This is a genomic window from Embleya sp. NPDC050493, from assembly GCF_044458105.1.
In the GTDB taxonomy this organism is placed as follows: Bacteria; Actinomycetota; Actinomycetes; order Streptomycetales; family Streptomycetaceae; genus Embleya.
The window spans coordinates 113,309-164,199 of record NZ_JBITHP010000023.1 but is presented as its reverse complement, the minus strand read 5'-3'; the positions used below and the strand labels follow the sequence as shown (position 1 = coordinate 164,199).

General features: G+C 69.9%; 45 protein-coding genes and 4 pseudogenes (1 of these 49 cut by a window edge). 21 read left to right on the top strand and 28 right to left on the bottom strand.

The window, feature by feature from the left end; translation table 11 throughout:
- Window positions 1-396: 396 nt before the first annotated feature.
- Entirely contained in the window at window positions 397-528 is a 132-nt protein-coding gene (locus ACIBM5_RS34455; protein ID WP_396010583.1) for a hypothetical protein, read from the bottom strand.
- 460 nt (window positions 529-988) lie between these two features.
- Window positions 989-2,110: a methyltransferase domain-containing protein gene (locus ACIBM5_RS34450; RefSeq protein ID WP_396010582.1), complete on the bottom strand. Its 1,122-nt coding sequence runs from the start codon at window positions 2,108-2,110 to the stop codon at window positions 989-991.
- A gap of 632 nt (window positions 2,111-2,742) precedes the next feature.
- Between ACIBM5_RS34450 and ACIBM5_RS34445 the strand changes: the two genes are divergently transcribed.
- From ACIBM5_RS34445 to ACIBM5_RS34430, 4 genes and pseudogenes are all read left to right on the top strand, one after another.
- Window positions 2,743-3,000 (top strand): hypothetical protein, encoded by a 258-nt coding sequence (locus ACIBM5_RS34445; protein ID WP_396010581.1) that lies wholly within the window; start codon window positions 2,743-2,745, stop codon window positions 2,998-3,000.
- A 307-nt stretch (window positions 3,001-3,307) separates the two neighbouring features.
- Entirely contained in the window at window positions 3,308-4,030 is a 723-nt protein-coding gene (locus ACIBM5_RS34440) for a hypothetical protein (protein ID WP_396010580.1), read from the top strand.
- Between the two features lie 467 nt (window positions 4,031-4,497).
- Window positions 4,498-4,896: pseudogene (locus ACIBM5_RS34435) on the top strand (protein-L-isoaspartate O-methyltransferase); the annotation flags it as partial.
- A gap of 50 nt (window positions 4,897-4,946) precedes the next feature.
- Complete coding sequence (locus ACIBM5_RS34430) at window positions 4,947-5,312, top strand: hypothetical protein (protein WP_396010603.1); 366 nt, start codon at window positions 4,947-4,949, stop codon at window positions 5,310-5,312.
- Here ACIBM5_RS34430 and ACIBM5_RS34425 read toward each other — a convergent pair.
- Window positions 5,245-6,057 carry a hypothetical protein gene (locus ACIBM5_RS34425; RefSeq protein ID WP_396010579.1) on the bottom strand — a complete coding sequence of 271 codons (813 nt, stop codon included), beginning with the start codon at window positions 6,055-6,057 and terminating at the stop codon, window positions 5,245-5,247. The two genes, ACIBM5_RS34430 and ACIBM5_RS34425, sit on opposite strands and share 68 nt — an antisense overlap.
- Here ACIBM5_RS34425 and ACIBM5_RS34420 point away from each other — a divergent pair.
- The gene (locus tag ACIBM5_RS34420; protein ID WP_396010578.1) at window positions 6,034-6,375 is read left to right on the top strand and encodes a hypothetical protein; all 342 of its coding nucleotides are present in this window, start codon (window positions 6,034-6,036) and stop codon (window positions 6,373-6,375) included. The genes ACIBM5_RS34425 and ACIBM5_RS34420 overlap by 24 nt on opposite strands.
- Window positions 6,376-6,530: 155 nt before the next feature.
- Here ACIBM5_RS34420 and ACIBM5_RS34415 read toward each other — a convergent pair whose 3' ends face one another.
- Entirely contained in the window at window positions 6,531-7,592 is a 1,062-nt protein-coding gene (locus ACIBM5_RS34415; protein WP_396010577.1) for a GNAT family N-acetyltransferase, read from the bottom strand.
- Window positions 7,593-7,916: 324 nt separating this feature from the next.
- Window positions 7,917-9,506 carry an MFS transporter gene (locus ACIBM5_RS34410; protein WP_396010599.1) on the bottom strand — a complete coding sequence of 530 codons (1,590 nt, stop codon included), beginning with the start codon at window positions 9,504-9,506 and terminating at the stop codon, window positions 7,917-7,919.
- Between the two features lie 36 nt (window positions 9,507-9,542).
- Here ACIBM5_RS34410 and ACIBM5_RS34405 point away from each other — a divergent pair, with 36 nt between their 5' ends.
- Window positions 9,543-9,959: a TetR/AcrR family transcriptional regulator C-terminal domain-containing protein gene (locus ACIBM5_RS34405; RefSeq protein ID WP_396010576.1), complete on the top strand. Its 417-nt coding sequence runs from the start codon at window positions 9,543-9,545 to the stop codon at window positions 9,957-9,959.
- A 115-nt stretch (window positions 9,960-10,074) separates the two neighbouring features.
- Here the strand turns inward: ACIBM5_RS34405 and ACIBM5_RS34400 are convergent, their stop codons facing one another.
- Both ACIBM5_RS34400 and ACIBM5_RS34395 read right to left on the bottom strand, forming a co-directional pair.
- A complete protein-coding gene (locus ACIBM5_RS34400) occupies window positions 10,075-10,545 on the bottom strand; it encodes a Rid family hydrolase (RefSeq protein WP_396010575.1) in 471 nt (156 codons plus the stop codon).
- Window positions 10,529-11,992, bottom strand: coding sequence for an aspartate aminotransferase family protein (locus ACIBM5_RS34395; RefSeq protein WP_396010574.1), 1,464 nt, complete (start codon window positions 11,990-11,992; stop codon window positions 10,529-10,531). The genes ACIBM5_RS34400 and ACIBM5_RS34395 overlap by 17 nt, the downstream gene beginning before the upstream one ends.
- Window positions 11,993-12,150: 158 nt before the next feature.
- Between ACIBM5_RS34395 and ACIBM5_RS34390 the strand changes: the two genes are divergently transcribed.
- Both ACIBM5_RS34390 and ACIBM5_RS34385 read left to right on the top strand, forming a co-directional pair.
- Window positions 12,151-13,785, top strand: a complete 1,635-nt coding sequence (locus tag ACIBM5_RS34390; protein ID WP_396010573.1) for an FAD-dependent monooxygenase — start codon at window positions 12,151-12,153, stop codon at window positions 13,783-13,785.
- Window positions 13,782-14,522, top strand: a complete 741-nt coding sequence (locus ACIBM5_RS34385; protein ID WP_396010572.1) for a TetR/AcrR family transcriptional regulator — start codon at window positions 13,782-13,784, stop codon at window positions 14,520-14,522. Before ACIBM5_RS34390 ends, ACIBM5_RS34385 begins: the two co-directional genes overlap by 4 nt.
- Before the next feature lie 11 nt (window positions 14,523-14,533).
- Here the strand turns inward: ACIBM5_RS34385 and ACIBM5_RS34380 are convergent, their stop codons facing one another.
- The 3 genes from ACIBM5_RS34380 to ACIBM5_RS34370 form a co-directional block, all read right to left on the bottom strand.
- On the bottom strand, window positions 14,534-15,793 hold the full coding sequence (locus tag ACIBM5_RS34380) for a serine hydrolase domain-containing protein (RefSeq protein ID WP_396010571.1): 1,260 nt from the start codon (window positions 15,791-15,793) through the stop codon (window positions 14,534-14,536).
- Window positions 15,794-15,823: 30 nt separating this feature from the next.
- Complete coding sequence (locus ACIBM5_RS34375; RefSeq protein ID WP_396010569.1) at window positions 15,824-17,152, bottom strand: serine hydrolase domain-containing protein; 1,329 nt, start codon at window positions 17,150-17,152, stop codon at window positions 15,824-15,826.
- A 453-nt stretch (window positions 17,153-17,605) separates the two neighbouring features.
- Entirely contained in the window at window positions 17,606-19,183 is a 1,578-nt protein-coding gene (locus tag ACIBM5_RS34370) for an AMP-binding protein (RefSeq protein WP_396010567.1), read from the bottom strand.
- Between the two features lie 312 nt (window positions 19,184-19,495).
- Between ACIBM5_RS34370 and ACIBM5_RS34365 the strand changes: the two genes are divergently transcribed.
- The 8 genes from ACIBM5_RS34365 (at window position 19,496) to ACIBM5_RS34330 (ending at window position 29,816) form a co-directional block, all read left to right on the top strand.
- Window positions 19,496-20,245, top strand: a complete 750-nt coding sequence (locus ACIBM5_RS34365; protein ID WP_396010566.1) for an Asp/Glu racemase — start codon at window positions 19,496-19,498, stop codon at window positions 20,243-20,245.
- Between the two features lie 12 nt (window positions 20,246-20,257).
- Window positions 20,258-20,896 carry a VOC family protein gene (locus ACIBM5_RS34360; RefSeq protein WP_396010565.1) on the top strand — a complete coding sequence of 213 codons (639 nt, stop codon included), beginning with the start codon at window positions 20,258-20,260 and terminating at the stop codon, window positions 20,894-20,896.
- Window positions 20,893-21,138 (top strand): hypothetical protein, encoded by a 246-nt coding sequence (locus ACIBM5_RS34355; protein WP_396010563.1) that lies wholly within the window; start codon window positions 20,893-20,895, stop codon window positions 21,136-21,138. The genes ACIBM5_RS34360 and ACIBM5_RS34355 overlap by 4 nt, the downstream gene beginning before the upstream one ends.
- 92 nt (window positions 21,139-21,230) lie before the next feature.
- Entirely contained in the window at window positions 21,231-22,337 is a 1,107-nt protein-coding gene (locus ACIBM5_RS34350; protein ID WP_396010562.1) for a hypothetical protein, read from the top strand.
- 41 nt (window positions 22,338-22,378) lie between these two features.
- The gene (locus ACIBM5_RS34345) at window positions 22,379-23,539 is read left to right on the top strand and encodes a M20/M25/M40 family metallo-hydrolase (RefSeq protein ID WP_396010598.1); all 1,161 of its coding nucleotides are present in this window, start codon (window positions 22,379-22,381) and stop codon (window positions 23,537-23,539) included.
- Window positions 23,540-23,548: 9 nt separating this feature from the next.
- Window positions 23,549-24,676 (top strand): hypothetical protein, encoded by a 1,128-nt coding sequence (locus tag ACIBM5_RS34340; RefSeq protein ID WP_396010560.1) that lies wholly within the window; start codon window positions 23,549-23,551, stop codon window positions 24,674-24,676.
- Window positions 24,677-25,145: 469 nt separating this feature from the next.
- Window positions 25,146-25,535, top strand: a complete 390-nt coding sequence (locus tag ACIBM5_RS34335) for a CU044_2847 family protein (protein ID WP_396010559.1) — start codon at window positions 25,146-25,148, stop codon at window positions 25,533-25,535.
- Between the two features lie 30 nt (window positions 25,536-25,565).
- Window positions 25,566-29,816: a trypsin-like peptidase domain-containing protein gene (locus ACIBM5_RS34330; protein ID WP_396010557.1), complete on the top strand. Its 4,251-nt coding sequence runs from the start codon at window positions 25,566-25,568 to the stop codon at window positions 29,814-29,816.
- 92 nt (window positions 29,817-29,908) lie between these two features.
- Here the strand turns inward: ACIBM5_RS34330 and ACIBM5_RS34325 are convergent.
- From ACIBM5_RS34325 to ACIBM5_RS34290, 8 genes and pseudogenes are all read right to left on the bottom strand, one after another.
- A pseudogene (locus ACIBM5_RS34325) lies at window positions 29,909-30,271 on the bottom strand (helix-turn-helix domain-containing protein); the annotation flags it as partial.
- Between the two features lie 185 nt (window positions 30,272-30,456).
- A complete protein-coding gene (locus tag ACIBM5_RS34320; protein ID WP_396010555.1) occupies window positions 30,457-31,299 on the bottom strand; it encodes a mesaconyl-C4 CoA hydratase in 843 nt (280 codons plus the stop codon).
- Window positions 31,296-32,453, bottom strand: coding sequence for a CaiB/BaiF CoA transferase family protein (locus tag ACIBM5_RS34315; RefSeq protein WP_396010553.1), 1,158 nt, complete (start codon window positions 32,451-32,453; stop codon window positions 31,296-31,298). Before ACIBM5_RS34315 ends, ACIBM5_RS34320 begins: the two co-directional genes overlap by 4 nt.
- A 17-nt stretch (window positions 32,454-32,470) precedes the next feature.
- A complete protein-coding gene (locus tag ACIBM5_RS34310; RefSeq protein ID WP_396010552.1) occupies window positions 32,471-33,274 on the bottom strand; it encodes an HpcH/HpaI aldolase/citrate lyase family protein in 804 nt (267 codons plus the stop codon).
- Window positions 33,265-34,434, bottom strand: a complete 1,170-nt coding sequence (locus ACIBM5_RS34305) for an acyl-CoA dehydrogenase family protein (RefSeq protein ID WP_396010551.1) — start codon at window positions 34,432-34,434, stop codon at window positions 33,265-33,267. Before ACIBM5_RS34305 ends, ACIBM5_RS34310 begins: the two co-directional genes overlap by 10 nt.
- Window positions 34,431-35,486 carry an ABC transporter permease gene (locus ACIBM5_RS34300; protein ID WP_396010550.1) on the bottom strand — a complete coding sequence of 352 codons (1,056 nt, stop codon included), beginning with the start codon at window positions 35,484-35,486 and terminating at the stop codon, window positions 34,431-34,433. Before ACIBM5_RS34300 ends, ACIBM5_RS34305 begins: the two co-directional genes overlap by 4 nt.
- Window positions 35,483-37,024 carry a sugar ABC transporter ATP-binding protein gene (locus tag ACIBM5_RS34295; protein ID WP_396010549.1) on the bottom strand — a complete coding sequence of 514 codons (1,542 nt, stop codon included), beginning with the start codon at window positions 37,022-37,024 and terminating at the stop codon, window positions 35,483-35,485. The genes ACIBM5_RS34300 and ACIBM5_RS34295 overlap by 4 nt, the downstream gene beginning before the upstream one ends.
- Window positions 37,025-38,188, bottom strand: a complete 1,164-nt coding sequence (locus ACIBM5_RS34290; RefSeq protein WP_396010548.1) for a substrate-binding domain-containing protein — start codon at window positions 38,186-38,188, stop codon at window positions 37,025-37,027.
- Between ACIBM5_RS34290 and ACIBM5_RS34285 the strand changes: the two are divergent.
- Window positions 38,172-38,645: pseudogene (locus ACIBM5_RS34285) on the top strand (hypothetical protein); the annotation flags it as partial. The gene ACIBM5_RS34290 and the pseudogene ACIBM5_RS34285 overlap by 17 nt on opposite strands.
- 49 nt (window positions 38,646-38,694) lie before the next feature.
- Here the strand turns inward: ACIBM5_RS34285 and ACIBM5_RS34280 are convergent.
- On the bottom strand, window positions 38,695-38,910 hold the full coding sequence (locus ACIBM5_RS34280) for a hypothetical protein (RefSeq protein ID WP_396010602.1): 216 nt from the start codon (window positions 38,908-38,910) through the stop codon (window positions 38,695-38,697).
- Between ACIBM5_RS34280 and ACIBM5_RS34275 the strand changes: the two are divergent.
- Window positions 38,822-39,025, top strand: a pseudogene (locus ACIBM5_RS34275) (IS1182 family transposase); the annotation flags it as partial. The gene ACIBM5_RS34280 and the pseudogene ACIBM5_RS34275 sit on opposite strands and share 89 nt — an antisense overlap.
- Window positions 39,026-39,218: 193 nt before the next feature.
- Here ACIBM5_RS34275 and ACIBM5_RS34270 read toward each other — a convergent pair.
- From ACIBM5_RS34270 to ACIBM5_RS34230, 9 genes are all read right to left on the bottom strand, one after another.
- Window positions 39,219-39,797: a TetR/AcrR family transcriptional regulator gene (locus ACIBM5_RS34270; RefSeq protein WP_396010547.1), complete on the bottom strand. Its 579-nt coding sequence runs from the start codon at window positions 39,795-39,797 to the stop codon at window positions 39,219-39,221.
- A gap of 117 nt (window positions 39,798-39,914) precedes the next feature.
- Entirely contained in the window at window positions 39,915-40,553 is a 639-nt protein-coding gene (locus tag ACIBM5_RS34265; protein ID WP_396010546.1) for a 3-oxoacid CoA-transferase subunit B, read from the bottom strand.
- 4 nt (window positions 40,554-40,557) lie between these two features.
- Window positions 40,558-41,271 (bottom strand): CoA transferase subunit A, encoded by a 714-nt coding sequence (locus ACIBM5_RS34260; protein WP_396010545.1) that lies wholly within the window; start codon window positions 41,269-41,271, stop codon window positions 40,558-40,560.
- Complete coding sequence (locus ACIBM5_RS34255; protein WP_396010543.1) at window positions 41,268-42,431, bottom strand: CaiB/BaiF CoA transferase family protein; 1,164 nt, start codon at window positions 42,429-42,431, stop codon at window positions 41,268-41,270. Before ACIBM5_RS34255 ends, ACIBM5_RS34260 begins: the two co-directional genes overlap by 4 nt.
- Window positions 42,428-43,201, bottom strand: coding sequence for a crotonase/enoyl-CoA hydratase family protein (locus ACIBM5_RS34250; RefSeq protein ID WP_396010541.1), 774 nt, complete (start codon window positions 43,199-43,201; stop codon window positions 42,428-42,430). Before ACIBM5_RS34250 ends, ACIBM5_RS34255 begins: the two co-directional genes overlap by 4 nt.
- Window positions 43,198-43,962 carry an SDR family oxidoreductase gene (locus tag ACIBM5_RS34245; protein WP_396010540.1) on the bottom strand — a complete coding sequence of 255 codons (765 nt, stop codon included), beginning with the start codon at window positions 43,960-43,962 and terminating at the stop codon, window positions 43,198-43,200. The genes ACIBM5_RS34250 and ACIBM5_RS34245 overlap by 4 nt, the downstream gene beginning before the upstream one ends.
- A gap of 568 nt (window positions 43,963-44,530) precedes the next feature.
- Window positions 44,531-45,490, bottom strand: coding sequence for an MBL fold metallo-hydrolase (locus tag ACIBM5_RS34240; protein WP_396010539.1), 960 nt, complete (start codon window positions 45,488-45,490; stop codon window positions 44,531-44,533).
- Window positions 45,491-45,512: 22 nt separating this feature from the next.
- On the bottom strand, window positions 45,513-46,454 hold the full coding sequence (locus ACIBM5_RS34235) for a fumarylacetoacetate hydrolase family protein (RefSeq protein ID WP_396010538.1): 942 nt from the start codon (window positions 46,452-46,454) through the stop codon (window positions 45,513-45,515).
- 52 nt (window positions 46,455-46,506) lie between these two features.
- Window positions 46,507-47,931 carry an amidohydrolase family protein gene (locus tag ACIBM5_RS34230; protein WP_396010537.1) on the bottom strand — a complete coding sequence of 475 codons (1,425 nt, stop codon included), beginning with the start codon at window positions 47,929-47,931 and terminating at the stop codon, window positions 46,507-46,509.
- A 78-nt stretch (window positions 47,932-48,009) separates the two neighbouring features.
- On the opposite strand from ACIBM5_RS34230, the gene ACIBM5_RS34225 reads away from it, so the two are divergent.
- The 3 genes in view from ACIBM5_RS34225 to ACIBM5_RS34215 are tightly spaced (each overlapping or abutting the next) and all read left to right on the top strand, a layout consistent with a single transcriptional unit that may run on beyond the window.
- Window positions 48,010-48,459 (top strand): Zn-ribbon domain-containing OB-fold protein, encoded by a 450-nt coding sequence (locus ACIBM5_RS34225; RefSeq protein ID WP_396010536.1) that lies wholly within the window; start codon window positions 48,010-48,012, stop codon window positions 48,457-48,459.
- Window positions 48,456-49,601 carry a thiolase C-terminal domain-containing protein gene (locus ACIBM5_RS34220; RefSeq protein ID WP_396010535.1) on the top strand — a complete coding sequence of 382 codons (1,146 nt, stop codon included), beginning with the start codon at window positions 48,456-48,458 and terminating at the stop codon, window positions 49,599-49,601. The genes ACIBM5_RS34225 and ACIBM5_RS34220 overlap by 4 nt, the downstream gene beginning before the upstream one ends.
- Window positions 49,598-50,891, top strand: the 5' portion of a protein-coding gene (locus tag ACIBM5_RS34215; RefSeq protein ID WP_396010534.1) for an AMP-binding protein. Its footprint extends 290 nt past the window's final position; the window shows 1,294 of its 1,584 coding nt (coding positions 1-1,294); its start codon is at window positions 49,598-49,600; its stop codon lies off the right edge, out of view. The genes ACIBM5_RS34220 and ACIBM5_RS34215 overlap by 4 nt, the downstream gene beginning before the upstream one ends.

Below are 50,891 nucleotides of genomic sequence, written 5' to 3'. Positions count from 1 at the left end.
GCTAAACGCTCGGCCGGGAAGCCCCCGGCCGAGCGTTTCGCCAACCTCCCGGCGCCGGCCGATCGATCATCCGTGACGCGAAGCCCCCTTGAATTCGCCACCCGTGATAGCGCGCGCGGCCAGGTCGGCAGGCGGGCGTCGAACGCGCCGGCGGGCACGCCGCTTCGAGCGTCTCCGCCAAGACCACCCTCGCCGGCGACAAGGCCGGCTCCAAACGCGCCAAGGCCAAGGCCCTGGGCATCCCCATCATGACCCCGGAGGAGTTCGCGACGCTGGTGGCGCCGCTCAACCGCCGAGGATCGAGCGAACCGCCAACCCGCGAGCACCCCGCGGGTGGCCGGTAGCGGGCGGCTCCGGCGCCGACCCGGCCTCGGGGGCCGCGCCGGCGGGACCTTGTCATTCAAGGGCGGTACGAGCCAGGACCTCCGCCATCCCGGTGGCGATGCCCATGAGCCGAACGGCGAGACCCGGGTCCTCGCCCGCGACGATTCCGGCGGAGGAGATCTCGGGGACAGCGCGTGCGAGCACATCCCGCAGGTCGGCGATATGCCGGTCACGGATCTCGGTGGAGTCGGGCGACGGGGCCGTGATCGGATCTCCTCGGTTGCCGGGTGCGGGCGGACGCCGATGTCCTGCCGACCGGCGCCCGTCCGCGACCCGCCCGGTCGGCCTCGGGGGATGGGCCGATCCGGTGCGGCCGGGCCTGGCGACCGGGAGACGCCGGACCACCACACCCGACCTCAACGACCGACCCGCCCCGGGGTGACGCCCCTCGGGCGACGCCGACGGCGGCCGGGCCGGCGGTCGGCTCAGTACGGGCCGGCCAGGCCAGGAACCCGGCCAAGGTGTCGATCGCGGTGTTCGCCGCGCCGATCCTCGGGGGACATCGCCGACCGTCGCGAACATCACCTCGTTCGCGCCGTGAAGAGCCGCCGTTTTGAGCAGCCGGCCTTGCCGGCATTCGCGCAAGCTGCGGGTCCACGCGCGGTCACGTGGTCGTCGGCCACCTGGGCCCGGTATCGGGGTTGTAGGCCCACAAGAACTGCGTGTCGGGCGTGACGGTCATTCCGTGGTCGAACAGTGCCGGGGCACCGGCGGCGATCCACCGGTCCCAGGCCGTCTCCAGTTCGTCGCCCAGCCGCCGCGCTCCGCCCTGATACAGCGTGGTTCCGACGCCCGCCGATGCGGAGTACACGGCCCAGGAGGTGTCGCCGTCGTGGATCCAGGCGTTGACCCCGTCGGCGTCGCGCGCGGCGCGCACCCGCAGCTCGGGCAGCGCGACGCGCAACGCGAACAGCAGGTGCGCGTCGTCGCACAACGGTGCGAGGTCCCGGACGACGCCGCGCTCCTGCCCGGCCGCCGCGTTGCCGCGTACGTCGGCGAATCGGCGTTCGGCCGGGGTGCCGCGGGCGGGCATGAATGTGGCGAGCCCCTGGACCCATCCGCTCGCCGAGCGTCCGTCCTCGGCGACGGTCAACGCGACATGACCCAACCGCCCCCACGGCGTGACCACGCGCCCCCCGGGGCGGGCCTGCGCGATCCACGCCCACGGCACCCGCTCGACCGCGTAGGTCGAGATCACCCGGTCCCACGGCTGCTCCGACGCCCGGCCGGCCGCGCCGTCCCCGACCCCGACGCACACGTCCAACCCGGCCTCTGCGAGCGCCTTGCGAGCCACCCCGGCCAACTCCGGATCGACCTCGACACTGACGACGTTGCCGGGCCCGGCGCGTCGGGCGGCCAGCGCCGCATTCCACCCCGTCCCCGTACCCAACTCCAGGACCCGATGCCCGGGTTCCAGCAGCAGCGAGTCGAGCATGTCCACCACCACCGCCTGGCACGACAGGCTCGACGTGGGCACCCCGTCGACGACCTGTGTCACCGCGGCGTCGTCCGGCCCGGCGTACACCAGCGACACCCACGCGTCCTTGTCGACCACCCGATCGACCGGCACATAGCCCTCGCCGTCCCAGCGCCACAGCCGATCGGGCGCGAACGCGTCCCGGGGAGTCGCCTCCACCGCGGCGCGGATCCACGGCGCGCGCTCGGGCCAGTCCCCACGCCGTTCCATCTCTGCCGCCAACCGCGACCGCGCCTCGACAAGATCCACGGCGAGCTACTTGTCCTTCTTGTGTTGGCCGTTCGGCGGCGGGGGAGCAGGCACTTGCCCATCGGAGTTGTTCGGCGGCGGAGTGCCCTTCGACGGATCCGGCGGCGGCTTCTCGTGTTGTCCCATCACGCCTCCTCGGTCACACAGAGAGACCCCAGGATGACGCAACACCACATTGGTACGGAAGACACGCCGCACTGCGGCCCACCCACCCGCAAGCCCCCCAGCGCGGCAACGGACCCCCGCCACCGACACCCGGCTACCCCCGACGCATCCCAAGCCCGATCAAGGCCTCGACCCGCTCCGCCGCCCACGTGCACTGCCGTTGCCGAGCATCGGCGAGTGCGACAGCCGGCTTGACCGCGTGAGCCTCACGACATCGAACACACCCACGCACGCTGGACGGCCCAAGGCAGCCCCGGGCCCGAACGCTTCGGCCTGCGCGTCGAGCCGGACGGCCGCCAATACGTGTGGTTCGACGATCCGTCCGGCTCGACCTGGCCCCTGGTGGGCACGGGCCGCCACGCGATGATCACCTGATCTCTGGAGCCGCGGGCCGGTATGGGAGCGGTTCGAGCGCGGCCTGGTCGAAGGATCGGCGTGAGGCGACGATCGGTCGCAGGATTCTGGTCGTGTATCAGATCACCGCGCACCGGCTGCTGGTGACTGTCGTCGACATCGTCTCGGCGGTCGCCCGCGAGCTGCCGGCCGCCGCACCGACACCCGGGCGAGCCGCCCGGCTCACCCGCGCCCGGTTGCGGGCGGTGCTCAAGAGGGCCGGCCGCACGCGCGGCATCGAGGAGGAGGTCGAGCGCCTCCACGCCGCCCTGTGGATCCCGCAGATGCGCCAACTACCGGTGCTCGTGGAGGCGATGGCCGTCTTGCCCTGACCCTGCTGCGGAGGCTGGAGGCGGCCCGCGCCAGCGCGGACGACCTGGCCGAAGCCTCGGCGGAGTCTTTTGGGAAGCGCCCGGACGCCGAGATCATCACCAGCTTTCCAGGGCTCGGGTCTCACCGAGGCGTCGACGAACGACGGCTCGTCTCCTCACCCGTTCCTCCGGCGGCGCGGAATCCACCACAACGCCGGCCCGGCGACCGCGTCGGATCACCGGATTGCTTCGTGTGATCGACTGACAGCGAAGCGTTGCTCGTGGATAGTGAAGGGGCATCATCACCGTTACGCAGGGAGATCACAAGATGACAGAGGATGTCCGGTCGGCTGCGGATTTCGAGGCGCCCGACCAGGTGGCCGAGATCACCGACACGAGTATCCAGGCCAATCCCGACAGGCCGGCCAACGCCCTGACGTTGCAGCAACTGCGCGACTCGGCGAGCCCCAACCTGCCTGCGGGTCTGAAGGCGGACCAGTTCGAGGGAGGCGGGTGGATGTTCTCCCGCCTGGTCAAGCTCCAGTCCTTCTACTACTACACGTCCAAGCCGGAACCGTACCTCGACGAGTGGACCTCGCGCCCCGATAAGCCGGGAATCCGGGCGGACGGCGGCCTGATCCACCAACCCTATTCGCAGAACAACGAGGCGAAATGGGTGTTCGCGTTCCGCGCCAACGGCACGCCCCCGGCCCCGTTCACCCACTCGTGCAGGCTCGCGAGCCTGCGGGACGGGCGAGTGGAGTACACCCCCAACGGGCCCGCCGGGGACACGATCTTCCCGACCGACATCTTCGGCCGGCGCGGTGACCCCGAGTTGGACGTGGTCGAGGTCGTCTCCAAGGTGCTCGCCATCGGCTCGCGCCGGGCGTGGCAACAACTCGGCGGCATCCGCTCGCTGGCCAGGTACGGAGCCATGACCCCCGTACCCCCGCCGGAGGAACGGGCGTACATCAAATGGGACGGGGCGGCGACCTTCGGCGTACAAAGCACCACCAGGGTCGACGCGCTCTGGTGCGCCGTGCCCGCCTGACACTCACGCGCGTCCGACGAGCGGCGTACAAGGGGCACCCGGTCCGCGCCGTCGGTGACTTCTCTGGTCGGCACTCCCAAGGCGAGGCGTCCGGGCACCGACTACTTCCCCTGGGGACACTCTTCCGCTCGGAGGTCCCGCGTCGCGGCACGTTCTCGCCCCGCCCCGAGGCCCAGCCGAGGCAACGCCCCGCCCAGCGGCGCGGGGCCGTTGCCGGCCCGACAAGGCGCCTCACGCCGGGGCCGCGTCGGGCGCGGGTGTTGGTGACCCACCCCCAACTCGGCGCGCTCCGGGCCGGGTACGTCATGATTCGCCCAGGCGGTCGCCAGGTACCGGCTCGGGTACGGCGAAGGTGGTTCCGCAGAAGGTCAGGCGACAGCGCGGCCGCCTTCCCGGCTGTTGACCCGCCGGTAGAAGTCCTGCAGGTCGGCGAGGTCGCTCGCGATGAGGCTTTCCATCAGGCCTGCGTGGACATCTACTGGGACGGCCACGCCTACGTGCCCGTCGACCGCTGCGCCGATCCGGACGCGTGGGCACGTCTGGTGTACGCCGGGCCCTACGACGCGGCGATCACTGAGATCAGTCGTGACCGTCCGTCCTCCAGCCTGTCCTGCACCTCGGTCGTGGCGGGCATGCTCGACGCGCTCGACGTCGAACCAGGCCACCACATCCCGGAGTTGGGCACCGGAACCGGCTGGAACGCCGCCCTGCTCACCCACCGCACCGGCCCCACCGGCCACGTCACCAGCATCGAGGCCGCCCCCGACCTTGTGGCCGGTGCCCGGGCCGCTATGGCCGGCGCGGGTCTCGGCGAGAGGGTCACGGTCGTCGTCGGCGACGGCACACACGGCCACCCCGACACCGGCCCCTTCGACAGGGTGGTCGCCACCTACGCCGTCGACCGCGTCCCCTGGGCATGGTCGAACAGCTGCGCCCGGGTGGGGATCTGGTGTTCCCGTGGGGCCGGTTGGGGCACTTCGCCGTCACCGTGGCCGAAGGCGGCCGCTCGGCCACCGGATGGTTGCAGGGGCTGGCGCAGTTCATGCCGGCCCGCGACACGACCCCGATCCGAGAGTTCGACGAGGTCGAGGCCGCGTGGGACGTGTGGGATCGCGACGGTCGGATCCGCCGCTGGGACCACGGCGTCACGATCACCGCCGACGAGCAGTTCGTGTGGGCGGGGGACGCTGCTACCGGCCGCAGATGGCCCCTCGTCACGACGTCGGAGCCGGTCGCGGGCTGCCGCCGCGTGACCGTGTTCGCTCGTCGAGGAGGGCGGTGATCTCGGCCTGGGCGGTGACCGCCATGAACGTCGCGGACTGTTCGGACCGTTGCTCCACCACCAGCGGATGCGCCGGTTCGCGCGAGGGCACTCCCGGACGCGCGATGGGCTCGGGGGGCGCCCAGGGGTGGGAGTACATCTCGTCCACGAGGTCGACCTCGATGTTGACCGTCCCCGTCGTGCCGCACCGGTCCTGCGCGTGGGCGCCGAGGAAGGCCGGCGCCGACATCAGCCGGTGCACGAGTACGTCCGCGTCGACGACACGAACCCTCGCGTCGTCGTCCATGGTGTAGACGCGGGTGTCGATCGGGTGGGCGCAGACGCCGGCGCCGTCGTCGTGGAGATACGCCACATCCCTGCGCGCGGCAGGAGAGGGCCAGCCCAGGCGCAACCTGCGACGCCCCACGCTCACCTGAACGAACGGCTGGTGCGACAGACCCAAAAGGGGCCGCGCGGCGGACAGAGCCTCTTTGTGCGCGACGAAGGATCGTTGATTGATGGGCATCTCACCGGGCATTTCCGGCACCAGCGTGACCACCAGGTGGGGCCGATCGCGGTCGCATTCCGCCGCGACCAGGTCCTGTTGGACCTCGCGCATGCGTTCCCGCCGGTCGGCCGCGGCCTGGAAGCGCTGGTGGTACGCGGTGGCGACGTGCGTCTCGGTCAGCCAGTCGGTCTTGTCTACGCCCTGGACGCGGAGTGGCAGCGCCGGTAGCCGGCCATGCGCGGCATCCTCGCCTGCCAACGCTGCGCCCTGTCCACCGGCTGGTCGAGCTGCGAGGTGGGCGACGGCGTCTACGCGGACGGCCACATCCGGGCCGCCCGGGCGCGGTGCGACGTCGACGCCTGGAGTCACGTTCTCGGTATGGGCACGCACGTCGGCATGGTGCAGAACCACCCGCGGTCCGCACTGCTCCAGGGCGCGGAACCGTATCTGCGGCACCTGGCGCAACGCCCGAGGGCGGCTCCCGCCGTGGCTCTGCGGCTGCGGGTGGTCCTGGAGGAGTGGGACGCCGCGCCCTCGACGGCTCGAGGACGCCTTCCCGGAGGCGTCGCACGGTGAGGCCGGGAGCGGAACTGGGACCCGGAGCACGCCGAACGCTGGCTCGCGTACCTGCTCCCACCACATGGTGGCGGGAGCAGGTACGGGCGACATTGCCGACGGCGGTGCGTCAACGGCCGTTGAACGGAAGCCGGATGGGCCGGGGTCGGGAGAGGTCAAAAGCGTTTGACGAGAGTGATCGAGCGGTCGGTGACGGTGAAGCCGAGGCTCTGATACAGGCCGAGGGCGCCAGTGGGGCTTTCGGCGTCGACGTCGAGTACGGCGTGGTCGAGACCGTCTGCCCGCAGCGCCCGCAGCACGTGGGCCAACATGGTGCGAGCCAGTCCTCGTCCGCGCGCTTCCCGCCGTACGCCGACAACCGTGATGTACCCGAACGGGCCGCCACGCAGCGGCCACTCGTCCGGCTCCACGTCGACCAAGGCGAACCCGACGACGCGTTCGCCGTCGTGGGTGTCCGGGGCGACGGCGAGCAGGGACAGGTCGGGGCGGAACGCCGCCAACCGGTTCTCGGAGGCCCACTCGTCGGCGGTCACCGGCCGGCTGCCCCAGTGGTCGCGGAAGGAGTCGTTCATCGCGGACCTGACTCGCTCCGCCCACTCCTCGCCGTAGGGCACGAGCCGCACTCCGGGGGCGGGCGCCGGCTCGGGCACCGGTGCTTCGAGGTCGCGCTCCAACTCCAGCCACCACCGGGCACGCTCGTAGCCGTGTGCCTCCAGGAGCCGGATCGCGGGGGTGGCGTGGTCCTGTGCGCCGGCGGCAAGCCATCCGGGCAGGGTCGCGTCGCTTGCCGCGAGGTGCTGAAGCCCGCGGGCCTCCTGCCATGCCAGCAGTGCCGTACCGATGCCTTCGCGACGACGGTCCGGGGCCACCGTTCCGTCGAGCTCCACCCAGACGATCGTCTCGTGGGTCACCGGGGCCGCGGCCGAGCCGTAGGCAACGGCCCGCCCGGCGTCGTCGACGGCGATCACCGCGTCGCGCTCGGGGTCGAAGGCTTCGCTGCCGAACTCCTCCTCGAACTCGTCCCTCGCCACCAGGAAACGCGGATGGTCGACCCTTCCGGCGGCATGCACCAGTTCGAGGATCAGGCCGATGTCGTCCGGGGTGGCGGGTCTCCAGGTGAGCCCGTCGCCGGCCGTGGGCAGTTCGATGGCCGACGGAGCGGTCACCCGGTCGGACAGCGCGCGGAGTTCGGGGCTGCCATGTGCGGTCCCACTCATGGGGATCCTTTCTCGTCGCTACTTTCAAGGCGTGGTTCGGGAAGGACACCGCATCGCCGCATCGCCGCATCGCCGCATCGCCGCATCGGCGCGCGGGGCGCCGGAATCGCCCACGTCAACGCGACCACGCACACCACGTCGGGTGCCGAACACCGCGACGCGACGGCGGACGCTTCCATGGCCGGCAGCGTCGGGGAGGCGACGACGCGAGCCGGCGTGGGCTCGGGAACGATGTGTGTTCGAGGGAAGCGCGCGCCATCCTGGCCGCGGCACCGACCCAGTCACAGGCCGGCGATCCCATGGGGTCGCCGGCCTGTGGCGGTCTCAGCCCACCGGTTCGTTCGCCGCCTCGGTCGTTGTCGCGCTCCCCGCCGCCGTTTTCCGCCGCGCGGCGACTTCGGTGGCGGTCTCCCGCAACAGGATCGCCACGACGATCGCCACGCCGGTGAGCAGGGCCGCGCTGACCGCCGCGGTGATCCTCATCTCCCGGGTGAAGGCGTTGAACGCCGCCTGTCGCAACGCCTCGCCACTGCCCTTCGGCAGGGTCGCGGCGGTGTCGACGGCGGCGCCGAGCGTGTCCCGGGCGGTGTCGAGTTGCGCGGGTGACAGGCCGTCGGGGGCGTTGTCGGTCAACGTCGTTCGGTAGACCGCGGTACCGATGCTGCCCAGTACCGCGATCCCTAGGGCACCCCCGAATTCGGCGGCTGTCTCGGACATCGCCGACGCGGATCCGGCCCGCTCGGGCGGAGCCGAGGACAGGATCACGTCGGTGACCACGGCGACCACCCCGCCGATGCCGACCGAGACGACGGCCAACGCGCCGATGAGGTGACCGCTCCCGGAGTCGGTACCGATCAGTGCCAGCGCGGCATAGCCCGCCACGGACACCGCCAACCCGATGACCATCACGTTCGGCTTGCCGATCCGCGGCGCGAGCACGGTGGCCGCCGCGACCCCCACGGGCATCACCAGGAAGGTCGGCAGCGACCACAGCGCCGACTCCAACGGCCCCATGCCCAGCACGAGTTGCATGAACTGCGAGGTGAACAGGCTGAATCCGACCAAGGCGAACGTCGCCAGCCCGTCGGTGACCATCGACACGCCGAACCTGCGGGAGCGGAACAGGTCCAGGTCGATCATCGGGTTCGCGATCACCCGTTGCCGGTACAGGAATCCCCCGCCGACCACGAGACCGGCGGCAACGTAGGCCGCGGGCGCCCAGCCGAGACCGTGCTCCGCGGCCTGCTTGATGCCGTACACGATGCCGAGCACGGCGACGAGCGACAACACGGCGCCGAGGACGTCGAACCGGCCCGGCTCGGGGTCGCGATACTCCGGCAGCAACAATGGGCCGAGGACGAGCAGGAGCAGCATCACCGGCACGTTGACGAGGAAGACCGAGCCCCACCAGAAGTGCTCGAGCAGCGCGCCGCCGATGATCGGGCCGAGCGCGGCGCCGCCGGCGAATCCGGCCGTCCACAGGCCGACGGCGGCGGCCCGCTCCTGTGTGTCGTGGAACATGTTGCGGATCAGCGAGAGCGTGGACGGCGCGAGTGTCGCCCCGGCGGCGCCCAGCAGCGCGCGGGCGGCGATCAGGGTGCCCGGGCTGGTCGATACGGCGGCCAGGACCGAGGCGACGCCGAAGCCGAGGGCGCCCGTGAGCAGCAACCGCCGGCGGCCGATCCGGTCGCCCAGCGTGCCCATCGTGATGAGCAGCCCGGCCAGCAGGAACCCGTAGGCGTCCATGATCCACAGCAGTTCGGAGCTGCTCGGTTCGAGGTCGGCCGTCAGGAACGGCAGCGCGACGAACAGGACGGACATGTCCATGGAGACCAACACGCAGGAGAGCACCAGGACCGCGAGCCCGGCCCACTCCTTCGTTCCGGCCTTGTTCCGTGTTTCCTTCACGTCCACCGTTCCCTGAGCCGTTCCATCGATATCCACACGCCGATGCGTACTGTGTACGTGTCGATGGCGTACAAGATACCCACGGCACACACGCTCACAAAATCCTTTATTTCCCGGGGAATTTCCGCACGTACTCGTCCCGCACTGGAATTTCGACACGCAAGCGGACCCGTGACGAAAAGGAGGATCCGCGCGATCACCGCGTACACGCAGGGCGTGGCGATGACCCTGGTCGACGAGATCGAGGCCGAACAGCGATCGGGGCTCACCACGGCGCAGTGGCGCAAGACCGCCGGCTCGTCCTGGGATTCCCTGTTCGAGTCCGGCGCGTATCCGCGTCTGACCCGCGCGATGCGGACCGCCGGCGAACCCTGGGACCTGGATGCCCTTTTCCGGTCAGGCCTGGCCGGTGTCCCGGACGGCATCGCGACGTTGGTCCGGCAAGGCGAGCCCGGTTGACCTCTCGGTCGCCGACCCGACACGGCGGAGGAGTCGGTGCCGCCCGTGCCGCTCGTGGGTCACGGCCGGCGCCCCGACGGCGGTCGGGCTGCCGCGCCGTCGGCGCAGCGCCGGTTCACCGGTTGCCCGCACAGTGGCCCGAGCCGGTCGCGGTCGCCTGACCGGATCCCGGGAGACCGGGGTTGCCGGGCGGATCCGGTCGTTCTCGTCTCCCGTCGGTCGCCTCGCGGCGGTCGACGGCCGTCACCTCGACCTCGATCCACAGGTGTGGCAGTGCCAGTGAATGGACCCGGATCATCGTCGCCGCCGGCCGGACGTCGGCGAACGTCTCCTTGAAGGCCCTGCCCGCGGCCGCCCAATCCGCCTCGGGCGTGAGGAAGATGCGTGTCTGCACGACGTCGGAGATGCTCATCGCCACCGTGTGGAGCACGCGGTCGACCCCGGCGAAGGCCGCGCACGCCTGCGCGTAGGTATCGGCTCCGCCGAGCACTCGGCCGGCCTCGTCCATCGCGACCACGCCGGAGACCCACGCGTGTGCGCCGACGCGTACCACCGGCGAGTACCCGCGGTCAGTGTCCGTGGCCATGGCTCGCCTCCGTGGGTTGCGCGTCGAGTTCACCCAACGCCTCGTCCAGCACGTCCAGCCCGAAATCGAGTTCCTGCCTGGTGATGGCCAATGGTGGACCCAGATGCATGCTGTTCGGCAGGAACGGGAAGAGCAGCACGCCGCGCTTGACACATGCCTCGGTGATGAACTCCGACGGTTTGAAGGTTTCACCGTCGGCCGTCACGTCGTACCAACGGTCGGTCGGGGTCCATCGCCTGCCCGTGGCCGGGTCGACGAAGTTGAGGATCCAGGCGAGCCCGCTGCCCTCGAAGTTGTCGAGACTCGGGTGCCTGGAAGCCATTTCGGTCAATCGGTGGCGCACGTGCTCGCCGAGTTCCGCCGCGTGCGTCACCAGATCTTCTTCGATCACCGTCTCCAGCGTCGCCGCGACCGCGGCGACCGAGAGCGGGTGTCCGTGGAAGCTTCCCGCCGCCGTCCAGATCCCGGTGTCGAAGTAGTCGGAGATCTTGCGACTGACGATGCAGGCGCCGACCGGGGCCGCCGAACTCGACAACCCTTTGCCGGCCACGACGATGTCCGGCGTCACACCGTAGTGTTGAAAGGCCCACCATCTTCCGGTCCTGCCGACTCCGGCGACCACCTCGTCGTCGATCCACACGATGCCGAGGCGCTCGGTCATCTCCCGGATCTGGGCCGGGTACTCCGGGGGTACCACGTACGCGCCGGCCGCGTTGTAGAGCTCGGTGATGAAGCCGGCGACGTTGTGGACACCCACCGATCGAATGGTCCGTTCGGTCTCTCGAACGCAGGCCAGGGTGCCGTTCGCGTCCTTGCAGTGTGCCGGGGTTCGACCGAGTGGGCAGTCGGCACAAAACGGTGCCGGGGCAATGGGCGCGTGCTGGACGACCGCGTTGCGCACTCGGCCCTGGGGCAGGTCGAAGTAGTCTCCGCGATTGATCGTCGACGTCGACACCGCCGCCGCGCCTTCGGTCCAGCCGTGATGGGCGAGTTGCCGCGTGACCACCACCTGGCGCCCGGTGTATATGCGCGCCATCAGAAGCGCCGTCTCCACGGCCTCGGTTCCGCTGGCGACGAACCGGACCCGTCCGGCCCAGTCCGAGCCTTCCATCGTGTCCTCGACGAGCAGCTTTGCCGCGCGTCCCTTGGCCTCGTGTGCGAAGAGATCGACGCAGTACCCGAGATCGTCGACGGCCTTGTGCAGGGCCGCTCGCACTCTGGGGTGATTGTGTCCGACTCCCATGGACATGTACTGGCCGTGGAGGTCGAGGAGTTCGGTGCCGTCGGCCAACGTCAGCCACGAACCGGCCGCGCTCACCGCGGTTCCGAGTGCTCCGCCGCCCGGCGGCCGATGCACGTGCATGGCGAATCTGCTGTCCCACTCGGCGGCCTGGGCGATGCGTTCGGCGTCGTCGCTCGACGGCGCCGCCTCTATGGACTCGGTCACGACATCTCCTTGATGTGACTTGAGCTTCAATTATTGGACGTGCGCGTCAATTCCGTCAACGACCACCGCGGTGATCGCCGCCCGAGTCGTCGTGATTGACTCTTGGACGCAAGCGTCGAATAATTGACGCCCATGACGACAAGATTGCAGGGGGCGCCGTGAAGCTCGGTCGGATCGCGATTCTCGGCGGCGGGCCGGGCGGGTTGTTCGCAGGTCGACTGCTCAAGCTGCGTCATCCGCAAGCCGTGGTCGACGTCTTCGAACAGAACCCGCCCGAGCGCACCTTCGGGTTCGGCGTCGGATTGCCCGCCGGCGCGCAACGAAACCTTCGCGCCGCCGACGCGGCCACGGTCGCCGCCATCGAGGCCGCGGGGCGACGCCACGACGCGGCGATGCGTCTCGGTTCACGCACCGTGCGATTCGCCGACTTCGGCACGATCGCGATCGCCCGCGCCGAGTTGCTGCGCGTGCTGCGGAGGCAGGCCGAGGACGTCGGCGTACGGGTGCGTTTCGGCGACCGGAGGTCGGTCGACGAGCTCGATGCCGAACTGATCATCGCCGCGGACGGCGTGAACAGTGCCACCCGCGAACGGTTCTCATCCGAGTTCGGCGCCCACGTGAGGACCAGTGCCGGACTCTATCTGTGGTGTGGCACCGACTTCGCCCTCGACCATGCGGTGTTCGCGCCCTGCCCGACCCCCGAGGGCACCTTCGTCACGCACGCGTACCCCTACGCCGAGGATGCGAGCACCTTCCTCGTCGAGACCGACGAAACAACCTGGCGCAGAGCCGGACTCGACACCCGTGCCGAGCCCGACGACCCGGCCGCGAGCGACGAGGAGTCCCTGGCCCACTTGGCGTCGGTCTTCTCCGACGTCCTCGGCGGCCGGCGTCTGGTCGGCAACCGGACTCGCTGGCTGAGGTTTCGAACGGTGCGTTGCCGCACCTGGCATCACCGGAACGTCGTGCTCCTGGGCGACGCCGCGCACACCGCGCACTATTCGATCGGTTCCGGCACCAAGCTGGCCATGGAGGACGCGATCGAGCTCGACCGCAGCCTGGCGGACGCCGAGTCGCTCGGCGAGGCACTGGAGACCTACGCGGCCCGGCGGCACGCAGCGGTCACCGCCTTGCAGGACGTGGCCCGTAGGAGCGAACTGTGGTGGGAGACCTTCCCGGAGCGCGTCGAGGTGCCGATCGAGCAGTTGATGGTCGCGTACATGACCCGGGCGGGGAAGGTGACACTGGACCGCTTCCTCGAATCGGCGCCCGCGATCACCCGACGCGGGTTGGCGCAGTACGCGAACGTGCCCATCGACGACGTCCCCGGCGATTCCCCGACCGAATGGGTCCTCGGTCGTCCACTGCGCCATCCGCTGCTGGACTCGCCGACCCGGTGGTACACGTGTGGGTCGGGTCGTGGCGACGTGGCCGGATCACCCGTCCTCGACGGACGCGAGGTCACCGAGGCGAAGGCGGTGGCGGCGCTGGCCTTCCCGGTGCGCTCCGGTGTGTTGTGGGCGAACGACCGTTCCGCACACGTCGAGCGTGCCGCCGCGAGCGACCGCGACGTGGTCTGGCTCCACGGCTCGGACGAGCGTGACGACGTGTTGGACCGGCTCGAGATCGCGGACGAGGTCCGGCGTCGGACGGCGAAGGTCGTGGCGGTGAGCGCACCCGGCACCGCGCGCGCCGACCTGGCGGCGGCGCTGGCGAGCGGGCGGATCGACCTGGCGATCGAGACCGGTGGTCGCGGTGACGAAGCGTTCGTAGCCCGTAGGATGCGACGATGACGACAGACGGCACCGATGCCCCGGTCCGAGGCAAGCGGAGCCCGGAGGGCGAGACCCGCAGCACACCCCGTCGCGCGCTCGTGGAGAAGCAGATCTTCGAGCACGCGATCGCACTGTTCTCCGAGCGCGGATTCGCCGGTACCACCCTGCAGGACATCGCCAAGGCGACCGGACTCACCCGCCCGGCCCTGTATCACTACGTCAGCAGCAAGGAAGACCTGCTCGCCAAGCTGGTCGACCAGGACGCCGGCGGGATCGCCGACCGGCTGCACGAGATCGCCTCGGAGACCGGCCGCAGCGCGGTGGAACGCCTGCACACCATGGTCTACGCCAGCGCCCGCAGAATGGCGCGGGACCCCGCACGCTTCCGGCTGCTGCTGCGCTCCGAGGGGGAACTGCCGCGGGAGATCTTCCGCAGCTACGACAAGGGACGCCGACGCGTACTGCTGGAGTTCACCACGGTGATTCAGGACGGCATCGCCGCCGGGCGCTTCCGGCCCGTCGACGCCCGCACGGCCGCGCTCTGCGTCATCGGTATGACCAACTGGATCGCCTGGTGGTACAACCCCGGTCAGAAGCCCGGCGAGGACGAGATCGCCGCCCAGTTCGCAGACATGGCCGTGCAGTCACTGGTGCTTGTGACCGAACGGGCCGTGTCCGCCGACGGCCCCGAGCGGGCGATCGCGTTGCTCCGCCAGGATCTGGACCTGCTGGAGAACCTGCTCAAGGATCACTGACGCGGACGCCGCTAGCCCTGGGCGGCGGCGTCCAACAGCAGTTGCAACATCTGCCCACGCGGGTCGGCGTCGATCGCGACCTCGGTGTTGCACACGATCGTCGCTCCCGCTCCGCGCTTCGTGTCGAGCATGACGTAGGTGGCGGTGCCCAGGTCGCTGCCCGCGTGTTGCCAGATCCCGTCCGCGTCACCCCGCAGCCGGTGCCACGCGTACCCCTGCGACACGAAGGGCAGGGGTGCCTGCGACTGCGCCAGGATCTCGGCCGACACGTGACCGGTGAGCGCCTCGGTCGCGACACTCCCCGGCAGAACCGGCCTGCCGTCGATCGTCCCCGATCCCAGCCACAGGCGGGCCCACCGCGCCAGGTCGATGGCGTTCGACCACAACCCGCCCGCCGGCGCGAGACACGTGGTGTACGGCGCGTATTCGACATGGCCGGTGAAATCGTCCGGGATGCTCCGCGGAATCAGATTGCGGTAGTCGAGCCACATCCCCGTCTTCGCGCCGTCGACGTACCAGGCGTGCGCCCGCGCCCGGTGGGTCTCGGGGATGCGGTCCCGCTCGAAATCGGACCCGCTCATACCGGCCGGCCGCAGGACGTGGTCGCGACAATGGTCCGCGAAGTACCGGCCGGTGACCGCCTGCACGAGGTGGCCGGCCAGGTCGAATCCGATGTCGGAGTACTGGTGGGCTCGTCCCGGCACCGTCTTCAGGAAGTTGTGTTCGGGGTCGTAGGTCCAACCGCGCGGAGCGGGGGTCAGGAAGTCGTGGAGCCAGCGCCCCATCTCCCCCGGATCGGGTGCGGCGCCGGTGCGATACGTGTAGCCGTAGGGGCCCGGCTCGGGCCCGCCGGTCAGGGGTGTCAGGTGCGTCAGCAAGTGGCGCACGGTGATCGGTGTCTGTGGATGGTGCGGGCTGCGAACGCTCCGCGGTCCGTAGATCCTGCTTGTCCGAAGAACCTCGTCGATGTCACCGTCGAGCCTCAGCCGGCCGGCCGCGACCAGTTGCAGGACGGCGGTGGCGGTCACCGTCTTGCTCACCGACCCGATGTTCAGGGTGCTGCGCGTGGTCATCGGCCGCCCGGTCCGCGCGGTGCCCCACGCGTCGGCGTAGACCGTCCGGTCCCGCGTCACCACCGAGACACTGCAACCCAGAACGTTCCTCGTATCGGTCAGCCCGCGCAAACGCTCCTTCAGCGAGATCGGCAACGCCGGGATCCCGGCTCCGTACGTCCCGCCGCCGTCCCCTCGTACTCCGCGACGACCGGTCATGGCTGCACTCCTTTCTCTGCGCGCGACGTTCTAGGCGCGCGCGGCGGCATCGAGCAAGAGCTGCAACATCCGCCCGCGCGGATCGGCGTCGATCTCGACTTCGGTGTTGCACACGACCGCGGCGCCGACGCCGCGCCTCGTGTCGAGCATCACGTAGGTCGCGGTCCCGAACTCGCTGCCCGCGTGCTGCCACACCCCCTCGCCGTCGCCCCGTATCCGGTGCCAGGCGTATCCCTGTGCGATGAAAGGCAGGGGCGCGTGCGAACCGGCGAGGATGCGTTGCGGCACCTGATCGGTCAGGGCGGCCGCGGCAATGGCTTGTGGCAGGACCCGCCTGCCGTCGATGCTTCCCTCGCCCAACCACAGTCGCACCCACCGGGCCAGGTCGACGGCATTCGACCGCAGTCCGCCGTCGGCGACCAGACACGAGGTGTACGGCGCGTACTCGACGTGGCCGGTGAAGTCGTCCGGGATGCTCCGCGGAATCAGATTCCGATAGTCCGGCCACATTCCCTGTTTCACACCGTCGACGAACCAGGCGTGTGGATGCGCCCGATCGGAAACCGACAGCCGGTCCCGGTCGAAGTCGGAACGGTTCATGCCGGCGGGCCGGAGCACGAAGTCGCGGCAGTAGTCGGAGAAATACTGCCCCGTCACCGCCTGGACGACGTGCGCGGCGAGGTCGTAGGCGATGTCGGAATACTGATGTGCCTCCCCCGGCACGGTGGTGAGGAAGTTCCGCTCGGCATCGTAGGTCCATCCGCGCGGGGCGGGGGTCAGGAAGTCGTGGAGCCAGCGGCCCATCTCGGCCGGGTCCGCCACTTCCCCCACCCGATAGGAATAGCCGTACGGCCCGGGCTCGATCGGGCTGGTGATCGGTGTCAGGTGGGTGAGCAGATGTCGGACCCTGATCGGGACGTCCGGGTGGTGCGGGCTGCGGACACTGCGCGGCCCGTAGATCGGGCTCCGCCCGAGCACGTCGTTCACATCGCCGTCCAGGGCCAGGCGGCCGGTCGCGACCAGTTGCAGGACGGCGGTGGCGGTCACCGTCTTGCTCACCGACCCGATGTTCAGGGTGCTGCGCGTGGTCATCGGCCGCCCGGTCCGTGCGGTGCCCCACGCGTCGGCGTAGACCGTCCGGTCCCGCGTCACCGCCGAGACACTGCAACCCAGGACCTTTGCGGAGTCGGCCAGTTGCCGCAACTCCCTCTTGAGAGGAGTTCGCAGCGGCGCGATGTCCGCGGCGCGGCCCCCGTCGCCACCGTCGCCTGTCGTCGGCGACGCCGTCGCAGTCCCGGTGGACACCGCTGCCGCTGCCGCGGAAGCGCCGATGAGGAATTGTCTCCTGCTTCCCTGCATCACTTCGGTCTCCGATCACTGGGTTGGTGCCGCGCGATCCGACACGGCACGGAAGAGATCACGCCGGGTACCCGACCGTCGGTACGCCCGACGGCGCCGGCGAGCCGTCCTCGCGGACCACGCCAGGCGCGGAGGCGGGCGCCCCATCCGGCGGCGCGGCCGGCGTGGAACCCGCAGGCGCTGGGTGACGTCGGCCCCGCGCGGAAGGTGGGTGTCGAGCGACCCGAGCCGAGAGGTCGCCGCGCCGGCCTCCCGAAACGGCGTGGGATCTCCCAGCCGCCGTCCGCCGTCGACCGCGAGGTCTGCAAGGCACTCCACGCGGCAGGCGCCACCATGGTGTTCACCGCCCGGACCGGCGAAGCCGCGCAACAGGCCCCGTGCCCAGGCCGATCCCGCGCGACGATCCGGTGACCACCGCGACCCGTCCGGACGGATCGAAACCACTGCTGCGGTTCATCTCCGGTCACCGTCCACGGCCCGGCCGTCGGCTTCGGCCTCGAGGATGGCCGCGATGCGCTCTCGCAGCAGTTTCTTGTCGATCTTTCCGACGTAAGTCTGCGGCAGGGACTCGACACACTCGATCCGTTCGGGCCACTTGAACTTCGCCACGCCGAGCGCGTCGAAATGCCGACGCACCTCCGCCAGCGCCACCCCGCCGCCTGCGGGTACCACGAAGGCACAGGTCCGCTCGCCCAGGCGCGGATCCGGCATCGCGACCACCGCGACCCCGGCGACCCCCGAGTGGCGCAACAACAGCAGTTCGACCTCCTCGGCGTTGATCTTCTCGCCGCCCCGGTCGATGACGTCCTTGATCCGTCCCTCGATGGCCAGGTGGCGACTCCCGTCGATCGCATCCACCTTCGCCAGGTCACCGGTCCGGTAGAAGCCGTCGTCCGTGAAGGCGCGGCTGTTGTGGTCGGCGGCGTCGAAGTACCCGGGGATCGTGTACGGGCCACGACAGACGAGTTCGCCGACCTGCCCGTCGGGGACTTCCCGGCCCGACAGCGGATCCACGATCCGGACCTCGTCCTCAGCCGCGAGTACCGATCCGACGTAGTGTCTGCGGACCTGTTCCGGCGCGTCGGGACCCGTCGCCGCGCACAGTCCTTCCGCCATGCCGAACAATTGCCCGACGCGGGCCCCGGATTGCTGAACCCGGTCGAACACCGCGCCCGGAACCTTCGCGCCGGACAGCACCACCGTGCGCAGTGATCGCGACAGCTCCCGATATTCCGGGAGTTCCGGCCACCCGAACGACGCCGGACCGAGCAATAGGTCGTCGACCCGTTCCCGGGCCATGAACGCCAGGGCGGCGCCGGTCTCCAAGGGTGGCAGGACCAGCCGTGCACCGACCGCGTGCACGCCGTGGAGACCGCAGAGGACTCCCGCGTTGTGGACCAGTGGCGCCAGGTAGGCGACGCGTGCGGTCTCGGCGCGGCCCAGTCTGTGGGCGTAGAGCAGCGCGTTGTTCCAGTACTCGGCGTGCAGGCGCGGGATCACCTTGGGTGTGCCGGTGGTTCCGCCCGACAGTTGGAACACCGCGACATCGGTGGGCGACAACCGCTGCTGGATCTCGCGGACCAGGACCCGGGCCGAGGCCGGATCGACCCCGGCGCCCAGGTCCTCGATGCGGCTCACCCCCGGCGCCGCGCGTGTTCCGAGCGTGACGATCCGCCGCAGCGTCGGGTGGTCCCTCGCCTGTTCCCGGGCGAATTCGACCAGGTCGAACTTCGGCAGATCCGCATCGACGAGATGCGTGGTGGCGCCGACCTTGCGACTGATGTAGCCGATCTCGTGACCGCGATGCGAGGCCAGGGTGGCGACCGGGACGGCCCCGGCCTTGAGGAAGGCGTACCAGGCGAGCACGCAGGCCGTTCCATTGGCGACCTGGAAGATCACCGGATCGTGCGGCCGGACCCCGAGCCGGACCAACCCGGCGGCGATCAGGTCCGTCCGGCGGTCGAGTTCGGCATAGGTGAGGGCGCCGCCCTCGCCCACCACGGCGATCCGGTCCGGGAACCTCGTCGCCACCGCGTGGAATCGGGCGGCGGTCGGAACATCACTCCAGGCACCCGACCGTCGGTACCGATCGATGCGGGCCCGCGGGTACGGGACGAGGCGGTCACCCCAGGGGCGCAATTCCACTGTGTGTCTCCTCCGACGTGCGTCGCGCCCTCGGGAGCGCCGCGTTCCCAGGTAATGGGTTGACGTTGGCGTCCAATATCCGACGACCAAGTCGCATGCGTCAAGAGCAGTCGGCGAGGCGTCGAAGGCGGCCGCTTGACACGTCCGTCATGTGCGTCGAAGAATTGACGCATACGTCAAATCGAAGGGAGGGACGGGATGACGCACCGAATCGGGCTCGTGGTTCCCAGCTCGAACGTGACCGTGGAGAACGAGATCCCGGCGTTGTTGTCAAGGCACCCGTCCGGCGGGTTCACGTTTCACGCGAGCCGCATGCGGATGCACACGGTGTCGCCCGAACAGCTCGCCGCGATGAACGCGCAGCGGGAACGGTGCGTGACGGAGGTCGCCGACGTCGCCCCCGACGCGATCCTCTACGCCTGCCTCGTCGCCTTGATGGCCGGGGGTCCGGGCGAGCATCGTCGGGTGGAGGCTCTGATCGGGGAGCAGCTCGCCACCCGCGGCTCCCGTGCGCTGGTCCGGTCGAGCGCCGGGGCCCTGGTCGAGGCGTTGCGGGCATCGGGGTGGACCCGGATCGCCGTCGTCACGCCCTACGTGCGTCCGCTGGCCGAGATGGTCATGGACTATCTGCGGGCCGAGGGCTTCGACGTCGTCGACTGGTGTGCGCTGGAGGTGGCCGACAACGCCGAGGTCGGATGCATACCGGGCGGCCGGGTCCTCGAAGCGGCCCGCTCGCTCGACCTTTCGGCCGCCGACTGCCTGATCGTCTCCGCCTGCGTGCAGATGCCGTCGCTGTCGATCGTCGAGCGGGCGGAGTCGGAGTTCGGCATTCCGGTGCTGTCCGCCGCGACCGCCGGGGTGTTCAGCCTCCTGCGCGGCCTCGGACTGCCCCCGGTGATCCCGGGGGCCGGCCGGCTGCTCGCCGCACGACCGCCCACCATCTCCTGAAGGGGTTCCACCATGACGACCAGGAGCCATCTCGCCGACGGTGTCGACCACGTGGCCTACCCGACGTTCGATCCCACCGCCACCGTGCACTTCTATCGGAACGTACTCGGATTCCCCGTGGTGCACGCGATCTGCGCCGCCGGCTGGGGACCGGAGAAACATCCCGACTTCATCCACTTCTTCTTCGACATCGGCAGGGGCGACCGGCTGGCGTTCTTCTACTACTTCGGCCTCGAGCCGTTCGACCGGGGTGCCCGCGGGGACGCCTACACCACCCACGACAACGACGTCCCGCTCTTCTTCGTACGGTCGCGGCACCTGGCCATCCACGTCGCAGGCGACGTGGAACTCACCGAGTACCAGCGCCGACTGGACGCGAGCGAGTGGCCGTGTGAACTCCGTCTGCAGCACGAGACCATCGAATCGATCTACACCCACGACCCGAACGGCTATCTGATCGAGTTCACCCGCAGCCTGCGCCCGGTGACCCCGCAGGAGGACCTGGACGCCAACCTCACCATCGACGCGTTGCTCGACGTGATCACGCGCGGGGCGCCCGACATGGCGGCCCTGCTCGCCCGCAAGGCCGAACTGATCGTGGAACGCGCACCGTTGTGGGCCACGCAACAGGAGGAGGCGAGCAGGCGATGAATGCGCTTCTCGTCCTGGACGTCCCCGAGAATGCCGCCGTGGTGGCGACTGCGATCGCCTCGGGCCCCGTCCGCGCCCTTCGGTTCGGACCCTACGTGGCGCTGATCTGCGACGGGGAGATCGCCATCGACCGGCGCGCCACCGGATGCCGACATGCCGTGTGGTACTCCTGCGTTGCCGGAACCCTCGATTCCCGTATCACCCGGTGGGATTCCAATGCCCTGGTCGTGGTGCCCCGATGACCGGGAAACACGTGTCGCCGTCGGTACCGGCCGACCGCACCCGGACAACGCTTCATCGGCTACGGACCGCCGACGGGGCGCAGGTGACGGGCGTGCTTCGCACGGTGCCCGGCGCGAAGACGGTCGTATGCCTCGCCCACCCGCGACAGGACCTGACCCACCATCCCATCGTGGACGAACTCCTCGGCCGTGACCACGCGGTGTGGACCCAGGGCACCCGCTCGGTCAACAACGACACGACCCTCGTTCACGAGCAGGCGCTCCTGGACATCGCTGCCGGGCAGGAGTTCCTGCGGAAGTCGGGATTCGACCACGTCGTCACCCTGGGCCACTCCGGGGGCGGCCCGTTGTTCGCCTACTACCAGGAACAGGCGGCGCGGGCGCCGGACGATCGGGTGTCCCGGACACCCGGTGGTCGACCGACCGGGCTGGCGGCCGCGACGATGCCCGTGCCGGACGCCGCCGTCTTCCTCGCCCCCCACCCCGGCCAGGGGGCGTTGCTGATGAAGATGATCGACCCCTCGGTCTCCGACGAGAGCGACCCGATGTCCGTCGTCGCGGAACTCGATCCGTACCACCCCGACAACGGCTTCGCCGCGCCTCCGCAAAATTCCGCCTTCCCCGCCGAGTTCGTCGCCCGCTACCGGCGGGCCCAGCGCGAACGGGTGGCGCGCATCGACGACCGGGCGCGGGAATTCGTTGCCGAGGCCGGCCCGGGCCGGGCCGCCCCCGACGACGTCGCCGGTCGACGGCGCGCCCTGGCACCCCGGTTGCTGATCGTGTACCGGACCGACGCCGATCCGGCCTGTGTCGACCCGTCCCTGGACCCGAACGATCGCCCCTACGGCTCGCTGTTCGGTCCGCGTCCGGACCTGACCAACTACGGACTCGCCGGGTTCGGCCGCATCACCACCGCCGACGCCTGGCTGTCCACCTGGTCCGGCCTGAGCACCAACGCCGATTTCGTCCGCTGCGCGCCCGGCGTCCGCACCCCGACGCTGTTCGTCGAGCTGACCGGCGACCAGGCATGCACCCCACAGGAGGCCGAAACGATGTTCGACGCCCTCGGCGCCGCCGACAAACACCATCTGCGGCTGCGGGGCACCCACTTCGGCGCGGCCCTGACCGCGGACGAACCCACCGGGATCACCCTGGCGGCCCGGGCGATCGACGACTGGCTGTCGGATCGGTTCCGCTGAACCGTCACCCACTCCCGCTATGAGGTACATCCGTGCAGGTCATGACCACGTTGCGCAAGCGAATACCGGCCCTGGCCGCGCTTGTGCTGCTCCTCCTCACCGCTGTCGCGGCCGTGCTGCCGTTGCGCGCCTCCGAGCCCCGTCCGGCCTCCGCCCCCGTCGGCGACTTCTCGGCGGCCCGTGCGGTCGCCCGGCTCGACAACATCGCAAGGGTCCCGCATCCGGCGGGTTCGGCCGCACAGTCGGACGTACGGGAGTATCTCCTCGGTGAGTTGCGGGAGCTGGGGCTGCGCCCCGAGGTCCAGGCCCGGGTCGCCCCCTCCGACTCCGACGACACCCCGGCCGTCGTCGGGTCCGTCTCCAACATCCACGCCACGATCCCCGGCAGCAGGCCCACCGGCCGGGTCCTCCTCGTCGCCCACTACGACTCCGTGCCGATCGCCCCGGGCGCCGCGGACGACGGTGCCAACGTCGCCGCGATCCTCGAAATCGCTCGCGCGCTCATGACCGGACCGCAGCTCCGCAACGACCTCGAGATCCTGTTCACCGACGGTGAGGAGCAAGGACTGCTCGGCGCACGGGCGTTCGTCGACGCCGAGGCGGACACACACCGAGCCGCCGACCCTCGGCGGACCGTCGTGGTGAACTTGGAGGGCCGGGGCCCCTCCGGGCCCGTCGTGATGTTCCAGACGGCGGGCACCGGGCTCGTCCCCGCCGTGCGAGCCTCCGGAGCACTCACCACGTCGTTCTCCGACGCGATCTACGACCAACTGCCCAACGACACCGACCTGACAGCCTTCGAAGAGGCCGGCATGCGGGGGCTCGACTTCGCCTTCATCAACGGCGCCGGGCACTATCACACCAGCCACGACGACATCGCCCGGCTCGACCGCGCGAGCGTGCAGGACATGGGGGAAGCGGCACTCGCAGCGGTCCGTCGACTCGGCGGGGCGGACCTTTCGCGAAGCGGAACAAATGCTACGTACTTCTCCCTGTTCGGCACGGTCGTGTCATACCCGGCATGGCTGGTCCCACCGCTCGCCGCGGTGACTCTCCTGGGCGTGGCCCTGTTGCTGTGGTTCGGCCCGCGCCGTGGGCTGTCCCCGCGCGGGGCCGCACGGGCCGCCGCGACCTTCCCGCTCACGTTGATCGGCGCGGTGGTCGCCGGCTCGGCCGGGTGGTGGGTACTGAGCCTGGCCTGACCGGACTTCGTGCTCGGCGAGGGCAACGTGTACCACCTCGGCCGTTACGCGTGGGGCGAGGCGTTGCTGCTCCTGGTGCTGCTCGTCGCCTGGTACCGCTGGGCCCGCCGCAAGGCGTCGCCGGCGGACATCGTGGTGGGAGTGCTCGGCTGGTTCGCGCTGCTCGCCGTGGTCTGCGCGGTGCTGCTGCCCCAGGGCGCCTACCTCTTCACCTGGCCGGCGCTGATCGGGTCGGCGGTCGTCGGCGTGATGTTGGGGTTCACGACTGCGGACTCCCCGTGGCGGGCGGTTACCGGAGCGCTGACGGCCGTACCGGCCGTGGCACTCGTCCTGCCGGTCGTGCTCCTGCTGTTCCCCGCTTTGGGACTGACCCTCGTCTCCGCCCCACTGGTCCTCGCGGTACTGCTCGCAGCGTTGTCACCGAGTCTCCTGGAGCCCCTGCCCTCGCGCCGGGCACTCACCGCCGGGATGCTCGCGGTGGCGGTGGCAGGTACGGGCACGCTGGTCGTGGGTACGACCCTCGACGGCTACAGCGCCGCCGAGCCCAGGCCGATCAGCCTCGGATACGTCCTGGAGTCCGACACCGGCCGGGCCACCTGGGTCAGCCTCGGCGACAGCTCCCAGCCCTCCGTCGGCAGGCTCCTCACCGGTGAACCGGCACGCTACGACGACCGCGTCCCCTCGCTGGGCAACGTGGCACTCGCGAACGGAACGGCCAGGACAGCGCCCCTGGACACACCGTTGATCAAGGAAGTCTCGTCCGCCGAGGCCGACGGCGTACGTACGATCCGAGTCCGTATCCAGGCCCCCGTCGACGCACACACCCTCGACGTGCACGCCGACACCGGCGCCCACCGGATCCTCGACGCCACCGTCCAGGGCGCGAAGATCGCAGGAAGCCCCAAGCAGTCGAAGGGCGGCTGGGGTTGGAGCTTCAGCTACGCCGCCCCGCCCGCCGACGGCATCGACGTCGTCATCCGCACCCGCGGCGCGGGCCCCCTGCCACTACGCGTGGTATCCACCGCCGTCGGCCTGCCGGCCGGGGCCGACGCGCCCGCCCTGGCCGCGGACGAGAGCTGGGCGAGCTGGCCCTCGGTCGCCGGACAGACCTTCGTCGTACGGACCTTCCGGCTGTGACTACCCCACCCCTCCAAGGCCCGTTCCACAGATCCATCCGTTCCGGCTGTGACCGGACGGTCCGGTTCGGCAAAGGACGCGGAGGCGCACCGGATCGGCGCCATCGGCAAGGGGACCAGGCGAGGCAGACCCAACCGGCGAAACCCAGGTCGGGAGCAAGGCGGTACCACCGGCCACCACGGTGGTTCCTCCCGAAGGCCGTCGGCGAGGGCTTCGTTCGGGTTGTGTGACCTTGCGGAAACGGGGAGTCCCGACGTCTGCGCGTCGTTACGATCGCGGTGAACCTCCGTTCCGTCCGGTCGACTTCGCGGGGCGGTATCGCCGCGTCGATATGGAGCACCATGTCCCTCGTTTCGACACCGCACCGCCTTCGACACCACGAGCCCTGCCCTCGCGACACCGGCGGCGGGTGCGCCGGGACGACCGGTGCTCCCGTGGCGTGCGCGCGCCTCGACGGCGGGGTGGCGCGATGAGCGAGCGTTCGTCGTCCCACATCGTCGAAGTGCCCCTGGGTGACGGCGAGGACGTGGTCAGGGTCCAGGTGACCGAGGTCGACGAGAGCCTGGTGCGCGTCGGCCGGGGCGGTCGCTCGGTGGGGCGGGCGGAGGAGACACTCGGGCAGATGCTGGGCGTGATCCGTCCGGTGGCGAACGCCTTCGTCGAGCAGTGCCGCCACATGGCGTATCCGCCGGACGAGGCCACCCTGCAGTTCGGCATGTCGCTGTCCGCGGACGCGAAGATCCTCATCGCCGGGTCGTCCGTCGCCGCGAACTTCTCCGTCGGCATGACCTGGCACCGACGCGACGGACAGGCACCGCCCGCGAACGGTCCACAAAGTACGCCGGGGAACCGACCCTGAGCCGGGTCGCGTTCATGGGGGAGGCCCACGGTGGCGAAGGACGGCGGTAACGGAGCGCGGGCGCCGGATTCGGTGCTCGTGTCGGCGGTGGTGCGGGTCAGGGGAGCGGACGGCACGATCGGCGGCGCGGGATTCCTCGTCGCCCCGGACCTGGTCCTCACCTGCGCCCACGTGGTCTCCGACGTCCTGGACCTGCCCCGCGACGCCCCCGTGCACGTCGGAGCGGAGGTCGTCGTCGACCTGCCGCTTGCGGACGGCGAGGGCGACATCGCCACCGTGACGGCCGAGGTACGGCGCTGGGTGCCGATCCGGGCGGACCAGAGCGGGGACGCGGCCCTGCTGCGATTACGCCAGGCCCTCCCGGGCGCCGTTCCGCTGCCGATGGCCGACGCCGAGAGCGTGTGGGACCACCGGGCCCGGGTGGTCGGCTTCACCGACGACCACCCCGACGGCATCTGGCACCGGGGAACGTTCAGCGGCCCCACCGGCCGCGGCTGGGTCCAACTCTCCCGCACGACCGCAGAAGCCGCGCACGTCAGACCCGGCTTCAGCGGAAGCCCCGTCTGGGACGACGACCTCGGCGCCGCGGTCGGCCTCATGGTCGCCGCCCAACCCGCCCGCGACGCCCAACAGGCGTTCGTCCTGCGCACCCGGGCCTTGCTGCGCGAAATCCCCGAACTCGCCCCCGTACTGCGCCCGGCGTCCCCCTTCCGGGGCCTGGCCACCTTCACGGAGGCCGACACCGAGGTGTTCTTCGGGCGCGACGAGGACGTGGACAGGGTGATCGCGGCCCTGCGGGGCGATCAGCCGAGCGTCACGGTCTACGGGCCCTCGGGCTGCGGGAAGTCCTCGCTGGCGCTCGCGGGTGTGCTGCCCGCGCTGCGGCGGGCCGGCCACGCGGTGCTGGTGGTCGACGCCGGCCGCGTCGGATCCGTCCGCGCGGGGCTCGCCACGGAGCTGTTCGAGACGGCCACCGCGGGCGGACACGGACCCGCGCGGGTCGACAGCGCGGACCGGGTGGACGCCTGGCTGCGCGAGTGGGGGCTCGTGGACGCCCTCCACCGCGCCACCGGCCGGCCCGCCGCCCGGCTGCTGGTCGTGCTCGACCAGGCCGAGGCACTGCTGAACACCCCGGAGACGGAGCTCGCCGAGACGATCGCGCTGCTGTTCCCCGAACACCCGCCGGCCGGCCTGCGGGTCCTGCTCACCCTGCGCGCCGACTTCACGGACGCCGCCCTGAGCCATCCGCGCCTGGGCCCCGCCCTCCGGCGCGGCACGACAGTCCCGCTCACCCCGATGACCCGCGACCAACTGCACACGGTGATCACCGAACCGCTCGCCCGGGTCGCGGCCGTCGAGTACGACCCCGGGCTGGTCCGGCGCATCCTCGACGACGCGGGCGCGGAACCCGGAACCCTGCCCCTCCTCGGCTTCGTCCTGCAACAACTGTGGGAACGACGCAACGCGGGCAGGATGCGGGCCGCGACCTACGAAGACCTCGGCGGCGTCTCCGGAGCGCTGCGCGACCACGCCGAACGGGCATGGCACGCATGCGTCGGCCTTACGAACCAAGCGGAGGCACAAAGGCTGCTCACCGGCCTGGTCCGGGTGCTGCCGGGCGCCGAGGCCCCGCTGCGCCGCGCCCTGACCCGCGACGAGGCCGGGGACGACGCCTGGCGCCTTGCCCGGGCACTGGCCGACCACCCCCACCGTCTGCTCGTCCTCCACGGCGGCGACGGTCGGCCCGAGAGCGCGGAACTCGCCCACGAGGCGCTGATCAGAGTGTGGCCGACACTGGCGGAACGCGTCCGCGCCGACGCCGACTTCCTCGCCGCACGCGCGGAGGTGCACCACGACCTGGCAAGGTGGCACAACGCGAACCGCCCCGACGACCTCCTACCCGGCCCCTTCCACCTCGCCGCCCTGGAAGCCAGGCTGCGCGGGCACGAATCGGAACTGGCGCAGGACCAAAAGGACTTCCTCGCGCTCGCCCGCCGACGCCGACGGGCCCGACGAATTCGGGCCCGCGTCGCGTGGATCACGCTGGCCCTGATCCTCGCCCTGGTCGCCGGCCTGGGTACCTTCCTTGTCCAACAATCACAGGTCAGCGCACGACGCCAGGCCGAGGGACGCTCCCGCACCCTCGCCGTGTCATCGGACGAACTCACCAACGTTGACCCCGGACACGCCGCCCTCGCTGCCCTGGCCGCCTACGAGACCGCACCCACACAGGAAGCCCGCAACGCCCTGCTGCGCCGCTACGAAGAGCTGAAGAACACGGCGTGGATCCTGTTCGGTGTCGAGGGGAAGATCAGATCGACGGCCATGAGCACCGACGGCGCGGTGACACTCGTGACGACCGAGACGGGCCGCGCGACCCTGTTCGTCCGATCCACCCAGGGCAAGGTCCGACAGGAGCAACTGCGCCTGTTCGACGACCTCGCGGCGCCCGTGGTCAGTCGGGACGGGCGGCGGATCGGCTATGTCCGGGGCGTGGACGACGTGGTGGTCTGGCACGATGTGACCCCCTCGGGAAAGCGGTTGGTGGGGCCGGCGCATCCGCTTCGGGGAACCCTTCGGGAGCGCCCCGAGGGCAGCGTGAAGATCATGGACTTCTCCCCGGACGCCCGGCGGCTGGTGGGGGTATCGGCGGCGATGTCGCCACTGCCGGCGCAGGTGTGGGACCTGGACACGGGACAGCCGCGGACACTGCCGACCAAGATCGCCCATCTCCGACAGGTGTGGTTCGGTCCCGACGACAACACGCTGGTGGCCAGCCGGATGACGGGGTCGAACGCGGCGCCGGGCGCGATGGTGGCCATCGACATCGGCACCGGCGCAACACGCCGATTGGCGGCAGACGTCACCCATCACCACGTGTCGGGGGATGGTGCCGTGACCGTCGTCTGCGAGCAGACCGAGACCGAACCCGGACCATCGTTCCAAGCCCACTACCAGGCCATCGCCGTGGCGGACGGACGAATCCTGCGCCGCCACGACACCGACGACCTGTGCCGAAACGTCGCCGTCGACGCGAAGGGGGAACACGTCGCCGTGGGCACCGCCTCGTTCGACGTTTGGGAGTTCCTCGAAACACGCGGTGACCGTCGCGCGCAGCGATTCCACGTCCCCTGGAGCGAGCCCCTGGGCCCGAAGGATCGGGCTTTGCCACTCCTCGGCACCCCACAGGATCCCATCCTGGTCACCCAACGCGAGAACTCCGTGACCGTATGGAAGACGACGAGAACGGAAGGCCTCACCGTCAACAGCCGGCCGAAGCTGCTCGGCGACGGCGCCACGATGGCGATCCGCACCGGAGACCGCGACGACACCTTGAAAGTCATGGAGACCGAGGGCGCGCAACGAACCCTCGCCGAGGTCGGGATCGATGCCCGAATCCCTGCGGACGCGTCACAGAACCTCGTGGTCAACGGCACCGGAACGCTGATGGCGGACGTGTCCGACCGCAATCTGATCACCGTGCGCGCCCTGCCCTCGCTCCGCCGGGTGGCCGCATTCACCACCGCCGAGCCGCCCGCCGACCGGGACGGACAACCCGGCCTGCTCGGATACCGCTTCCTCGACGGGGATCGACTCCTCACGGTTTCCGGCACGCTCGTCGAGTACTGGGACGCCCGCGGCGGCCGCCCCCTCGCGCCGCCGATCGACCTGAAGAACCTCCGGCTCACCACGAAGGACTTGCCGAACTACTCCGTCAGAGGCCACCCCGACCCGAACCACGTGGTGGTCGCCGTGGCCGGCGAACCGGACATGCACACCATCGACCTGCGAACGGGCAAGGAGAACGAGAACCTGCGCGTGCACCTCACCGACGAGCTCCGCGTGCCCCTGCCCCTGAACGATCTGCGCCACGTGGTCGTGTTCACCACGGCCGACACGGTGGAACTGTGGTCGACCCCGCCCGGCAAACCGGCGAAGAAGGTGGCGGGCCCACTCGGGCCGGTGAACGACGAATACCTGGGCGGCACGGGCAGCACCGGGTTCTTCCTGGCCAACGGCAGCTCCGTGCAGTTTCTGAAGGCGGACGACCCGGGGTACCGACAGACCTACCAACTCGCGCACGACCAGCACTTCCTGGCGGCCACCAAGGACGGCAGAACACTGCTCCGCAGGACCGGAGCGGGAGGCCACATGGAACTGCTACGCCTCGACCCCGCCCTGTGGAAGCGGCACATGTGCACCGTTCTGGGACGTGACCTCACCGATGACGAACGCGCCGGCCTTCCCCACCACCTGCCGACCGAGATCTGCCCTCCGTGAACTTTCGTCGCCGCGAAGGTGTTCCACCGAAAGGTGCGGCGATGGACCTGGAGTTGGTGGTTGACCAGGCCGTTGCGGACCAGGATGCGGTGCACGGCCGAACGGCCCGGCGCGTTCGCCATCCCGCGGGTCGCCAGTTCGTGGGTCGCCAGTTCGTGGGCGATACGGCGCGCACCCCACCGCGGGCAGGTCTCCCGCAGCCGGCACACGGCGAGTTCGAGCTCCACGGGCACCCGCGACGGCGAGGTGTGCGGCCGCCGCGAACGGTCCTTCAGGCCGTCCCGTCCGCCCTCGCGGAACCCCCGCAGCCATGTGTGCAGGGATTGGCGCGACGTGCCGTACCGGCGGGCGACCTCGGCCACCGGCGACCCGTCGAGCACCTCGACCACCGCGCGGAACCGATGCTCCACCGTCCAATCTTCGTCCCCCGCCGGGGATTCGGGTGTTTCGATCATGCCCAGGGCAACGAGACGCCCGTCAAGAACGTCACTGGACCATCGAAGATCTCCTGCGACCGTGAAGCATGTCCAACGACTTCCACGTCAAGCAAGTTCTGGGACTGCACAGTCAACCAACCTCGGCCAAGCCGTCGACCATCGCATCGCCGATGACTACTGGGTCAGGGTTCGCATCGAATAGGTCAGGAGGGTTGCACGAGCCCACCTCGAGTGACTCGCCCGCGAGCTGTCGCGCGGCCGGAAAGGTCACGCGCGCCCGTGCGCCAGCTCGCACCATCGGCGATCGCCGAGACCACCAGCCCCTGGTGGTCCAACAGCGGGGACACCAGTCGGTAGTCGATCGAGACCCGTCGGTCCGCTCCCCGCTCGCGCGCGGCCTCGGCCATCGCGATCGCCTGCAACGGACCGTGCGTCACAAGCCCGGCGTACCCCTCGACCTCGCGCGCGTAGTCGCGGTCGTAATGGATGCGATGGGCGTTGTAGGTCAGGGCGGAGAACCGGAACAGCAGCGCCGGATCGATCGGCAGACGCCATTCCCCTGGCTTCAGTCCGATGTCCTCGACCTGTTCGCCCGGCGCCGGGGCGCCCGGTGCCACGGCGTCGCGGTAGACGATGTCCTGCTCCTCCGCCACGACGGGTGAGTCGTCCTGCTCGATCGTGTGGCGGACCACGACGAAGGTCAGCCGTCCGCTGCGGCCGTCCTTGTCGGTCGACGACACGATCTCGGTGCGCCGGGTCGTCGGGACGCCGAGGCGCAGCGGCGCGAGGCTCGTGGCCCGTCCGCCTGCCCACATGCGACGCCGCCCCGGCTCCGGCGGCGCTGGAATCACGCCGCTGACGGGGTGGCCGTCGGTGCCGAGATCGGCCTGGGCCGGCCGCTCGAGGAGGTACAGCCAGTGCCACAGCAGTGGCAGGCCGTCGCGATCGAAGTCGGGCTCACCAACCTCCAGCAGGCGGGTCAGCGCGAGCGCGGGCTCTGGCCGGAGCACTTCGCGGCGCTCGATGTGGGTCGGGTGCTCGCTCACGCGGAGACCTCGCTACGTCCGGTTGCGAACTCGGCGCGTAGCGCCGCGTTGTGCTCACCAAGGTGCGGGACGTCACCCATGCGCGACTCCTGACCGTCCATTGACACGGGCGGCAGCATCGCGGAAATCACGCCACCCGGGGTCCGAACCTCGCGCCATCGGTCGCGAGCCTGGAGCTGTGGGTGGGCCATGAGCTCGGAGGGTGCCCGCAAGCGCGCGCAGGCGATGCCCGCCGCGTCGAGGCGCGCGACGATGTCCTCGGCATCGATACCGGCGAAGGCCTCGGCGATGACCGGGGTGATCTGCTCGTCGTTCTCCACGCGCTCGGGATTGCCGACGAACCTCGGGTCCGTGACGAGCTCCGGCCGGTGCAGGACACCGGTGCAGAGCCTCGCCCACTCGCGGTCGTTCTGGACCCCGAGGAACACGAGGTTTCCATCGCCGGCGGGGTAGGGGCCGTACGGTGCGATCGAGGCGTGCTTCGCGCCGGTGCGACGCGTCTCGGTGCCTCCGTGCACCGCGTGATAGGCAGGCTGGCTCATCCACTCTCCCAGCGCATCGATCATGGCGACCTCGATCGTGGCGCCGATTCCTTGCGTCGCGCGCTGCAGCAGTGCGGCGAGAACGCCGGAGTACGCGTACATTCCCGTAGCGATGTCGGCGACCGAAGTGCCAACCTTGCTGGGGGTGTCGGGCGTTCCTGTGGCAATCAGCAGCCCGGTCTCGCACTGCACCAACAGGTCGTAGGCTTTCTTGCTCCGGTACGGCCCCGCGGTGCCGTACCCCGAGATCGAGCAGTGGATCAGCTCCGGGCGCTGTGCTCGGAGGCTCGCCGCGTCCAGGCCGAGGCGTTCCACGGCACCGGGCACAAGGTTTTGCACGACGACGTCGGCCGAGGCGATCATTGCGTCGAGCACAGCGCGGTCCTCGGGCGCCTTGATGTCGAGTTCGATCGACTCCTTGCCGCGGTTGAGCCACACGAAGTAGCTGGAGTCTCCGTGCACGGTGTGGTCGTAGCCGCGGGCGAAGTCGCCCGCGCCGGGTCGCTCGACCTTGATGACGCGGGCGCCGAGGTCGGCGAGATGCCGGGTCGCGAACGGTGCGGCCACGGCTTGCTCGAGTGACACGACGGTGAGTCCCTCCAGAGGAAGCATGCGGGATCCCCTCCTGCTCAGTCCCGCAGGATCGCGCGGGCGCGATCGATCACGGGCTTGTCGATCATGTGACCATCGGGACCGGCGACCACGCCTCCACCTGCGGCCGCGGCTGCCTCGACGACGCCGCGAGCCCACGCCAGCTGCTCTGCGGTCGGCGCGAACACCCTCGCCACCGCCTCCAGTTGGGCAGGATGGATGCAGAGCTTCCCGCCGAACCCGAGCGCGCGGGACCGTCGGGCGTCTGCGGCGACGAGGTCGGTGTCGCAGACCGAGGTCGTGACGCCGTCGATCGGTGCGGGCAGCCCCGCGACGCGGGAGGCGAGCACGAGGCTGCTGCGCGCCGGCAGCAGCGCGTCGTCGACGTGCTCGGCCCGCACGTCGACCGCGAAGTCGAGCGAGCCGAACGCCAGCCGCTCCACGCCGGGGGCCTCGGCAATCTCCACAGACCGGTGGACGCCCAGTGCGGACTCCACGAGCGCGACCAAACCCCGCCCGGCCGGCAGACGTCCGGCCAGCTCCGTGAGCGCCACCGGGTCCTCGGCCTTCGGCACCACGAGACCCAGCACGCCGGGCAGCCCGGCGAGTGCCGCGACGTCGTCGTCGTGCCATGGCGTGCCGGTCGCGTTGACCCGCACCCACGCCCGGCCTCCGTTCGCGAGCCACGCCGCAGCCGACCCACGGGCCGAGTCCTTGGCATCGACACCGACGGCGTCCTCGAGGTCGAGGATCACGGCGTCGGCCCCCGAGGCCGCGGCGCCGGCGAACCGCTGTGGGGTCGTGGCGGGGACGAACAACCACGTGCAGTTGCTCACGCCCATGAGGCCGGGTTCCGTTTGACGAGTTGGCGGGCGATGACGTTCTTCTGGATCTCGTTGGTACCCTCGCCGACGATCATGAGCGGCGCGTCGCGGAAGTACCGCTCCACGTCGTACTCGGTGGAGTAGCCGTAACCGCCGTGGACGCGCACCGCGTCGAGGGCGATCTTCATGGCCACCTCGGATGCGAAGAGCTTGGCCATGCCGGCCTCCATGTCGGAGCGCTCACCGGAGTCGAAGCGCCGCGCTGCGTACTGCACGAGCTGACGGGCTGCGGTCAGCTGCGTGGCCATGTCGGCCAGGTAGTTGCCGATCGACTGGTGCTCCCAGATTTGCTTGCCGAAGCTCTCGCGCTCCTGGCTGTAGCGCAGCGCGTCCTCGAGGGCCGCGGCGCCGACGCCCAGCGCACGCGAGGCAACCTGGATGCGACCGATCTCGAGACCACGCATCATCTGCGCGAACCCTTGGCCCTCCTCGATCCCGAGCAGGCCGCTCTGCCGGGTGCGGTACCCGTCGAAGGAGAGTTCGCAGCTCTCGACTCCCTTGTAGCCGAGCTTCGGCAGATCACGGGAGACTTCGAAGCCCGGACCCTTTTCGACCAGCAGGATGCTGATGCCCCGGTGCACGGGCTCCGCGTCCGGGTCTGTGCGACACAGGAGCGCCACGAGCTGGGAGCGCCGCGCGTTCGTGATCCAGGTCTTGGAGCCGTTGACGACGTAGTCGTCGCCCTCCTTGCGGGCCGTCGTGCGCATGGCCTGCAGGTCGGAGCCCCCTCCCGGCTCGGTCAGCGCCATCGTGGCGCGGATCTCACCGGTGGCCATGCGCGGCAGGTAGTGGTCCTTCTGCTCCTGCGTGCCGTGGTCGATCAGGAGCTTCGCCACGACGCTGTGGCCGCCCATCGCACCGGCGAGGCTCATCCATCCGCGGGCGAGCTCCTCGGTGACCGCGGCGTAGCACGGCGTGCTCACCCCGGCGTCGTTCCACGGCTCGGGGATGGCCAGGCCGTAGATGCCCATCTGCTTCATCTGGTCGATGAGCTTCGCGGGGTAGGTGTTGGCGTGCTCCAGCTCCCGGACCACGGGTTTGACCTTGCGGTCGACCCAGTCGCGGACCAGGGCGACGATCGCGGTCTCCTCCGCGTCGAGCTCGTACGAGGCGATCATCGCGACGCACCCGTCAGGCGACGGTGGGTCAGCAGCGAGGAGACCGCCACCGCGACGATGACGGCGGCGCCGTTGAACGCGGGCTCGACCCAGTCGGCCGCTCCTGCGAGGGTCAGGCCGTTGATGCTGACGGCGACGAAGAACACGCCGACGAGAGTGCCCGCGACGGTATAGCGCCCCGGGCGGATGGTGGTCGACCCCAGGAAGATCGCAGCGAGCGCCGGAAGCAGGTAGCCCACCCCGACCCCGGAGGCCGCACTGCCGGTCCGGGCGAGGAGCAGAGCACCCGCAAGGCCGGCGAGCGCGCCCGAGGCGACGAAGGCCAGAGCGACCGTGCGCTGGACCGGCAGGCCCACGAGGTGTGCCGCCGTCTCGTTGACGCCCACCGACAACAGACGCCGCCCGAAGATCGTCAGCCCGAGGAGGAAGGACACCGCCAGTGCGGCCACGATGACGAGGTACACCGGCCGCGGGACGCCGAGCCACAGGCCGTTGCCGAAGTTCGTGAGGGTCACGGGGATGCCGACGATGGTCTGATGGCCGGACCACGCGGACGCCACGCCCCCGAGCAGGGTGGCCATGCCGAGGGTGATGACGAGCGAGTTGGCCCGGAAGTACGCGATGAGGATCCCGTTCGCCAGCCCGACCAGCGCACCGATCGTCACGGCGATGAGCACGCCGACGAGGATCGGCAGCTCCATCGAGGTGGTCGCCTTGGCCGCGGCGATCGACGTCAGTGCCACGATCGCTCCTACCGAGAGGTCGAAGCGATGCGCCACCAAGGGGATCAGGGCGGCGAGCGCCACCAGGATCAGCACCGACTCGTTGGCCACGATGTTGCGGAGATTCGACACCGTGGGGAACGTTGCCGACGTGGCAGGATCGACGGTGAAGTAGATCGCGACGCCCAGCAGCAGCATCACGAGTCCGAAACGCTCGGTCAGGCGCAGGAGCAACGGGCGCCATCCATTCGTCGTCGGCACGGCGTTGTCCTCGGCGGGCGGCTTCTCGGTCGGCATCTCAAGGGTGGTACGGACGTCCTGGGATGTCATGTCGATGCCTCCTTTTCGTGCTGGTAGACGTTGTCGAAGATCCATGTGCGGGTGATATCCGGCCCCGAGGCCTCGCTTGTGATGCGGCCGTCGGCAAGCACGAGCACCCGGTCGGCGAGATGGAGCAACTCATCGAGGTCGGACGTCGCAAGGAGCACTCCCGCACCGCCGGCGACGGCTGCGTCGATCCGGGCGTAGATGTCGGCCCGTGCACCGACGTCGACCCCCTGCGTCGGCTCGTCCAGGAGGAGGACGACCGGGGCGGACCTCATCGCCCGCGCCATCACCGCCTTCTGCTGGTTCCCGCCCGACAACCGAGCGATCGGTGCGTCCGCCGTTCCCTTGATGCCGTAAGTCTCGATGTCGCGCTCGGCATCCCTGCGCTCGTCGGTGCGTCGCAACCAGCCGTCGCGCCGGTACCGACGGATCGTCGACGCCGAGAGGTTCTCGGTCACCGAGAGGGACAGGAACGCACCGTCGCGCGCCCGCTCCTCGGGGACGAGCGCGAGGCCACGCGAGATCGCCTCGGCGACGTGCCCGGGCCGGAGCCGTCGGCCGCTCACTGAGACCGAGCCTCCCCGCGGCTCGACCGCTCCCATGACGTTCTGCATCACGCTGGTCCGGCCGCTGCCGACCAACCCGGCCAGGGCCACGACCTCCCCGGCGCGGATATCGAAGGTGACGTTCTCCAGGGGACCACCCCGCAGGCCTTCGACCGAGAGCACGGCTGATCCGAAGGAAGTCCGCGGCCGGCGCTGTCGCTCCGCGGGCGCGTGTCCTGCTATGTGCGCCACCAGACTCTCGCGATCGTGCTGGGCCGCGGGGCGGGTGTCGACGTGGCGGCCGTCGCGCAGCACCGTCACGGTGTCGGCGTAGCCAAGAACCTCGTCGAGCCGGTGCGTGACGTAGAGGATGCTCTGGCCCCGACTGCTGTAGGCACTCAGCCGCTGAAGCAGGCCGTCCACCTCGTCGGCGGGCAGGCGCGTCGTCGGCTCGTCCAGGACGAGCAAACCGACGCCGCCGGAGTCGCGGTCGCGCAGGCAGCGCGCCACCGCGACGAGCGTCTGGTCGGCAGGTCGCAGGTCACGCACGAGAGACCGCGCGCGGACAGGGATCTCGAGCGCGTCCAGCAGTCGTTGGACCGATCGGCGTGCCTCGGACCAGTCGATGCCGCCGAGCCGTCGGGGGAAAGGACTGCCGGCGAGGACGTTCTCCGTCACGGTCAGCTCCGGGAACAGGCCGAGGTCCTGGTGGACGAACCTGATGCCTGCCTCCCGGGACCAACGCGGCGTCAGCTGCTCGACGTCGAAGCTCTCGTCACCCAGGTGGAGCGACCCACCCCGGTCGGCGCTATAGACGCCGGCGAGGATCTTGATGAGCGTGGACTTCCCTGAGCCGTTGCCGCCTACGAGTGCGTGGAAGTGGCCGGGCGCGACCGAGAGGCTCACGTCCGCGAGGGCTCGCGTGCCGGGGAAGGTCTTGGAGAGGTGGGCGATCCCCAAAGCGCTCGCCCGCCTCCCGAAGGTGGCGTCGACCACTCAGGCCACTCCCCAGATCTTCTTGTAGTTCTCGCGGTAGCCCGACGATGCCGGGTTGCCGTCGTACACGTCGCCGCGGGGGAGGTGCTCGGCGTCCATACTGCCGATGCCCATGCCCGAATCGACCGGCTTTTCGCCGGCGAAGAGCCGGTTCAGGCCGTCCGCCGCAGCCCAGCCGGTCCAGGTGAGCGGCCGGCCGACCGCGTAGGACTGCGTCCCGTTGCGAATCAGGGTGATCGACGAGGCAACACCCTCATTGCCAGCGAGCAGCAGGTCCTTACGCCCGCCCTGGCGCGCTTGGTTGACAGCCGCCCCCACTCCGAGGGTGATCGCCGAGTCGGCGGGAACCATGACGACGTCCGCGTTCGGGAACTGCTGGAGCGCGGCGGCGGCCTTGCCCTGCAGCTTCCCGCCGAACAGGTCGACAGAAGTGAACATCACCTCATGGACCACACATCCGTCGCACTTGGCGAGGCGGCCGGCCTGGGCGTCTCCGACCATCCGGAGGGTGGCATTGTCGTCCTGGCGCATCAGGATGACCTCCGCCGTGCCGTTGGTCTTGGCGATGGCCCAATCGGCGATCATGGGGCCGACGAAGGTGCTCATGTAGTCCTCGTACGAGATCAGGCTCCGGTTGAACCGTAGGTACTCGTCGAACAGGGGCTTGCCGCCGTCGCTGGACTTGTCGTTGCAGTCGAGCGCGTTGCCGCCGTAGACCTTGACGCCGGCTGTATGGACCACCTCAATCGAGGCCTTGACCACGGAGCAATCGACGCCGAACAAGGCAACGGCATCGACGTGCGCAGCCGCAGCGGCCCGCAGTTGGGAGTTGTAGACCGCCGGGTCGGCCTTCCCGTCGACCAGCTTGACGTCCCACCCGAGCGCCTTCGAGGCGTCGACGAATCCTTGGGCCGGCACAACGCAGCCGGCCGCCTGGGTGCTGCAGGCGAGCGCCCACACGGTCTTGCCGGCCTGCGCCTTGGGACCGCCGGTCGGCAGGGCACGATCGGTGCCTGCGAACGCCTGCTCCGTCGAGGCCTTCGCCTGCTTGATGACGTCGTCGCTGGTCGACCCGGTGGGACCGTGAGACGACGAGCTGCCACACGCCGACAGCGTGAGCGCCAGCAGCGCCCCGCAGACCGCCGCGATGCGAGTTCTCGTCATACCTTCTCCTCCCTCAGCTTCACGTCGGCGCGGACCAGGTGTCCGCGCCGTCCTGCGGCAGTTCGATGACCACGCGAGTCGCTCGGGGGAGCGGCTCGCCGGCTACGGAACTGCGCTGACGATCACGATCGATCGAGTGACCCAGCCCACATTGGGTACTGTGGTCGGTATCGTAAGCGCACATTTGGTACCGGTCAAGGTCGTCATCGAACCTTGCCCTCGGCGGTCCTCCGAGGACGGCAGCAGAAGCGCCACACGGCCGGACCACGGCGGCAGGGCGCTCCGACCGCGCAGATCGCGCGCGAGCAATCCGAGCGGTACGACGGCGATGTGGCTGGGAGACCGGCTGGACGGACTGTGGTGCGACGAGGACTTCGCGGGCCGGTACCCGCACGATGGACGCCCCGGCATCTCGCCCGCCCGATCGGCCGGCGTGTGTGTACTGCGGTTCCTGCTCGGTTTGTCGGACCGTCAGGCAGCGGAAGCGGTCCGATGCCGCATCGACTTCACACGCCCCGGCCCTGGAAGCGGACGATCCCGGCTTCCACCACAGTGTGCTCGCCGACTTCCGCGAACGCCTGGCCCGGGACGACCGCGCCGACCGCCTTCGACGGCCGACAGGTCACCTGCCCCGTGGCCAGGTCGGCCAGGGCCGGCACGCGGTGCACCAGCTCCCGCGAGAGCGCCCGGAAGGTGGGCTTCCTCCGCGAGAACTCCTGCACGTCCGCGTCCGCAGCGCCCGAGTGGAGGGCGCGCTACGCGGTCCGCTCCGGAGTGGAAGGAACCATCAACGAGTTCGCCCACGGACACGCCATGCGCCGCTGCCGCCACCGAGGACAGCCGAAAGCCCACCTGCAACACGTACTCACGGCCATCGCCGTGAACATCGAACGCCTCAGCGGCCGGTCAGTGACCGAGGAAGCCTCTTCACCGAGACCGCCGACCGCCTTCCAGACCTTCCCATGCCGAAGTCCTGGCGCACCCTCGGTAGTTGAGTCCGGGCCATCCAAGATCCCCGGCAGGGTCAAGCTCAGGCCAGGCCGCGGCGGCAGAACCGCCCGAACAACTCAAGTGCGTCGCCGCGGGTGGCGCCCACTCGATCGAGCACATCGGGGTTCCGCAGATGACGGATCACGGCGCCGAGCATCTCGGCCCACAAGGCCGGCGACCCCCCGGTGACCTCTCCCCGCTCCATCGCCTTTCGCACGATCGTCTCCAGCTCCCGAATCGCGATCTCCTGATGGCGGTCGTAGACGTGGCTCGTAGGCAGATAGTTCTCGACGTCGTGCACGAACTGACGGCTGGCTCGACGATTGCGCTCAACGGAGGCTGACAGGTAGGCCTCGATCTGGTCGTGCACATTCGTTGTGTCGTGGGCGCGGCGCAGCGCCTCCTTGCCCATCGAGTTGAAGTAGCGGTCGACGACGCCGACCACGACCTCGTCCTTGCTCTGCCCCAGGTGATAGATCGTGCGGCGGGAGGTGCGAGCGAGGGCGGCCATGTCACCAATCGTGAGATGGCGGAAGCCCTCAGCGAGGAATGCCTCCTCAAGGGCGTTGAGTACGTCGGACTGCCGCCCGGAAAGGGCGTTCGACCTGACGTCTGGCATGGTCCACCTCACTTCACTGCGTCGTCGCCGGGACTGGGCCGGCCCGATTGACGGTACTCCGAGGTCGCGAACGATACCGCTTCCTGGGCCTGGAGTCGTGGTCGGGCGGCTGCACCGTCAGTCGATGCCGTGCGCCGTACCCTCTCGGAGATCGTCGAACTGGCAGCCCGTGCGGTCGCGGACCTCCTCCAGCGTCACCTCGGGGGCGAGCTCGACCAGCGCCAGACCTGCCTGCGTCACGTCGAAGATGGCCAGGTCGGTGACGACCCGGTTCACGACACTGCGGCCGGTCAGGGGCAGGTCGCAGGTCTCGACGATCTTCGGCCGGCCGTCCTTCGTCGTGTGGTCGGTCAGGACGACGACCCGCCGGGCTCCCGCCACGAGGTCCATCGCGCCGCCCATGCCCTTGACGAGCACACCGGGGATCGTCCAGTTGGCGAGGTCGCCCGACCCAGACACCTGCATGGCCCCGAGGATCGCCAGGTCGATGTGGCCGCCGCGAATCATCGCGAAGGACTGGTCGGACCCGAAGAAGCTGCCCCCCGGCTCGATCGTGACCGTCTGCTTACCCGCGTTGATGAGGTCGGCGTCCTCGTCGCTCTCGAGCGGGAACTTCCCCATGCCCAGCATGCCGTTCTCGCTTTGCAGGGTCACTCGGATACCCGCCGGCACGTGATTCGCCACCAACGTCGGAATGCCGATCCCGAGATTGACATATGCGCCGTCGACCAGCTCGCGCGCCGCGACGGCGGCCATCTGCTCACGCCTCCACATGGGCGCCTCCTTCGGACTGCCGCGGCCGCGTCGTCCGTTGCTCGATCTCCGGCGCTCGCGCCGACGCGACGACCACCTCGTCGATGTAGATCCCCGGCGTCTGCACGAGGTCGGGGTCGAGGTACCCCTCCACCACCCGGTCGACCTCCGCGAGCGTGACCCGCCCCGCAGTGGCGACGACGGGATTGAAGTTCCGCGCGGTCATTCGGTACGTCAAGTTGCCCGCCGTGTCCGCGTGGTGGGCGCGCACGAGCGCGAGGTCCGCGACGATCGCGTGCTCCAGGATCACGGTACGGCCGCCCATCTGTGTGGTCGGCTTGCCCTCGGCGACGATGGTGTGGGCTCCGGTCGGGGTGTAGAAGGCGGGAATCCCCGCCCCGCCCGCGCGGAGCCGTTCGGCCAGGGTGCCCTGGGGGGTGAACTCGATCTCAAGCTGCCCGTCGAGGTACTGCTGGGCGAACCGGCGGTTCTCACCGACGTAGGACGCCACGACCTTGCGGACCTGCCGACCCTCCAGGAGCACGCCGAGGCCCTTGCCGTCGGTACCCATGTTGTTGGAGACGATCGTCAGGTCGGTCACGCCCGAGTCACGGACCGCCTCGATCAGGTCGAACGGGTTGCCACAGAGGCCGAAACCCCCGACGGCGATCGTCATGCCGTCGAACACGTGACGAGCCACGAGCTCGCGCGCCGTCGTCACCTCGGTCCCCTCTCGTCGGTGGCGCTCGGCGGCAGCACGACCACCCCCGCCTCAAGATGACTCCGGACCTCGGCTGCCTCAAGGCCGAGCTCCCCCAGCAGCGCCAAGCCGTCGCTACCGACCACGGGTGCCGGGCGCGGCTCGGCGGCAGGTGTTCCTGCGAAGCGAGGCACAGGTCGCGCCATGTGACCGTCGCCGAGCGAGGTATAGGTCTGCCGTTCGACGTGGTGCGGGTGCAGTGGCGCTTCACCGATCGACAGGACCGGGGTGACGCAGGCCGAGCTCGTGGCGAACACTTCGGCCCACTCATCACGCGGCCTCGAACCGAAGATCGCCTGCAGGCGGTGCGCCATGGACGGCCATCGCGAGCGATCGTCCTGGGCCGCGAAGTCCGGGTCGTCGCCCAGGGCAAGCCCCTCGAGCAGGCTCGCGTAGAACTGCGGCTCGATGCAGCCGACCGCCACGTGCCGACCATCGCTGCACGCGTAGGTCCGGTAGTAGGGAGCGCCGCCGTCGAGGTGGTTCACCCCACGCTCGTCCACCCATCGCCCCTCGGCGAGGTACCCGTGGAGCATCGCCATGAGGGCCGCCGAGCCGTCGATCATCGCGGCGTCGACGACCTGCCCTCGCCCTGTGGTGCGAGCGCTGACGACGGCCGCGAGGACGCCGTAGGCCAACAGCATGCCGCCACCGCCGAAGTCGCCGATGAGGTTGAGTGGCACCACCGGGTCCCCGTCGGCGGGGCCGATTGCATGGAGGGCGCCGGTCAGGGCGATGTAGTTGATGTCGTGCCCGGGAAGCTGTGCCCAGGGACCGTCCTGTCCCCAACCGGTCATCCGGCCATACACGACGTGCGGCGCCTCGCGCGAGACGTCGTCAGGCCCAAGGCCCAAGCGTTCTGCCACCCCTGGGCGGAAGCCCTCGATGGCGACGTCGCCGGTCGCGATCAGCCGCATCGCGATCGCGCGGCCCTCCGGAGACTTGAGATCGAGCGCGATCGAGCGGCGATTGCGGTGCATCACCGGGTGGAGCTCGGCTCCCGGCCGGTCGATCCTGACGACGTCGGCGCCGAGGTCGGCGAGCATCATGCACGCGAACGGCGCCGGTCCGATCCCGCCGAGCTCGACGACACGCACGCCGTCCAGCGGCCCCGCGCTCATCGACCGCTCCACACGGGGCTTCGCATCTCGGCAAAGGCACGGGCGCCCTCCTGGGCGTCCGCCGACTCCGTCACCGGGCGCGCTATCTCGAGCTGACGCTCGTACGCCTCTTCGTGGCTCCACGAGGACGACGCCGCGACGATCTGCTTGCTGGCGCGAAGCGCCAGCGGGCCGTTGGCGGCGACGCGGTCTGCCAAACGCCGGGCGACCGCCAGTGCCTCACCGTCGGGCGCCACCACGTTGACCAGCCCCACCTCGTGGGCGCGACGAGCGCTGACCAGGTCGCCGGTCAGGATCCACTCCATTGCGACCTGGTACGGGATCCTCGACGGCAGCTTGAGGAGTGCGCCGCCTACGGCGACCAGTCCGCGCTTGACCTCTGGCACCCCGAAGCGTGCGGACTCGGCCGCGACAACCAGGTCGCAGGCGAGCACGAGCTCGCAGCCGCCGGCGACGGCGGCACCTTCGACGGCGGCTATCACGGGGATGGCAGGAGGGCGGGCGGTGAATCCGGCGAACCCGCGGCCCGGGATCGAGGACTTCTCGCCACGGACAAAGGCCTTCAGGTCCATGCCCGAGCAGAAGCTGCCGCCGGTACCGGTGAGGATGGCTACGCGGAGGTCGCTGCGATCGTCCAGGTGGTCGACGATCTCGGCGAGAGCTCCCGCCATCGAGGCGTCGACGGCGTTGCGCACGGCGGGACGGTTGAGGGTGATCGTCGCGACACCGTCGGTCTCCTCGAACAAGACCGGGGCGCCGGCGGCGCTCATCGGGGCGCCATCCGGATGCCGCCGTCGAGGCGGATGACCTCGCCGTTCATGTAGCGGTTGTGGAGTAGCTGGTCGGCGAGCGAGGCGTACTCCTCCGGGTCGCCGAGGCGCTTCGGGAAGGTGACCGATTCCGCGAGGCTGTCGCGGATGTCCTGGGAGAACCGGGCCAGCAGCGGGGTATCGAAGATGCCGGGAGCGATGGTGTTGACGCGGATGCCGAGGTCGGCGAGGTCACGAGCAGCGCACAGGGTCATGCCGACGACGCCGGACTTCGCGGCGGCGTAGGCGATCTGTCCGACTTGCCCGTCCCAGGCGGCGACCGACGCGGTCATGACGATCGACCCGCGTTCGCCTTCGTCGGGGTCGTTCGTGGCCATGCGTGCGGCGGTCAGCCGCAGGGCGTTGAAGGTGCCTACCAGATTCAGCCTCAGGGCGGTCTCGAACCGGTCCAGCGGGAATGGCGTCCCGGCACGGTCCACGATCCTGCGGGGGAAGCCCTTCCCCGGACAGTGGACCAGCCCGCGGATCGTGCCGCGTTCGGAGGCGTGGTCGAGCACCTGGCCGAGGTCGCTCTCCGAGCAGACGTCGCCGCGGACGAACGTCACGCGCTCACCGAGCTGCGCGCGCAGCTCGCTCTCGTCGGCGTCGACCAGGTCGGTCACCACGACGGACACGTCGCGGTTCGCCAAGAGCTTCGCCGTGGCGCCGCCGAGTCTGCCGGCACCTCCGGTCACCACGTACACCGATGGGGTGTCGGTCATTGACAGGTCCTTCCGACGATGAAGAGCACGTCGACGCAGATCCTTGCGGGGGTCGTCAGCGATCCGAGCGGCGCCGAGAGCGCCACCGCCGTTCCACCCCGCACACCGCGGATCAGCGCGTGATGCTGGTATCAGTTCTGGTACTATAGATGCTTTTCCAGTACCGCACAAGTGAATGCGCTCACCCCCGCCGGCTCTCGGCGACGCCCGATCAGGACAGGCCACGGCGGCAGAGATGCCCGAACAGCTCCAACGCCTCGCCTCGTGCGGCACCGAGCCGGTCCAGCACCTAGGGGTCCCGAAGTCTGCGAATCACGACGCCGAGCAGCTCGGCCTTCCCGCCCCGACGGGCGGAGACGCGGCGGAAGAACACCGACGGAGAGGAGTCCTTGTTGCGGATCGCGGCCATGGCGGCCACATTGCTGTACGCCGACACTCGTCCGGGAACGCCGCTTCGAGTGCGTCGAGCACGTCGGACTGTCGTGAGACCGCGGGCCCGCCTCGCTGCCGAGAGATCGGGCGGACCTCATCGGCCGGACCATCCGTCGTCGGCCGCGGCGCCTGGGCGTCAGCGTTCTCTTGCATGGCGCTGCTGCCAGGCGGCCATCTCGCCGAAGAGGTCGATGCCGTCCTCCTGAGGGGTGTCCACCGCAGCCTGCCGGTAGGCCTGGTAGGTCGTGACGACGATGCGTTCGGCCTGCGGCCAGGAGGCGTAGCGGTCCAGATCCATCCGGTCGGCGGTCTCGCGCCACGGCCGACCCGCCTCCACCCCGTCGGCGATGCGGTCCTTGACGTGGGCCAGGTAGCCCCGCATCTCCGCGACCCCGTCGACGTCGGTGAGCGGTCCGTGACCGGGCACCACGACCGTCGGATCGAGCGCGGTCATCCGGTCGCAGGCACGCAGCCAGTTCGTGAGCGAGCCGGCCCACATGATGGGCGTCCCGCCGATGAAGAGGAGGTCGCCGGCGAAGATCACCCCGGCATCGGGCACGTGGGCGATGGCGTCGCCGGCAGTGTGTGCCGGGCCCAGCCGCAACAGCTCTACATCGCGACCGCCGACTGTCACTGTCAGGGAGTCGTCGAAGACCGTGTCGGCGTTTCGCAGAGTGATGCCGGTGAAGTCGAACGCTCCGAAACAGCTCCGCAGGAAGGGCGACAGGACCGGTCCGAAGTCCGATGTCGCCAGCATGTGGAGCCGTTCGGGGGTCGTGCCGTGCTGGATCTCGTGGTCGGTCTCGCTCGTCGCGTACACCGTGACCGTGTCGTCGAGGAGTTGGTTGCCGAAGCAGTGGTCGCCGTTGGCGTGGGTGTTCAGGACGCCCTGGATCGGCGTGGAGGCGGTCAGGTTCGCCATGGCGTCCAGCATCTCGGTCGTGAGGGGGAGGTCGAAGAGGGTGTCGACGAGGAAGCTCTGCCCCTCGCCCTGCACCAGCCCCGCGTTGCTCATGCCCCACTCGCCGTCGGGCAGCAGCCAGGCCCAGATTCCCGCGGCGATCTCGTGCAGGCCGCGCGTGTAGGTGTTCGTCACGGGTTCCTCGTGTCGGTCGGGATCAGTAGCCGCTCGAGAGCGGGTGAGGGCGGGCGCCGTCGACGATGCGTTGATGCGTGCGTCCGAGGGCGCGACCGCTGAGTGAGACGGTGTCGCCTGGCTTCAGCCATCCGTCGTAGGTCTCCGGGGCACCGACGAGGTGCTCCAGCAGGCAACCGCCGGGAATCGTGCCGGACCCGATGACGTCGCCGGGGACCAAACGGGTGCCGCGCGATACGAACGACACGATCTCTCCGAAGGTCCAGTCCATCGCACCGGTCGTCCCGCGGGCGATCTCGACGCCGTTGACCTCGACCGCCACCTCGAGGTCGAGGCGACCGTCGACGAGCCGGTTCGCCACTTCGTCGGCCGTCACGAGCCACGGACCGAACGTCATGCCGGAGTCCTTGCCTTTGCCCTGACCGATGCCGAGCGCCATGTCGGCCTGCTGCAGATCCCGAGCGGTCCAGTCGCAGAAGAGCATGTAGCCCGCGATCGCGTCCTGGGCGGCGACAGGATCCAGGTTCGAGCCGGGCGTGCCGATGACCGCAGCGACTTCGAGCTCGAAGTCGAACCAGCGTGAGCCCGGCGCGATCGCGACATCGTCGCGAGCGCCGAACAGGGTGGCCGGATTGGCAAAGTAGAAGGCGGGAACACGGCTCCAGACCTCGCCGAGTTCCGGGTCACGGCCGTAGGCCCTTCGGCACCCGCGGACATGGTCGAGGAAGCCGACCGTGTCGCGCACCGAGGGCGGCTGCGGGATCGGGGAGTGCAGCACCATCGATTCGAGTGGGACGACGGTCGCGGGCGATCGCCGCACCGTCTCGGCGATGCGCTCCATTGCGACCTGGCCTGCGGAGATCACGTCGATCAGCGTGCGGTCGTCGTCCAAGACAAGCACCGCGTCGTCGACGACCAGACCGACCCGCAGACCGTGCCCGTGCCGGCATGTCACCCACCGCATGTCGTCTCCCGGAGTTCGCTGTCCCAGCGCTCGAACGGAGGCCGCCGACGGGTCATGACGGTGAGCCCGTCGCTGCGGTCGCGGCGCCCCACCACTCGGGCTGCGGAGGCATCATGCCTCCGTACGCCTGCGACGCCTTCACGATGTGGGTGCCCGACTCCTGCAGGCCTCGGATCGCCTTCTCGGCGAGGTCGGCACGCATCGCGCCGTCCCGCTTCACGAACTCCCCGCCGACGAGGACGGTGTCGACGTCGGAGGTTCGAGCGCTCATGACGATCGCCCCCATCGGGTCGACCGCTGGTGTCAGGTTCAAGGATGTGTTGCGGATGAAGAGGAGATCGGCGGCCTTGCCGACGTCGATCGAACCGCACTCGTCCTCCAGGCCCAGACCGATGGCTCCGCCGAGCGTCGCGAAGTACAGCACGTCGGCGGCACGCAACTCGAGGCCGCCCATGTCGTAAATGCCTTTCTCCTCCAGCGCGCGCTGATTGGCCCGCGCACGCTCCCCCGCCAGCATCAGGCGCATGGTCGTGAACATGTCGGGAGAGTTGTTCGACTGGATGTCCGCTCCCAGCCCCGCCACGACACCGGCGCGGTCGGCGACGGCGGCGATCGGGAACCCCATCCCCATATTCAGCTCGGTCTCGGGGGTGGAGGAGACCTTGGCCCCATGATCGGCCAGGATCGCGAAGTCCTCGGCGTCGGAGGTGTTGCAGTGCGAGTGGAGCTGGTGCGACCAGAGGAGCCCAGCCTCGGCCAGCTGTTTGATCTCCGACCGGTATCCGGGCTTCCACCGGGCGTTGGTGTGAGTGTGGATCAGGCAATCCAGCTCGCGCCCGAGCACCATTTCCCGGGCGGCCTGCTCGATGCCGTTCAGGCTCATCTCGGTCGGGGCGATCCCGAAGCGCACCCGCCCGCCGCTGGTCGCAAACAACGATGAACGCACGCGTCGCGCGTCCTCGAGACGGGACTCGACAGATGTGAAGTACGGATTCGTCGTTTGGGGGTCATAGAGCCCGTAGCACCACACACCACGGATTCCGGACTCGTTGATGGCCGCCACGCCCGCGTCGGCGTGCTCAGGGGTCAAGATGCTGTGGGAGTAGTCGACCGAGCAGGTCGTGCCGGAGTCGAGCAGCCCCACGGCCGCACCGAGTGTTCCGTTGTAGATGTCGACCGCGCGGTGCACGCCGGAGTGGTTGCGCCGGATCGTCCACACGTAGTCCGACAGCGTGAAGTCCACCGTGAGGCCGCGCATCGTCGCCTGCCACATGTGGTGGTGCGCGTCCACGAACCCCGGGATGATCCAAGCCCAGGACACATCGACGACATCGGCACCTTCGGGCGTGGACCCGAGGTTCTCGGCAAGCTGACTGATCCGGCCGTCGACGACCTCGACGTCGACTCGCTGAAAGTTGCCGTTGCGAGGGTCGCCCACCAAGACCAACGCGCCCGTGTAGATCGTTCGAGTGCCCACGAATCTTCCTTCCGCTCGGTCGCGCCGAGTGCCGACCAGCGACTGGACGGTATCATATCGACCTGTATAGTACCGCTCATGGTACCAATGTTTGTGTCCGGGGTCACTCCTGGCGAGGGCGCCGCGCAGGCGCTGCCGACACCGACCACCCGCCCCTTCTGGGACGCCGCGACCGAGGGCCGCCTGGCAGTCCAGCAGTGCGGCTCGTGTGAAACGCACTTCTTCTACCCCCGCATCGCGTGCCCGTCCTGCGGCTCCCGCGAGGTGTCGTGGGTTGACGTGAGCGGACGCGCGACGTTGCTGAGCTATGTCATCAACCACCTCCCCGCCCCCGGATTCGAAGCAGTCGGTCCGTACGTCATCGCGATCGTCCAGCTGGAGGAAGGGCCGACCATGATGACGAACATCATCGGGAGCGACGCTGTGCCCGACCAGCTGGTCATCGATATGCCGCTGCAGGTCGCCTTCGAGGACCGGCGCGGCCAGGTTGTCCCGGTGTTCACCCCCCGAGAGGGGCACGCCGCGTGAGTCGCCTCGTGGCCGCCATCGCCGGCGCCGCCGAAACGAGCCTCGGACGACTGCCCGCCATGTCCGAGTTGGACCTCCACGTCGATGCCGCGCTGCTCGCTCTCGCCGACGCCGGCCTGAGCCTCGACGATGTCGACGGCATCACGAGCGCCGTGCACAACCCGGTCGAGATCGCTCACGCGTTGGGAGTCCGTCCGACGTGGTTCGACGGCACGAGTGTGGGCGGGACGTCGTTTCTGGTGCACGTGCGTCACGCTGCTGCCGCGATCGCTGCCGGGCAGGCCGAAGTCGTCCTCGTGCTGCACGGCGAATCCCGTCGGTCGGTGGTCGGACGCCATCCGCGTCCGATGCCCGCCGACGGGATGCTCGGTCAGTTCGAGCTACCGTTCGGCGTCTACGGCCCTCCCACGATGTTCACGCTCCCTTATCTCCGCTACGCCCACGAGACGGGGACGACGCTCGAGCAGCTGGCCTCCGTGCCGGCTCGGCAGAGCGAGTGGTCGCACGGAAATCCCCGAGCGGCCCGACCCTCTCTCGCGAGCGTCGATGAGGTCCTGGCATCGACGCCGATCGCCTGGCCGTTCACCAAGCTCATGTGCTGCATGGTGAGCGACGGAGGCGGTGGGCTGGTCGTCACGTCGGCAGAGCGCGCCCGCGAACTGCGCCGCACCCCCGTCTATCTGTGGGGGGCGGGCGAGGCGGCCGACAGCCCTTTGGTGTCGCAGATGCCTGACCTCACGCGCGCCGAGACGTTCGAGCGGTCGGCCGCGGCTGCCTTCACCGAGGCGCGCATCAGCCACAACGACGTGGATCACCTGATGGTCTACGACGCGTTCGCACACGTGCCGCTGTACGGCCTCGAGGCGCTCGGTTTCGTCGGGCGTGGGGAGGCCGGCGCGTTCGTCGCCGACGGTAACACCGCCCCGGGCGGGCACCTGCCGATGAACACCAACGGCGGCGGCCTTCGCTACACCCACACTGGCATGTACGGGATGTTCGCGATCCAGGAGGCCGTCCGCCAGCTGCGGGGCGAGGCGTTCGCCCAGGTGCCCGACGTGGGGGTCAGCGTGGTTCAGGGTGTTGGACACTTCTTCTCGGAGGCGGCGACGTTGGTGCTCTCGAACCAGGAGGTGTCGGCATGACAACACCGGCGGCCGCGCCTGCTCGGGGCTTCTTCGAGATCGCGGCCGGCGACCGCGACTGCGTCGCGTTGCGGCTCGGGTCCGAGACCGTCACGCGGGGCGACCTGCTCGATGACGCCCACCGTTGGTCCCGCCTGCTGCAGGACGACCTGGGTCTGCAGCGCGGCGAGACCGTGGCCCTCGTCCTGAGGAATGGTGCGACCTTCATCGCCGCACAGCTCGCGGCGGAGCAGATCGGCCTATACCTCGTGCCGGTCAACTGGCACCTGACCGCCTCCGAGGCCGCCTACCTGATCGGGGATTCCGGGGCTCGCGCCGTGGTGACCGAGTCTGCCCTCGAGTCGCTTGCCGTCGAGGGGGCTCGCCTGGGTGGCGGCCTCGCTCCCGACCGCGTCGTCGTGGTCGGAAGCGCGTCGGACGGACTCTCGGCCGAGAACCTGCTCGCACGGCATCCTGCCTCTGCGCCGATGCAGCGGAGCGCCGGCTCGGTGCAGTACTACAGTTCTGGGACGAGCGGGCGCCCCAAGGGTGTCCGTCGGGCGCTGCCGACGACGACCCCCGACGAGGCTGCCGATGCCCGAGCTCGGCAGCGGTTCGCGCAGTACGACACCGACACCGGGCTCTCCCAGGTGCACCTGGTGGTCGCCCCGCTCTACCACCCGGCACCGAATCTGAACGCGCTCTGCGCCCTGCACCTGGGGCAGGAGCTCGTCATCACCTCACGGTTCGACGCGGCTGAGACGCTCTCGCTCATCGACCGGTTCGGGGTCACGACCACGTTCATGGTCCCGGTCATGTTTCATCGGCTTCTCGACCTCGACGAGTCGATCCGCGACTCCTTCTCAGGCCGCTCGCTCCAGCTGGTCACCCACGCTGGAGCACCGTGCCCGCCGGAGTTGAAGCACCGGATGATCCAGTGGTGGGGTCCGGTGCTCACCGAGTACTACGGGTGCACGGAGTTCGGCATCGCCACGATCATCACTTCCGAGGAGGCGTTGCAGAAGCCAGGCTCCGCAGGCCGCGCGGCACCCGGCATCCGGCTCGAGATCCGCGGGAGCGACGGACGGCCGCTCCCCGCAGGCGAGCCCGGCACTATATACGTCAGCGGTGGCTTCGATTTCACCTACAGCGGTGCGGCCGGGGACTTGATCCCCGCCGGGGCATCGGACGCCTACGACCCGTTCCGGACCGCGGGCGACATCGGCCACCTCGACGAGGACGGCTATCTCTACGTCGGCGACCGACGCTCCGATTTGATCCTCTCGGGGGGCGTCAACATCTACCCGGCCG

Coding starts and splice junctions, on each gene's coding strand:
- ACIBM5_RS34310 (WP_396010552.1), bottom strand. CDS start 33,274: ATGGGCGTGAGCAACTGCACGTGGTTGTTCGTCCCCGCCACGACCCCA.
- ACIBM5_RS34415 (WP_396010577.1), bottom strand. CDS start 7,592: ATGAGTGGGACCGCACATGGCAGCCCCGAACTCCGCGCGCTGTCCGAC.
- ACIBM5_RS34300 (WP_396010550.1), bottom strand. CDS start 35,486: ATGACATCCCAGGACGTCCGTACCACCCTTGAGATGCCGACCGAGAAG.
- ACIBM5_RS34225 (WP_396010536.1), top strand. CDS start 48,010: ATGGTACCAATGTTTGTGTCCGGGGTCACTCCTGGCGAGGGCGCCGCG.
- ACIBM5_RS34270 (WP_396010547.1), bottom strand. CDS start 39,797: ATGCCAGACGTCAGGTCGAACGCCCTTTCCGGGCGGCAGTCCGACGTA.
- ACIBM5_RS34265 (WP_396010546.1), bottom strand. CDS start 40,553: ATGGCCGCCGTCGCGGCGCGCGAGCTGGTCGACGGCGCATATGTCAAT.
- ACIBM5_RS34355 (WP_396010563.1), top strand. CDS start 20,893: ATGAATGCGCTTCTCGTCCTGGACGTCCCCGAGAATGCCGCCGTGGTG.
- ACIBM5_RS34305 (WP_396010551.1), bottom strand. CDS start 34,434: ATGATCGCCTCGTACGAGCTCGACGCGGAGGAGACCGCGATCGTCGCC.
- ACIBM5_RS34365 (WP_396010566.1), top strand. CDS start 19,496: ATGACGCACCGAATCGGGCTCGTGGTTCCCAGCTCGAACGTGACCGTG.
- ACIBM5_RS34420 (WP_396010578.1), top strand. CDS start 6,034: ATGCGCGGCATCCTCGCCTGCCAACGCTGCGCCCTGTCCACCGGCTGG.
- ACIBM5_RS34335 (WP_396010559.1), top strand. CDS start 25,146: ATGAGCGAGCGTTCGTCGTCCCACATCGTCGAAGTGCCCCTGGGTGAC.
- ACIBM5_RS34430 (WP_396010603.1), top strand. CDS start 4,947: ATGGTCGAACAGCTGCGCCCGGGTGGGGATCTGGTGTTCCCGTGGGGC.
- ACIBM5_RS34245 (WP_396010540.1), bottom strand. CDS start 43,962: ATGACCGACACCCCATCGGTGTACGTGGTGACCGGAGGTGCCGGCAGA.
- ACIBM5_RS34385 (WP_396010572.1), top strand. CDS start 13,782: ATGACGACAGACGGCACCGATGCCCCGGTCCGAGGCAAGCGGAGCCCG.
- ACIBM5_RS34400 (WP_396010575.1), bottom strand. CDS start 10,545: ATGGCCACGGACACTGACCGCGGGTACTCGCCGGTGGTACGCGTCGGC.
- ACIBM5_RS34440 (WP_396010580.1), top strand. CDS start 3,308: ATGACAGAGGATGTCCGGTCGGCTGCGGATTTCGAGGCGCCCGACCAG.
- ACIBM5_RS34250 (WP_396010541.1), bottom strand. CDS start 43,201: ATGAGCGCCGCCGGCGCCCCGGTCTTGTTCGAGGAGACCGACGGTGTC.
- ACIBM5_RS34360 (WP_396010565.1), top strand. CDS start 20,258: ATGACGACCAGGAGCCATCTCGCCGACGGTGTCGACCACGTGGCCTAC.
- ACIBM5_RS34375 (WP_396010569.1), bottom strand. CDS start 17,152: ATGCAGGGAAGCAGGAGACAATTCCTCATCGGCGCTTCCGCGGCAGCG.
- ACIBM5_RS34290 (WP_396010548.1), bottom strand. CDS start 38,188: ATGACGAGAACTCGCATCGCGGCGGTCTGCGGGGCGCTGCTGGCGCTC.
- ACIBM5_RS34235 (WP_396010538.1), bottom strand. CDS start 46,454: ATGCGGTGGGTGACATGCCGGCACGGGCACGGTCTGCGGGTCGGTCTG.
- ACIBM5_RS34405 (WP_396010576.1), top strand. CDS start 9,543: ATGCGTACTGTGTACGTGTCGATGGCGTACAAGATACCCACGGCACAC.
- ACIBM5_RS34255 (WP_396010543.1), bottom strand. CDS start 42,431: ATGAGCGCGGGGCCGCTGGACGGCGTGCGTGTCGTCGAGCTCGGCGGG.
- ACIBM5_RS34345 (WP_396010598.1), top strand. CDS start 22,379: ATGACCACGTTGCGCAAGCGAATACCGGCCCTGGCCGCGCTTGTGCTG.
- ACIBM5_RS34315 (WP_396010553.1), bottom strand. CDS start 32,453: ATGCTTCCTCTGGAGGGACTCACCGTCGTGTCACTCGAGCAAGCCGTG.
- ACIBM5_RS34380 (WP_396010571.1), bottom strand. CDS start 15,793: ATGACCGGTCGTCGCGGAGTACGAGGGGACGGCGGCGGGACGTACGGA.